Source organism: Methylobacterium sp. 142-1Y (assembly GCF_057747795.1).
Map to the genome: position 1 here is coordinate 6,372,536 of NZ_CM173224.1, position 56,806 is coordinate 6,429,341.

55 protein-coding genes and 1 tRNA gene (2 of these 56 cut by a window edge) are annotated in these 56,806 nt (G+C 63.7%); 28 read left to right on the forward strand and 28 right to left on the reverse strand.

Annotated elements, in window-relative coordinates; translation table 11 throughout:
- The 4 genes from AC3AOF_RS29180 to AC3AOF_RS29195 form a co-directional block, all read left to right on the forward strand.
- On the forward strand, positions 1–320 hold the final stretch of the coding sequence (locus AC3AOF_RS29180; protein WP_488347224.1) for a phosphoribosylanthranilate isomerase. 409 nt of this gene lie to the left of the window's left edge; the window shows 320 of its 729 coding nt (coding positions 410–729); its start codon lies off the left edge, out of view; it ends in the stop codon at positions 318–320.
- A gap of 52 nt (positions 321–372) precedes the next feature.
- Positions 373–1,593, forward strand: a complete 1,221-nt coding sequence (gene trpB / locus AC3AOF_RS29185) for a tryptophan synthase subunit beta (protein ID WP_236987568.1) — start codon at positions 373–375, stop codon at positions 1,591–1,593.
- A gap of 124 nt (positions 1,594–1,717) precedes the next feature.
- Positions 1,718–1,794, forward strand: a tRNA-Met gene (locus AC3AOF_RS29190).
- Between the two features lie 274 nt (positions 1,795–2,068).
- On the forward strand, positions 2,069–3,319 hold the full coding sequence (locus tag AC3AOF_RS29195) for a tyrosine-type recombinase/integrase (RefSeq protein WP_488347225.1): 1,251 nt from the start codon (positions 2,069–2,071) through the stop codon (positions 3,317–3,319).
- A gap of 34 nt (positions 3,320–3,353) precedes the next feature.
- Here the strand turns inward: AC3AOF_RS29195 and AC3AOF_RS29200 are convergent, their stop codons facing one another.
- Together AC3AOF_RS29200 and AC3AOF_RS29205 are read right to left on the reverse strand one after the other, a co-directional pair.
- Entirely contained in the window at positions 3,354–3,767 is a 414-nt protein-coding gene (locus tag AC3AOF_RS29200; RefSeq protein ID WP_488347226.1) for a hypothetical protein, read from the reverse strand.
- Entirely contained in the window at positions 3,767–4,900 is a 1,134-nt protein-coding gene (locus tag AC3AOF_RS29205; RefSeq protein ID WP_488347227.1) for a hypothetical protein, read from the reverse strand. The genes AC3AOF_RS29200 and AC3AOF_RS29205 overlap by 1 nt, the downstream gene beginning before the upstream one ends.
- A gap of 314 nt (positions 4,901–5,214) precedes the next feature.
- Between AC3AOF_RS29205 and AC3AOF_RS29210 the strand changes: the two genes are divergently transcribed.
- Positions 5,215–6,048, forward strand: a complete 834-nt coding sequence (locus AC3AOF_RS29210; RefSeq protein WP_488349071.1) for a DUF4238 domain-containing protein — start codon at positions 5,215–5,217, stop codon at positions 6,046–6,048.
- Positions 6,049–6,064: 16 nt separating this feature from the next.
- Here the strand turns inward: AC3AOF_RS29210 and AC3AOF_RS29215 are convergent, their stop codons facing one another.
- Entirely contained in the window at positions 6,065–6,703 is a 639-nt protein-coding gene (locus tag AC3AOF_RS29215; protein WP_488347228.1) for a tyrosine-type recombinase/integrase, read from the reverse strand.
- Positions 6,704–6,857: 154 nt separating this feature from the next.
- Between AC3AOF_RS29215 and AC3AOF_RS29220 the strand changes: the two genes are divergently transcribed.
- The 3 genes from AC3AOF_RS29220 (at position 6,858) to AC3AOF_RS29230 (ending at position 9,334) form a co-directional block, all read left to right on the forward strand.
- Complete coding sequence (locus AC3AOF_RS29220) at positions 6,858–7,208, forward strand: DUF2958 domain-containing protein (protein ID WP_488347229.1); 351 nt, start codon at positions 6,858–6,860, stop codon at positions 7,206–7,208.
- A gap of 410 nt (positions 7,209–7,618) precedes the next feature.
- Positions 7,619–8,392: a hypothetical protein gene (locus tag AC3AOF_RS29225; protein ID WP_488347230.1), complete on the forward strand. Its 774-nt coding sequence runs from the start codon at positions 7,619–7,621 to the stop codon at positions 8,390–8,392.
- Positions 8,393–8,689: 297 nt separating this feature from the next.
- Positions 8,690–9,334 carry an SOS response-associated peptidase gene (locus tag AC3AOF_RS29230; protein WP_488347231.1) on the forward strand — a complete coding sequence of 215 codons (645 nt, stop codon included), beginning with the start codon at positions 8,690–8,692 and terminating at the stop codon, positions 9,332–9,334.
- A 48-nt stretch (positions 9,335–9,382) separates the two neighbouring features.
- Here the strand turns inward: AC3AOF_RS29230 and AC3AOF_RS29235 are convergent, their stop codons facing one another.
- The 3 genes from AC3AOF_RS29235 to AC3AOF_RS29245 all read right to left on the reverse strand — a co-directional run bounded on the left by AC3AOF_RS29235 (position 9,383) and on the right by AC3AOF_RS29245 (position 10,730).
- Entirely contained in the window at positions 9,383–9,658 is a 276-nt protein-coding gene (locus AC3AOF_RS29235) for a hypothetical protein (RefSeq protein ID WP_488347232.1), read from the reverse strand.
- A gap of 158 nt (positions 9,659–9,816) precedes the next feature.
- On the reverse strand, positions 9,817–9,996 hold the full coding sequence (locus AC3AOF_RS29240; protein ID WP_488347233.1) for a hypothetical protein: 180 nt from the start codon (positions 9,994–9,996) through the stop codon (positions 9,817–9,819).
- 11 nt (positions 9,997–10,007) lie between these two features.
- Positions 10,008–10,730 carry a DMT family transporter gene (locus tag AC3AOF_RS29245; RefSeq protein ID WP_488347234.1) on the reverse strand — a complete coding sequence of 241 codons (723 nt, stop codon included), beginning with the start codon at positions 10,728–10,730 and terminating at the stop codon, positions 10,008–10,010.
- A 362-nt stretch (positions 10,731–11,092) separates the two neighbouring features.
- Between AC3AOF_RS29245 and AC3AOF_RS29250 the strand changes: the two genes are divergently transcribed.
- The gene (locus tag AC3AOF_RS29250) at positions 11,093–12,541 is read left to right on the forward strand and encodes an MFS transporter (protein WP_488347235.1); all 1,449 of its coding nucleotides are present in this window, start codon (positions 11,093–11,095) and stop codon (positions 12,539–12,541) included.
- Positions 12,542–12,674: 133 nt separating this feature from the next.
- A complete protein-coding gene (locus tag AC3AOF_RS29255) occupies positions 12,675–12,842 on the forward strand; it encodes a DUF4113 domain-containing protein (protein ID WP_488347236.1) in 168 nt (55 codons plus the stop codon).
- A gap of 54 nt (positions 12,843–12,896) precedes the next feature.
- Here the strand turns inward: AC3AOF_RS29255 and AC3AOF_RS29260 are convergent, their stop codons facing one another.
- Complete coding sequence (locus AC3AOF_RS29260) at positions 12,897–15,371, reverse strand: hypothetical protein (RefSeq protein ID WP_488347237.1); 2,475 nt, start codon at positions 15,369–15,371, stop codon at positions 12,897–12,899.
- Positions 15,372–15,557: 186 nt separating this feature from the next.
- On the opposite strand from AC3AOF_RS29260, the gene AC3AOF_RS29265 reads away from it, so the two are divergent.
- From AC3AOF_RS29265 to AC3AOF_RS29275, 3 genes are all read left to right on the forward strand, one after another.
- Positions 15,558–16,399 (forward strand): IS5 family transposase gene (locus AC3AOF_RS29265; protein ID WP_442919232.1). Its coding sequence is split into 2 segments (ribosomal slippage): positions 15,558–15,948 and positions 15,948–16,399, totalling 843 coding nucleotides; the frame shifts between segments, so codons are not numbered across the junction.
- 134 nt (positions 16,400–16,533) lie between these two features.
- A complete protein-coding gene (locus AC3AOF_RS29270; protein WP_488347238.1) occupies positions 16,534–18,069 on the forward strand; it encodes a hypothetical protein in 1,536 nt (511 codons plus the stop codon).
- Between the two features lie 32 nt (positions 18,070–18,101).
- A complete protein-coding gene (locus AC3AOF_RS29275) occupies positions 18,102–18,605 on the forward strand; it encodes a hypothetical protein (RefSeq protein ID WP_488347239.1) in 504 nt (167 codons plus the stop codon).
- Here AC3AOF_RS29275 and AC3AOF_RS29280 read toward each other — a convergent pair.
- On the reverse strand, positions 18,571–19,380 hold the full coding sequence (locus tag AC3AOF_RS29280) for an IS5 family transposase (protein ID WP_488347240.1): 810 nt from the start codon (positions 19,378–19,380) through the stop codon (positions 18,571–18,573). The genes AC3AOF_RS29275 and AC3AOF_RS29280 overlap by 35 nt on opposite strands.
- 269 nt (positions 19,381–19,649) lie before the next feature.
- Between AC3AOF_RS29280 and AC3AOF_RS29285 the strand changes: the two genes are divergently transcribed.
- Complete coding sequence (locus AC3AOF_RS29285; protein WP_488347241.1) at positions 19,650–20,039, forward strand: hypothetical protein; 390 nt, start codon at positions 19,650–19,652, stop codon at positions 20,037–20,039.
- 68 nt (positions 20,040–20,107) lie between these two features.
- Positions 20,108–21,103 (forward strand): glycosyltransferase family protein, encoded by a 996-nt coding sequence (locus tag AC3AOF_RS29290; protein WP_488347242.1) that lies wholly within the window; start codon positions 20,108–20,110, stop codon positions 21,101–21,103.
- Positions 21,104–21,661: 558 nt separating this feature from the next.
- Here the strand turns inward: AC3AOF_RS29290 and AC3AOF_RS29295 are convergent.
- Positions 21,662–22,207, reverse strand: a complete 546-nt coding sequence (locus AC3AOF_RS29295; RefSeq protein ID WP_488347243.1) for an NUMOD3 domain-containing DNA-binding protein — start codon at positions 22,205–22,207, stop codon at positions 21,662–21,664.
- Between the two features lie 656 nt (positions 22,208–22,863).
- Here AC3AOF_RS29295 and AC3AOF_RS29300 point away from each other — a divergent pair.
- Both AC3AOF_RS29300 and AC3AOF_RS29305 read left to right on the forward strand, forming a co-directional pair.
- The gene (locus AC3AOF_RS29300) at positions 22,864–23,328 is read left to right on the forward strand and encodes a DUF6641 family protein (protein ID WP_488347244.1); all 465 of its coding nucleotides are present in this window, start codon (positions 22,864–22,866) and stop codon (positions 23,326–23,328) included.
- Between the two features lie 549 nt (positions 23,329–23,877).
- Positions 23,878–24,870: a helix-turn-helix domain-containing protein gene (locus AC3AOF_RS29305; protein ID WP_488347245.1), complete on the forward strand. Its 993-nt coding sequence runs from the start codon at positions 23,878–23,880 to the stop codon at positions 24,868–24,870.
- 388 nt (positions 24,871–25,258) lie between these two features.
- Here the strand turns inward: AC3AOF_RS29305 and AC3AOF_RS29310 are convergent, their stop codons facing one another.
- Together AC3AOF_RS29310 and AC3AOF_RS29315 are read right to left on the reverse strand one after the other, a co-directional pair.
- A complete protein-coding gene (locus AC3AOF_RS29310; protein ID WP_488347246.1) occupies positions 25,259–26,713 on the reverse strand; it encodes a hypothetical protein in 1,455 nt (484 codons plus the stop codon).
- A gap of 90 nt (positions 26,714–26,803) precedes the next feature.
- Positions 26,804–27,970 (reverse strand): phospholipase D family protein, encoded by a 1,167-nt coding sequence (locus AC3AOF_RS29315; protein ID WP_488347247.1) that lies wholly within the window; start codon positions 27,968–27,970, stop codon positions 26,804–26,806.
- Between the two features lie 850 nt (positions 27,971–28,820).
- On the opposite strand from AC3AOF_RS29315, the gene AC3AOF_RS29320 reads away from it, so the two are divergent.
- Complete coding sequence (locus tag AC3AOF_RS29320; protein WP_488347248.1) at positions 28,821–30,110, forward strand: flagellin N-terminal helical domain-containing protein; 1,290 nt, start codon at positions 28,821–28,823, stop codon at positions 30,108–30,110.
- A gap of 533 nt (positions 30,111–30,643) precedes the next feature.
- Here the strand turns inward: AC3AOF_RS29320 and AC3AOF_RS29325 are convergent.
- Positions 30,644–31,948, reverse strand: a complete 1,305-nt coding sequence (locus AC3AOF_RS29325) for a PQQ-dependent sugar dehydrogenase (RefSeq protein ID WP_488347249.1) — start codon at positions 31,946–31,948, stop codon at positions 30,644–30,646.
- A gap of 620 nt (positions 31,949–32,568) precedes the next feature.
- Here AC3AOF_RS29325 and AC3AOF_RS29330 point away from each other — a divergent pair.
- The gene (locus AC3AOF_RS29330) at positions 32,569–32,859 is read left to right on the forward strand and encodes a hypothetical protein (RefSeq protein WP_488347250.1); all 291 of its coding nucleotides are present in this window, start codon (positions 32,569–32,571) and stop codon (positions 32,857–32,859) included.
- A gap of 21 nt (positions 32,860–32,880) precedes the next feature.
- Here AC3AOF_RS29330 and AC3AOF_RS29335 read toward each other — a convergent pair whose 3' ends face one another.
- From AC3AOF_RS29335 to AC3AOF_RS29365, 7 genes are all read right to left on the reverse strand, one after another.
- The gene (locus AC3AOF_RS29335) at positions 32,881–33,363 is read right to left on the reverse strand and encodes a hypothetical protein (RefSeq protein WP_488347251.1); all 483 of its coding nucleotides are present in this window, start codon (positions 33,361–33,363) and stop codon (positions 32,881–32,883) included.
- 93 nt (positions 33,364–33,456) lie between these two features.
- Complete coding sequence (locus tag AC3AOF_RS29340) at positions 33,457–34,320, reverse strand: MurR/RpiR family transcriptional regulator (protein ID WP_488347252.1); 864 nt, start codon at positions 34,318–34,320, stop codon at positions 33,457–33,459.
- A gap of 89 nt (positions 34,321–34,409) precedes the next feature.
- Positions 34,410–34,850 (reverse strand): RbsD/FucU family protein, encoded by a 441-nt coding sequence (locus AC3AOF_RS29345; RefSeq protein ID WP_488347253.1) that lies wholly within the window; start codon positions 34,848–34,850, stop codon positions 34,410–34,412.
- A gap of 34 nt (positions 34,851–34,884) precedes the next feature.
- A complete protein-coding gene (locus AC3AOF_RS29350; protein WP_488347254.1) occupies positions 34,885–35,916 on the reverse strand; it encodes an ABC transporter permease in 1,032 nt (343 codons plus the stop codon).
- Positions 35,916–36,911, reverse strand: coding sequence for an ABC transporter permease (locus AC3AOF_RS29355; RefSeq protein WP_488347255.1), 996 nt, complete (start codon positions 36,909–36,911; stop codon positions 35,916–35,918). Before AC3AOF_RS29355 ends, AC3AOF_RS29350 begins: the two co-directional genes overlap by 1 nt.
- A complete protein-coding gene (locus AC3AOF_RS29360; protein WP_488347256.1) occupies positions 36,904–38,385 on the reverse strand; it encodes a sugar ABC transporter ATP-binding protein in 1,482 nt (493 codons plus the stop codon). The genes AC3AOF_RS29355 and AC3AOF_RS29360 overlap by 8 nt, the downstream gene beginning before the upstream one ends.
- A gap of 360 nt (positions 38,386–38,745) precedes the next feature.
- Positions 38,746–39,744, reverse strand: coding sequence for a substrate-binding domain-containing protein (locus AC3AOF_RS29365; protein WP_488347257.1), 999 nt, complete (start codon positions 39,742–39,744; stop codon positions 38,746–38,748).
- Positions 39,745–39,948: 204 nt separating this feature from the next.
- Between AC3AOF_RS29365 and AC3AOF_RS29370 the strand changes: the two genes are divergently transcribed.
- The 5 genes from AC3AOF_RS29370 to AC3AOF_RS29390 are packed head-to-tail and all read left to right on the forward strand — an operon-like array spanning position 39,949 to position 45,746.
- Positions 39,949–40,968 carry a sugar phosphate isomerase/epimerase family protein gene (locus AC3AOF_RS29370; RefSeq protein ID WP_488347258.1) on the forward strand — a complete coding sequence of 340 codons (1,020 nt, stop codon included), beginning with the start codon at positions 39,949–39,951 and terminating at the stop codon, positions 40,966–40,968.
- A 49-nt stretch (positions 40,969–41,017) separates the two neighbouring features.
- Positions 41,018–42,073: a sugar ABC transporter substrate-binding protein gene (locus AC3AOF_RS29375; protein WP_488347259.1), complete on the forward strand. Its 1,056-nt coding sequence runs from the start codon at positions 41,018–41,020 to the stop codon at positions 42,071–42,073.
- Positions 42,074–42,083: 10 nt separating this feature from the next.
- Complete coding sequence (locus AC3AOF_RS29380) at positions 42,084–43,808, forward strand: sugar ABC transporter ATP-binding protein (RefSeq protein WP_488347260.1); 1,725 nt, start codon at positions 42,084–42,086, stop codon at positions 43,806–43,808.
- 43 nt (positions 43,809–43,851) lie between these two features.
- On the forward strand, positions 43,852–44,829 hold the full coding sequence (locus tag AC3AOF_RS29385) for an ABC transporter permease (RefSeq protein ID WP_488347261.1): 978 nt from the start codon (positions 43,852–43,854) through the stop codon (positions 44,827–44,829).
- Positions 44,826–45,746: a PfkB family carbohydrate kinase gene (locus tag AC3AOF_RS29390; RefSeq protein WP_488347262.1), complete on the forward strand. Its 921-nt coding sequence runs from the start codon at positions 44,826–44,828 to the stop codon at positions 45,744–45,746. The genes AC3AOF_RS29385 and AC3AOF_RS29390 overlap by 4 nt, the downstream gene beginning before the upstream one ends.
- A gap of 404 nt (positions 45,747–46,150) precedes the next feature.
- Here the strand turns inward: AC3AOF_RS29390 and AC3AOF_RS29395 are convergent, their stop codons facing one another.
- The 9 genes from AC3AOF_RS29395 to AC3AOF_RS29435 form a co-directional block, all read right to left on the reverse strand.
- Entirely contained in the window at positions 46,151–46,840 is a 690-nt protein-coding gene (locus tag AC3AOF_RS29395; RefSeq protein WP_488347263.1) for a hypothetical protein, read from the reverse strand.
- Between the two features lie 199 nt (positions 46,841–47,039).
- Complete coding sequence (locus tag AC3AOF_RS29400) at positions 47,040–47,999, reverse strand: hypothetical protein (protein ID WP_488347264.1); 960 nt, start codon at positions 47,997–47,999, stop codon at positions 47,040–47,042.
- A gap of 338 nt (positions 48,000–48,337) precedes the next feature.
- Positions 48,338–48,643 carry an AzlD family protein gene (locus tag AC3AOF_RS29405; RefSeq protein WP_236987498.1) on the reverse strand — a complete coding sequence of 102 codons (306 nt, stop codon included), beginning with the start codon at positions 48,641–48,643 and terminating at the stop codon, positions 48,338–48,340.
- Positions 48,640–49,338 carry an AzlC family ABC transporter permease gene (locus tag AC3AOF_RS29410; protein ID WP_488347265.1) on the reverse strand — a complete coding sequence of 233 codons (699 nt, stop codon included), beginning with the start codon at positions 49,336–49,338 and terminating at the stop codon, positions 48,640–48,642. The genes AC3AOF_RS29405 and AC3AOF_RS29410 overlap by 4 nt, the downstream gene beginning before the upstream one ends.
- A gap of 324 nt (positions 49,339–49,662) precedes the next feature.
- Positions 49,663–49,872: a cold-shock protein gene (locus tag AC3AOF_RS29415; RefSeq protein WP_236992615.1), complete on the reverse strand. Its 210-nt coding sequence runs from the start codon at positions 49,870–49,872 to the stop codon at positions 49,663–49,665.
- A gap of 760 nt (positions 49,873–50,632) precedes the next feature.
- Positions 50,633–51,001: an MmcQ/YjbR family DNA-binding protein gene (locus AC3AOF_RS29420; RefSeq protein ID WP_236992614.1), complete on the reverse strand. Its 369-nt coding sequence runs from the start codon at positions 50,999–51,001 to the stop codon at positions 50,633–50,635.
- A 5-nt stretch (positions 51,002–51,006) separates the two neighbouring features.
- Complete coding sequence (locus AC3AOF_RS29425) at positions 51,007–51,246, reverse strand: hypothetical protein (RefSeq protein WP_488347266.1); 240 nt, start codon at positions 51,244–51,246, stop codon at positions 51,007–51,009.
- A 267-nt stretch (positions 51,247–51,513) separates the two neighbouring features.
- Complete coding sequence (locus tag AC3AOF_RS29430; protein WP_488347267.1) at positions 51,514–51,693, reverse strand: hypothetical protein; 180 nt, start codon at positions 51,691–51,693, stop codon at positions 51,514–51,516.
- 1,130 nt (positions 51,694–52,823) lie between these two features.
- Positions 52,824–54,215 carry a cytochrome P450 gene (locus AC3AOF_RS29435; RefSeq protein WP_488347268.1) on the reverse strand — a complete coding sequence of 464 codons (1,392 nt, stop codon included), beginning with the start codon at positions 54,213–54,215 and terminating at the stop codon, positions 52,824–52,826.
- 103 nt (positions 54,216–54,318) lie between these two features.
- On the opposite strand from AC3AOF_RS29435, the gene fumC reads away from it, so the two are divergent.
- From fumC to tnpC, 4 genes are all read left to right on the forward strand, one after another.
- Positions 54,319–55,728 (forward strand): class II fumarate hydratase, encoded by a 1,410-nt coding sequence (fumC, locus tag AC3AOF_RS29440; RefSeq protein WP_488347269.1) that lies wholly within the window; start codon positions 54,319–54,321, stop codon positions 55,726–55,728.
- 183 nt (positions 55,729–55,911) lie between these two features.
- A complete protein-coding gene (locus AC3AOF_RS29445; protein WP_203155617.1) occupies positions 55,912–56,103 on the forward strand; it encodes a DUF4169 family protein in 192 nt (63 codons plus the stop codon).
- On the forward strand, positions 56,100–56,387 hold the full coding sequence (locus AC3AOF_RS29450) for a ribbon-helix-helix domain-containing protein (protein ID WP_488347270.1): 288 nt from the start codon (positions 56,100–56,102) through the stop codon (positions 56,385–56,387). The genes AC3AOF_RS29445 and AC3AOF_RS29450 overlap by 4 nt, the downstream gene beginning before the upstream one ends.
- Positions 56,388–56,767: 380 nt before the next feature.
- Positions 56,768–56,806, forward strand: the start of a protein-coding gene (tnpC, locus tag AC3AOF_RS29455; RefSeq protein WP_236993540.1) for an IS66 family transposase. It continues 1,245 nt past the right edge of the window; only the first 39 of its 1,284 coding nucleotides appear in the window; its start codon is at positions 56,768–56,770; its stop codon lies off the right edge, out of view.

Sequence of the window (56,806 nt, forward strand, 5' to 3'; positions counted from 1 at the left end):
CCGCGCCTGACGCGATCCTGCCCGGCGGCAACGGCCACGCCTTCGACTGGTCGCTGCTGGCCGGGGCCGGCCGCGACCAGCCGTTCATGCTCTCCGGCGGCCTCACCCCCGAGACCGTCGCCGGGGCTCTCGCGGTGACCGCCGCCCAGGCGGTCGACGTCTCGTCGGGTGTCGAATCGCGCCCCGGCCACAAGGATCCGGACCGCATCGCCGCCTTCGTGGCGGCAGCCAAGGCTGCCGCAGGCACCGCGAAAGCCGCCGCGCGTGCCGTCGGGGGTGCGACCGCACCGGAAATTGCCCCTGCGGCGCGAAGGGCGTAAGCCCCGCCGACACAGTTCTTTCGCGAATCCTTCCAGAGGCAGAGCTCCCGCCGTGACCGCTCCCCAGAATCCGAACTCGTTCCGCACCGGCCCCGACGAGCGCGGCCGCTTCGGCATCTTCGGCGGCCGCTTCGTGGCCGAGACCCTGATGCCGAACATCCTCGCCCTGGAGGAGGCCTATGCGGCGGCCAAGGCCGATCCGGCCTTCCAGGCCGAGATGACCTCCTACCTCACGCATTATGTCGGCCGGCCGAGCCCGCTCTACCATGCCGAGCGGCTGTCCGAGCACCTCGGCGGCGCGAAGATCTACTTCAAGCGCGAGGAGCTGAACCACACCGGCTCGCACAAGGTGAACAACGTGCTGGGCCAGATCCTGCTCGCCCGGCGCATGGGCAAGCCGCGGATCATCGCCGAGACGGGAGCGGGCCAGCACGGCGTCGCCACCGCGACGCTCTGCGCCCGGTTCGGCCTCAAATGCGTCGTCTACATGGGCGCCGTCGACGTCGAGCGGCAGAAGCCGAACGTCTTCCGGATGAAGATGCTCGGCGCCGAGGTGGTGCCGGTCGAATCCGGCACCCGCACCCTCAAGGACGCGATGAACGAGGCCCTGCGCGACTGGGTCACCAACGTCGCCGACACCTTCTACTGCATCGGCACGGTGGCGGGCCCGCATCCCTACCCGGCGATGGTGCGCGACTTCCAGTCGATCATCGGCATCGAGACCAAGGCGCAGATGCTGGAGATGGAAGGCCGCCTGCCGGACTCCCTCGTCGCCTGCATCGGCGGCGGCTCGAACGCCATGGGGCTGTTCCATCCCTTCCTCGACGACCGCGAGGTCGCGATCTACGGCGTCGAGGCGGCCGGGCACGGCGTATCGAGCGGCCTGCACGCGGCCTCCCTCACCGGCGGCAAGCCGGGGGTGCTGCACGGCAACCGCACCTACCTGCTGATGGACGGCGACGGCCAGATCGCCGACGCCCACTCGATCTCGGCGGGCCTCGACTATCCGGGCATCGGTCCCGAGCACGCCTGGCTGCACGAGATGGGCCGCGTCACCTACCTGTCGGCGACCGATACGGAGACCCTGGAGGCGTTCCGGCTCTGCTCGCTGATGGAGGGCATCATCCCGGCCCTCGAGCCCGCCCACGCGCTCGCCAAGGTCAAGGAGCTCGCCCCCAGCCTGCCGCGCGACCACCTGATGGTCGTCAACCTCTCCGGCCGCGGCGACAAGGACATCCCCCAGGTCGCCGAGATCCTGGGCGACGCCCTCTGAGCCCGGCCGCGCCGCGCCCCGAATGGCGCGGCGCAAAAAGGCCTGCGACGGTTCCTTGACAGGCCCGCCCGCCTCCCCCTATATCCGCGCCACCGCAGAGCCGGACACGCACCGGCCACCGCGCGGCGGAGTAGCTCAGTTGGTCAGAGCAGAGGAATCATAATCCTTGTGTCGGGGGTTCAAATCCCTCCTCCGCTACCAAAGTTTTTCAACCCCGCTAAGCAGTTAACGGGGTTTTTCATTGCCTTGCCCTTGCGCCAGAACGGCAATATTTCCTAGCGCAGTGCTAGCGCAGCCCAAAAAATTGCCCTGCGCCCGTAACGGTTTGCTGGGGGGTCAGAAAGCACTCTAGCGCACTCCTAGCGCAGTCATCTGCACCGCAGTAACCAGACAGGGCCGCCCCTTGAGACCCCCTGGCAACGTCCCCGACGAGCGCTTCCAGCTGTTCCAGCGCTCCGGTAGCTCCAAGTGGCAGATGCGCTTCAGCATCCGCGGGCAGGGGCAGCTCAAACGGTCTCTCGACACCGATGATCTCCGCGAGGCGCAGCGTCGGGCAGAGGCCATCTGGTACGAAGCGACGTATCGGGCGCAACAAGGGCTCACCGCTCGTGCCCACGCCTTCGAGAGCGTGGCGGAGGAGTACATCGCGCAGATCCTGCGCGAGGTGGAGCGGGGCGAACGCCGGGCCGACCAGGGCAAGAGCGAGCCTGCGGTGATCCGGCGGTACTTCGTGGGGTACTTCGGCCAGAAGCCCGTGGATGCCGTCAGTGAGGCCGACCTGGAGCGCTATGCGGAGTGGCGGCGCACCTACTGGACCGAGGGTCCTGGCAAGCTTGTCACGCACATCGAGTACGAGAGGGGAGGCCACCGCCTGCGTCGGCCCGTACGCCGCTCTGCGCCCTCTCTGAGCCGCCAGAGGGGCGAGCTGGTGGTGCTGCGGCAGCTGCTACGCTGGGCCTCGCGGCAGGGCTACCTGAAGACGCCGCCCGAGGTCACCATTAAGGCCCGGCGCACGCCAGACAACCGGCGACCCAGCTTCGAGCCGCACGAATTCGCTCGTTTGCAGGAGGTGAGCCTCAGCCGGCTGGTAGACCCCATCATGGATGGTACGGGTGCGCTCGTGGAGGCCAGCGACAAGCGTCGCTGGCGCATCAAGCGGCTGGACGACCATACGCGGCGGGATCGCACTCTGCTGCACGCCTACGTGATGATCGGTGCGTTCTCCGGGCTGCGGCCCACGGAGATGTACAATCTCACGTGGGGCGATGTGCTCGGCTACCGGGCGGGGCGGGGCAAGTCCGTGGATCAGCGCGACATCCGGTTGCAGGTGCGTGGCAAGGGCAAGAGCGGCAAGGCGATCCCGCAGAAAGCGGCGATCCCGTGGTTCGACACCCTATGGATGCTGTTCGAGCGCAGCATGGGTCGAGAACCCGTGGATGCCGATCCGGTGTTCGCGAGCGAAACGGGCAAGCGCATCACGTCGGTGGCCAATGGCTTCACCGAACTGCTGAAGGCAGCCGGATTGGAGCGAGACCACCGCGGCATCAAGCGCACGCCGTACTCGCTCCGGCACTTCTACATCAGCGAGCAGCTGGCCAACGGCTCCGAGGTACTCGACGTGGCTCGCAACTGCCGCACGTCCTTGGCAATGATCGATAAACATTACGGCCAGGTGCGGTTGGAGCGAGTAGCGGACCGTCTTAGGCCAGAGTGGAAGCGAGCATAGCGACTTACGTTTATTTTAGACAGAGAGTGTCAAACTAGTCTCGGCTCAGGGGAGGATGGAGACGACCGCGCGCGACCGCAGCCCGCTTCAGCCGTTTCGCTATGAGCTTATGGCTCTTTGGGATGTGTGGGCTGTAATCAGCCAATGCGTGTGCGGGATTGGCAGGCGTAGTTGCGTCGCCCGCGATTGGATCTTCAATACAGCTGATGCACTCGACGCCAAACTCAGCAACACTTAAGCCAAAAACAGCAGCCGAAGAAAGCCCGCTTGCCATATAGTTAGCAAACGACTGTTCGGCGGTCACAATGGCGGATCGATCGACCGACAACATGTTTGCATCACGTTCGGACGGTCTAAAGCGGTCACTCGCTGGCTCGCCATTTTCCAAAAAATTCGGATGAATTTGCCGAAACATGATCTCGGATTGATCCGAAAGCTTGTTGCTCATCAGCGCCCCGTGCGATTATGAAACTCTCTCAGAAACTCGTCATTGAGGTTTTGAAAATTCAAAGGCTCCATTTCCCCGTCGCCGTCAATTTCCACTCCATACATTTCTATAGATTGTCCCGGTCCAAACTCGATCGAATAATCCCATCCTCCGACTTCAAATTCAAATAGTATGCGGCCGTCCTGCATAGGATATATCTTATATACGGCGCTTAGATCAAATTTCTTTGATAGAAAATCTTCAGCAGCATTGGCGGCATCTGTGTCAATTACTTCCCCAGCTCCCTCGTACCAACCAGCCTTCAAACGTCGAATTTCTGTTAAACGATCCCGACATCGCAAAAGATTGGATCCAATCTGATCGTCAACCAGTCCGATTTTATATATTTCAACAACGCTTCTGAATTTATCATTATTATCAAGTTCAAATAACAGATCAAACTGAACATCTGCATTAATATTACCATCAAAATCCTCAATGACACGACTTGCTTCGAGGGAAAGATCTATTTTGCCAAATTCTCTAGTATCAATGACAATATATCCTCCAATGGCGTCATTTACGACAGCGCCCTGGAGAATGCCAGATCCCTCGATCCTAGATTGGTATGTTTCTCTGACGCGAGTAATGAGTTTCTTACGGCGAAAGTTGTCAAGATATACAACATTTCCAGAATTATCTTGCGTATTTAAAAACTCTATGCGCTCACCATCGCGCAGCCCTGAGCCAAATTTATTTAACGCTCTAATGTGCTCGGCTGAAAGCGATCTCGGGAATTCATCACGACTTGCATTATCGATCAATTTAACAATATCGTCAAATGAAGCATCGACGATATATTCGAGTTCGTCCCTAAATCCCGGAAGGGTTGCCTGGGCTGAGCTCCTGTCCCAATGCAGTACGGGGACAGCGCTACCATCCTCAAGCGCGACTAGATCCAGCGAAATACTTTTGTCAAACCCTTTTGGAACTCGTTCACGGCCAGAATTAGCTCTGCGCCATTCCTCTTTGGCGTACGCAATCAAAAGATCCTTGAAAGCGGGTAGATCTAATAAGACGTCAACTGACAAGCGCGTGCCTTCGAAGCGCGCGCCGACATACCGTAACCTAAAGGTTTTTCCAGCTTCCGACATGATCCCTACCCACAGCTCGGCTTAACGCGCATTTGCGGGTCTGACAACCTTCAGGCGATGCGGCAGATTATAGAACCTGCTGATGCTCCGTTGTCATATGTGCGCCGCAATATGCCAGTCGAGACCTAAGGTCTGAGAGTAAGGGTGGGCCAGTTATTGAAATATCAAATACAGCATGATATTGCTCTGTAGGGCTTGCCCCACAATAAATGATCTCAAAATAAAGTTGGTGGACCCTTATGCCAGTAGAAAAGGTTCAAGGCTCGGGGCGCGAGCGTCAAGCCAAGGCTAAAAGACATCATTACGTGCCTGAAATGATACTAAGGCGCTTCTCCGGTCCTGATCTTCATCTATGGTCGTTTGATAAGAGGCACTGGGATTATGGCATAGAGAGAAAGCCGATTGCGCGACTATTTAGCGAGTGGGAGCTTTATACGGTAGTGAGATCAGGCAATGTAAGAGATCGATCATCGGAAGCTCTGCTTTCGGCAATCGAGAGCAGAGCTGGCCCAGTACTAGAGCTTATCATTTCGAGCGTCAATTCGAAATTGGATATCAATTTTGCGAATTTGGATCGTCAGGCGCTGGCAGATCTTTTCATATCGCAAATGAGACGATCACCTGATCACTTTGACGCAGCTATTTCTCAGCACGGCACTAACGACGACATAAGGCGGTTTTTTGAAGAGTGGGAAGAAAGGTTTGGACCTGCCACGGACGTGGAGCGAGCTGAGTTGCAGAGTGGGCGCTTGGCGCATCGAATAAGACGTAATCTAATGGCGGAACTTGCGCCGCAGCCTTTAGCTTTGTCCTCACCGGCTGTGCTAAATCGAGGTATAACAATTGGAGTTATAAGAGATAAGAAATCTAGCTTCATTTTAGGAAGCAATCCAATTATGAGGCTTCTTGGAAGATTAACTTTTAGAGACGGATTGATAGATCCTACTGCTGAAATGTGGCTGCCGGTGTCGCCACATGTAGCTATCTGTTCATATGGCGATCGTAGGAACGATCAAGTACTCGAGGTCGGCAGCCCCGCTGTGCGTATAATAAATAGCTCAATCTCAAGAAAAAGTAAAGTTATTGCATCCGCTTCCCGAGAGCTGGTTGCCTCGTATAGTCGTCGGTACAGTCGCGTCTTAAAATAGCAAATACGAAGCGCGATTATAACAAATCGACTGCAGCACGCATCATCTCGTCATTCACGTCGATATAGCGCTGGGTAGTCGAGAGATGCCGGTGGCCCGCCAGCATCATGATGGCTTTAGGCGAGATACCCGCGTGTGCGAGGCGGGTGATGAACCACCGGCGACCGCTATGGCTGGATCCGCCATCTAAGCCCGCCTGATCGTACCACCCGCCCATTAGCTGACACAGGGTGTTCCCGTTGAACGCCGCTCGCTTCTGCGTGACGAGCACCGGCTGCTCGTGGGGAGGGGAGGAGGGCAGGGAGGATCGGTACTGCTCAATCTCGCGTCGCAGCCGGGCATTGAGGAACACCACGCGCGCGTGCCCGCCCTTCGTCACTGCCGCGCTGAGCCGCAGCTGCTCGCGTACCTTTCCCTCCCCATCGAGAAGGTCGCCCCAACGGAGGGAGGCGATCTTGCCTACCCGAAGCCCCGCAAGATAGCTCAGCATGAGGGCCATCCGGTTGCGCGGGCCGTAGCGCCCCTGGCTCACTACGGCTGTAAGGCGCTTGAACTCTGCCTCGGTGGGCACCCGCGCTTGCTTCACCGAAACCTCATACTTCAAGCTGTTTCGCTGCAAAGTATGATATTTCCAGGCGCGCATGAGGGCGAGCACATAGCTGTGCTCAACGGGATCAACAGCTTAGCCGGAAAAATCACAGAATGTTTGTTTTATGATGTTTGTGGCTAAGCCGCTGACCCGCCCTCCAAGCTCGCGCTCCCTCGCCAAAGGCTGCACGGCTTCCTCGCCCCACAAGCGAGGAGCCCCCATGCGCCTGATCGATGCCGCCACCCGCGAACAGCTGCTGGCCAATGGCCGAAATCGCGACCGTGACCATCACCCGGTGCTCAAGCTGTTCAATCCTACGGGGCCAGCCACGTGGCTGATCTGCGCGATGGAGGCCGACGGGGACACCCTCTTTGGGTTGTGCGACCTCGGCTTTGGCGAGCCCGAACTCGGCTATGTAAGCCTGGCCGAGATTGAAGAGGTAAGTGCGGGTCTCGCAATCGGCTTGGAGCGAGATACCTCGTTCCGGCCTGCTTATCCGATCTCCACCTATGCACGTGCGGCGCGCGAAGCCGGGCGGATTGTCGACGTGGATCAGCCCCGCTCAGCTTGAGCGTTGAGGTGTCGATTAACGTGGAAGGTGGCTGCCCGGTGGACTACCACCGAACCTTCGCAGTGCGCCAGGAGCCGAAATTGGATCCGTAAACGCCGGACCGCCGCTCACGACCCGTCTCGGGCGTTCGGAAGGTCCGCTTACCGGCGGTCTGATTGACCCTGAGCGGCCGGGTCTAGCCGAGGGCGGAAAGACCGCTTTGCGGCCGGCGCCGATAGAAGCGAACGCCACCGGTCCGATCAGTCCCAATTCCTAGCATGCTCGACCTGTCTGTGAAGTCCCGCCGCCTCGCTTAACCGGCAAATGACTTCCCCGACTTACGGCTTAAGAAGTACGGCATCCGTAGTTTGCTAGGGCCGCGGGAGCGCAGTATAAAATGCACGCACTTGCTGAAAGTGATGGAGAGACGCATGTCAAAGCCTGCAGTTCTCTTGTCAGGGAGCATAATGGCAGCAGCACTCGCTCTGCCTCGCGCCTCCGAAGCAAAGTGGTGCGAAGGAGATGGGATAAAATGTATCATCGAGAGTCTTTACGAAAGAAATCTTGCGCCCAAAGACGAACATTATTTTGTTGGTCGGACTATCGTGCAATATGAGTCGGCTTCTTATCTTCGCTGCGTAGCTGTTTTGCTGCCATCTAATCTCGTTATGACGAATTCAGATTGTGGACAAAAAATCCCGTATAAAGGTCTACCTCAGAAAATATATGTTCTTTTCAACCAGAAATCGCCAGTTATTGTGAGACTTGGTACAGCGCGAGAGGTAAACAGGAAACTCGGTTACGCGATATACCCGATAAGTGAAATTGAAGGGGGGGATCGGGCCAATCTAATTCCTGCGCGTCTAATTAAATATAATTTAGTTGAGGTTGGATCAATAATTGCCTATGACAATTTTGCTCAACCGAATATATGTCAATGGAATTATATGAAATCGACTGATTTTCTCCAACCGCATGTTCCTAAGGAGCCGTATCTATACAATTCGTCCTGTAAAAAGTCCGAGAAAAAAGATTTTTATCTTGGACCAACTTTGTCGATATCAAAGGATGGCCGCGGGATAATCCAGTTCAATAACACGTCTGCGATTTTCGTGGCTCCGCCGGTATATCCTTTAGAAAAAACCATCGCGGCAAGCCCAATTTTAAAAAAAATCTACCGCGAGCAGGATAAAATTGCCCAGTAGATCCTTCAGAGCAACGCGCAATGCCAGTTTCCTTGCCAGCCGCTCGACGACTCAGTGTCTCGTGAGAGGCGAAAATTTTTCGGGGCACCACCTTGGATAACCCTTGGAACTAAGCCTCCGAGTTTTTTACGAAATTGGCGCACAGCCGAACGTCGGCTTTCGGGCCTCATCCCAATGAGACGGCTCACCACCCCATGCGGTCCTTCGGTGGGCATTGTTCAAGGAGCGCCTTGATGCAAAAGCGCCGCCCTCACAGCATCCAGGACTGGCAGGGCTCGATCGGCTACGATCCCGATCATGTGCAACCTCTACAGCAGTTCCCGCTCTCAGGACGAGATCCGGCGCACCTTCGCCATTGACCGCGACGAGGCCGGCAACCTGCCATCGCTGCCCGGCATCTTTCCGGACCAGCTGGCTCCCGTGGTCCACACCGCGGACGATGAGCGGGTGCTGACGATGATGCGCTGGGGCTTCCCACCGCCCCCGAAGCTCGGCACGCAGCCGGTCACCAACGTGCGCAACGTCGCCTCGCCCTACTGGAGGCCCTGGCTCAAGCCAGCGCACCGCTGCCTCGTGCCGGCTACCTCGTTCAGCGAGTACGCGGACACCAAGCCCCGTAAAACCCCGGTGTGGTTCGCCCTTGACGAGAGCCGGCCGCTCTTCGCCTTCGCCGGGATCTGGCGCCCCTGGACCGGCGCACGTGGTCCGAAGCGCGATGAGCCCGTGCCCGAGGAGCACCGGCTGTTCTCATTCCTGACGACAGAGGCAAACGGGGTAGTCAGTCCGGTTCACCCCAAGGCGATGCCGGTCCTGCTTACGACCCCCGAGGAGTGGCGCACGTGGCTCGAAGCGCCCGTCGACGAGGCGCTTCAGCTGCAACGACCCCTGCCGGATCAAACGATGGCCGAAGTCGCTCGGGGAGAGCGGAAGGATGGAGGGTAAGGAGAGGCTTCGAGAATGCTGGCGGCGGCTACTCACCAGCCTTCTCCCTCATCTCGAGGTCGAGCCGGTGCTCCCGGCTTCCGCGGTCGTAGGTGCAGGCAAGCCACCCTGCGCGGTGGCGATCTCTACGGCTTCCTGCGCATGTGGACCCACAGGGTGCTGTTGCCGTTCGAGATAGGTTTTCGCCGCCGCCAGCCGATCAAGGGCAGCGCTCGGCTTCCGGTACTGCTCCACCATAAGATCTTCGGTCATGGCGAAGGCAAGCTCTTCCGCCAGTGCGGCTATGAGCGGAAGGGGGTCAGTGAGGGCAGGTTGCGCGATCATGATGCATCCTCGGTGCCCCATCTCAATTCTATTTAGGGCGATCTTCTCTTTCTCAAAGGGATAGATCCACACAGGCGTGCTGCACCGCCACTCATAGCGGGCGGCCGACGGCCGGCACCTGGCTGTTCATGCGTCCAGAGGCAGTTGGCTGCTCCTGCTCAGTCAAGATCGTGCAGCTTTGCAATGACTGGCTCAGATGGCACGCCACGGGCCTTCGATCTCCGCCCCAATTGCTGCTCCCGCAAGAAGATGAATAGGCCGCTGGCAACGATGATGCCAGCGCCAGCCAATGTGAGCGGGCCGATCATCTCACCGAAGAAGAGGTAGCCGAACAGCATTCCCCATAGGATCACGTGTACTGGTAGGGCACGACCGTCGTCGCAGGCGCCAGCCGGAGCGACTGGTTCACGCATAAATTGCCCAGCAGCGATCCTACGCCCAGCAGCAGCATCAGTGCGAAGTCCTTGGGTCCGGTGGAGGTCCACCCATAGGCCAGCACCAGAGCCGCCCCGAAAATCAGGGAAGACACGAGCTGACCCGTCATCAGGACGGTGCCGGGCACGGCCGCGAGCTTGCGCGTGGTGATGAGGAACAGCGCGTAGAAGAAGCTGCCGGCGAGGGCGCACACCGCTCCCACGGACAGCGAATCCGGTGACGGGTGCAGAGCGAGCGCGACCCCGCAGAAGCCCACCCCGATGGCTGCCCAGCGACGCCAGCCCACGTGTTCGCCCAGCAGCAAGGGTGAGAGGGCAGTCACATAGATCGGACCAGCCATGTAGTAGGTCACGACCTCGGCCAGGGGCAGCGTGCTAACGCCCCAGAAGAAGAGCGAGGCTTCGAGCGTCGAGAAGCCTGCTCGTACCAGCTGCAATCCTGGGCGCGGTGCATTGCGGAACCCACTGAGCCCGACCCGGTGGATGGCGGGCGCCATCACGCACAGGCCCGAGATGCTGCGGACGAGCATAAGCTGACCCACCGCGTAGGTGCCAAGCAGCCATTTGCCCATGGTGTCGTTCAGCGCGAAGAACAGCACGCCTAGCAGCATCATCACGATGCCGCCGATGGCCCCCACGGGCGCAGCGGCACGCCCCACACTCACAGCCACGGTTTCCCACCCTTCGTCTTTTTGGAGCAGCGGGGACGATCAGAGTTCAGCCACCGATCCGCCCTGGTGGTGCGACCTATCGGTCCGCATCACACCGACCCGGTTACCCCCGGGATGCATCCTGGCAGTCGGCTCGTTGCCATACCCGACCGAAGCCACCCACTCCACCGTGATGATCAGGGACGGCATCGGGGGACGATCTGGCCTTGATGTGGGTGCAACGGCGGCGAGCAGCGGTGCCATATCTCCGCCTTTCACATCCGTGTACCGCTCCCCACAACCGCCACCGCCAGCCCCGTCGCAGCTGGTCCGATCTGAGAATGGCACCGATGAATTTGCCGCTCCGGCGGGTGTTTCCGCCCATCCTGCTCCCGACATTCGTAGCCGTGGTTGACGGCACCATCATCACGGCGGCGCTGCCTGCGATGGCGAGCCAGTTCGGCGACGTGGAGCGGGTCACCTGGGTGGTCGCATCCTACTTGGTGGCCAGCACCGTGGCGGCGCCCGTCTACGGCCGGCTGGGGGATGCTCTTGGGCGGCGACGCATGCTGCTGCTGGCCCTGGCGCTGTTCGTCACGGCGTCCGTGCTGTGCGCCTTAGCCCATAGCCTCCTAACGCTGGTTGGCGCGCGCATTCTGCAGGGCTTCGGTGGCGGCGGCTTGATGGTGCTGAGCCAGGCGGTGCTGGCCGAGAACGTCGCGCGGCATCAGCTGGGCCGGGCTCAAGGGTTCATGGCCGCGGTGATCGTGGCCTCCTCGACATTCGGGCCAGTGGCAGGCGGGGCGCTGACGCAGGCGTTCGGATGGCCTTCGGTCTTCCTGGTGAACCTGCCGCTCGGCCTGCTGGCGATGGTGCTGTTGGTGCGGCTACCCGGCCGCGAGGGCAGCGGTGAGAGCGGGAAATTCGACTGGCCGAGTCTCTTCCTCTTTGCCGGATCGGTGGTGCCGCTCCTGCTGGCGCTGGAGCAACTGCAGCGTGTCGAAGCTGCGACGCTGCTCGGGATCGGGATGTCTCTGATCTGCCTCGTTCTGCTGGGGCGGCAGGAGCGGCGAGCGGCGCAACCGCTGTTCCCGTTGGACCTACTGCGCCGCCCGGCCATGTGGCGGGCGAACGCCATGGCCGCCTGCTCCGGTGCGTTGCTGGTGAGCGAAGCGACCATCTTGCCGATCCACCTGCGAGCGGTGGACGGGGCCTCGGCCGGAGAGATCGGGCTGATGATGCTGCCTCTGACTGCGACGGTTGGGGTAGGGTCGCTCATCACGGGGCGACTGGTCTCGCGTACGGGGCGTGTCGCCATCTTCCCCGCAGTGGGTCAGACCGCAGCCGCGCTGGGCTTGCTGCTCGTGGCGTTCGGGATGGGGCCGGTCGGGGCGGTGCTCGGCCCCTGGGGTCTTCCGGCGATGCTGGCGGTCGTGGCGGTGTTTCAGGGCTCGGCCATGCCGGTGGCTCAGATCACGATGCAGTCCCAGGCTCCGCCCGCCATGCTGGGGGCTGCGTCCGCGTCCGTGCAACTGTCGCGCTCGGTCGGCTCGGCCATCGGCGTCACCATCGCGATGGCCGTGCTGTTCGTCACGTTGGGCTGGAGCGCTGCGATTGCTGATGTCTTCGCCGACGCCGTTCGACACGGTCCTGCCGCTCTGGCGAGCTTGCCAGAAGCGTCGCGCGCTTCGGCGGTGACACACATTCAAGGCGGCTTCTCAGCCGCCTTCTCGACCATTGCGCTCTTCGCCATAGCCAATGCAGTGCTGGCCTGGACCCTGCCGGTGCGGCGGCTGTAGGCCCGGAAGGAGTAAGGGCCGTCGCCCTGGCGCGACGGCAGGGGAGGGTTAGTCACCACAGACATCATGCTGGTGGGCGACGCACCGTGCCCTCGATTTCGACGCGCACGACCCGAAGAAGTCCGGCGCGCTAATGGCGGCGATGGACGCCTGCAACAGCCGGTTCGGGCGCGAAGCGGTGGTGTCAGCGCGGGCGGGCTTGGTGGACAAGCGCATCTGGTCCACCAAGTTCGAGATGCGCTCACCGCGCTTCACCACGCGACTGAACGAGGTGCCAACGGCCAGTGCGACGGTGCAGTGATTGCGCCGTGCTCCGACGGAACGGGGGAGCTGCGAAGGCGCCCCCTCTGTAGCCTCAGGGCTTTGGAACAGTTTGCTCCTTGAGCTGATCCCAACAGCGATCGTAAAATTCCGTCCTATCAAACGACTTGTTCTCGGGATCCGCTGGATCCTTCATCCTCAACCCGAGATGCTTGTACATCTCTGCAATTCTCATATGCGCGGCGCGCATATTTTTGAGGCGATCCTCCTCGAAATAGCTTGGCCCATCGAGTTCGCGCAGCACGATGTTGGCACACATCATGACCGTATAGCCCAGCGACATGGCCTCCGTGGCGAGCAGTGTGTCCTCTCCATGAATATCATACGTGGGGTTGGGGAAGACTTTGCGGCGGCCCTCCTTCCGGAAATTCCGCAGCACAAAGAGGCTACCTTTTAGATCTGGATTTTTGTAGAAAATATGATTGCTGTCAAAATCACGACTAGGCTTATTCCAAAAAGCAGCTGGGTGGTGAGGGGCCTTTCCATCCCAGTAGGGAAAGAACATATCTACACCAACGTAGGCTGTGGGTTCATTTGCAGCCATCTCATCAAAAAAAGTTATCTCGGCGCTCTTATGATATTTTGTTTCGAGAATGGCGTCGTCATCCATCATGACGCCCCAATCGTACATACTGCTGTAAAACCATTCCAAGCAAGTGATACGGTTGGTGATGAGCGGTCGTCCCTCAACTTCGCGGATGGCAGCGTCACCAAATCGGGCCTTCAATTCGTCGAAGACACCAGCGCCTTGGACATTGAAGCTGTCAATGTCGTTCTGGCTCCACCCACTAAGCAAAATCGCTATGGATACGTCGGTTTTCTCCATCCACCAATTCAGCTGCTCAAGGAAATTCGCGCTCCTTAGCTGCCACTTAGCTGGATCAGGCGAGCGGTACGATATGATATAGGCACAGAACTGCGCTTCTGCTCCGACGAAATTTGGCGCACTGCCCGTAGCGGTCTTGCTCAATGGCTCGCAAGCGTGTCGGCGGAGCATGGAGGCCGACTTGACGGTAGGTACCATGTAGCGGACCCGATTATCAGGGGTGGCAAACTCAACCAGCAAAGCGGCTTGCCGGTCATCCGTGTTAACGAACTGCGCTTTCGCTCCCACATCGTGTGCCTTGAGGAGCTTGCACAGGCCTACAATTTCCAGGACTGGCAGCCGGACATCTTGATCGATGGGAACTGGCCCTACCGCATCGAACAGCCGGCACTTCATGTTGTCCGCGCGGCTATCAAAGGGCAGCACGGACGTTGCAAAATGGTGTGCATCAATATGATATTCGGTAACTAGCTTGTCTCTATCATTTTGGTATCCGTTGCTGCTTTCCAATGGTATTTTATAGGTTAACCTATCGCTTGATAGATCAAGCGCCCGGGGTATCGCGACCTTGTCGGGCATTTGATATTCGTATGAGCGGTGGTCGAGACGCCGGTCTGTCGATGGCGCGAAGATGATTTTCCGTGCACCATACGTGACCCTGCGGTTCTGCATCCGCAAATTTGATATGATTACTTCGTTACGCTCGATCTGATGTCTTATGTCGTTTCGCAGCTGACGGGATTTGAGCTTGATGCTGCGCTTTATAAGATTGTGCCAACCCAGAAAGGATTTCGCTCGCTGTGCGGTCAGTTGTAAATGTGGACCATAACTGACCGGCAAGGCCATATGTTGGAAATCTGTATCCATATCATTGAAGACTTCGGCGACAACCCGAACTCCGTTAGAGGCGGAAAATTCCACGTGATCCACGGCAATCGTGCCATTCCATCCGGACGCAATGGGAAAATTAAATGTCAGGCGGTCAGCCTCACGGAACGAGAGCGTGTACCAGCGATCTCCCAACTCCGCCCACTCAAATGGCAAAGTCACTCGTGCCGTTGTAAACGTGTAGGCCGTATCTATATTCTCCAGGCATAAGAACGTCTCGCCTCCAACAGACATGTTCCGAATGAGAATTTTCCGTTTATCGGCACCGCTGCCTCTTTTCTCTTTTCCGTCAACGAGCCGCTTGATCGTGACCCAGCCCTGAAGGATGTTAGAGATAATGGTTTGCGGCGGCAGCAAGACGGCGGCAGGCGCGTGTGTGGAGGCTGGCAGATTGGCACTGGCAGTTGGCGACGCACCCCCACTTGAGGCCGTGATATTCATTGCAGGTTGCGGCGCTGTAATGGGTACGTTACCGGAACCGAGTGCAGGCCCCTTAGTGGCGCTCCTTACGCTATCATAAACATCTGATGGGCTGCCGATGCTTTTGATCCATCCGACTAGATCGACTGGTGCTTTCCCCAGTCGATCTGCTTCAAGGAGCGTGGTGGCATACTGCGTTACAGCTGTAGCGCTTCGCGCGTTCTTGAAACACAGCTGGACGGGCGCATAAAATCGGTTGTTTAGCTTAATACTATTGCATTTGAGCCCATGACGATCGCAATAGGCTCTAATTAGATCGTCGTTATTGATCAGGGGCTGCCAGACCTCATAGATGTCATGCAGCGCCGCATACACGCGCGACCAAAACGCGTCCTCGTGCTTGCGAGCCTTGCCCGCGTGACGTTGAGCGGCGCTCAGCCGGCTATCAATATCGTCCAGCTCCTTCTTCAGGGAGGGTTGCTGGGTGTTAGAGTCTGTCCGGGAAGAATTTGTTTTTTCGGAGCGCGTTGCGGTTCGCGCCGACAGGCGTATGCTTGAGCGATGTGGACGCCTGAGAACCGCCAGCGGTACGACCGCAGCAAGCTTCGCTATCCCACTGATTTGACGGATGAGGAATGGGCGCTTGTTGCTCCCCTTCTCCCACCGGCTCGACGCGGGGGAAACAAACGAACGGTTGATCTGCGCGAGGTGGTCAACGGCTTGATGTATGTCCTTGGAACGGGGTGCCAATGGCGCGCTATCCCAAAAGATCTACCGCCTCGCTCGACGGTGCATGGCTACTTCGATTTATGGGATTACGACGGAACTCTCCTGCGCATCCATCACACCCTCTACGTTCTCTGCCGCGAACAGGCAGGACGTGAGGCCAGCCCAACGGCAGCGATCATTGACAGCCAGAGCGTCAAGAGCGCGGAAAAAGGGGGCGCACGATCGACCCGTCCGGCTATGATGCGGGCAAGAAGATCAAAGGCAAGAAGCGCCATCTCCTCGTCGATACGCAAGGTCTGCTGATGCATGCTCTGGTGCATCCGGCCGACGTGCAGGATCGTGATGGCGGCGTATGGGTCATGGCGACGCTGTTTAGTCTCTACCCGTTCCTGCTGAAGCTGTATGCAGATGGCGGCTACCAGGGGCCGGTGTTCCGGGAGGCGTTGGAACGGGTCTGCCGGTCTGTGACGGTGGAAATCGTCAAGCGGTCGGATCAGGCGGTCGGGTTCGAGGTCCTGCCCAAGCGCTGGATCGTGGAGCGGACGATTGGTTGGCTCAATCGCTGCCGGCGGCTGGCGAAGGATTGGGAGTGCCGCACCCGCAAGGCGCTGGCTTTCCTGCGCCTTGCTTCCATCCGCATCATGCTCAGAAAACTCTGCCAACAATCAGCATGATCCCGGACAGACACTTATGGCTTGCACTCATCCTGGGCCTGCAACTTTTTAGATATCTAAAATTTTTTTGGAGACCCTGGGTATCGCTGCGGCATTAGCGGCATGTTAATAGGCGAGCGCCGACACATATCTACATGTTGGATGCCCTTTTCCCTCACCAAACCAATGTGGCTCGCTACCTGCCGGCGATTAGCCACGGGTATGCCAAATCCGCGAATGATGTGACGTGGCAGGCGGAGGGCCTGCTAGGTCCAATGCTTAACTATCTGCGGTCAGGTAGTATGTTTCACTACCCAGCAACTCTCGCGAGTGCCGGGCAAGTGATGCAGGAGAGCGGCAGCCTCAGCACGGCGCGCACGAACATCACCGAGCGCGATCGCAAAACATCGTTCGTGGTCGCGGATAGTGGAGGTTTTCAGATCCAGCAGGGCACGCTGGGACCCTGGCGCTACACGCACACCGTGTTGCAATCACTCCGCTGGCAGGAGGAGCACGGCGATTTCGTGATGGCCCTCGACTTCCCGACCGGGGGGATCGCCACGGGCAAAATGGCCGCGCACATTCATCGGCTCATCCATGTGGACGGCGAAAACCTCGAGGCCATGAGCCGAGCCAACGGATTGAGCGTGGCATTCAACGGGTGCCTTCGGCAGACTTACATCAACACGGAGACCATGCTGATCCACCGGCAGCCCGAGCGAGGTTTTCTCGTGGTGCTGCAGGGCACGAGTGAGCCCGAGAGCCGCGAGTGGTATCGTGTCCACCGGCCGCTCATTGATGCCGCCGAGGGCATCGCGTTCGCTGGTACCAGCAATATCAGCTACCGACTGATGCTGCGCCGCCTCGTCGATATGCGCGACGACGGCACGCTCGCGCGCATCAAGCACATTCATGTTCTTGGAAGGGGTACGCTTGCAAGCGCATGTGTGCTGACGACGATCCAGCGATGCATTCGAGCAAGCATCAATCCAGATCTTCAAATCACTTTTGATACGGCTACGCCATTTCAAGAGGCGAACGAGCGCTACAGCCTGCTCGCCTATTATGTAGCTGATAACAAATCACTTTCGATCGAATATAATCGCCCATCCGACGCTGAACTCAGCGAGTTTCGGCATCATAGCGAGCTGACGTTCGCTATCAACGATTGGTGTCACGCCCGCGCGCAGGCTGAAGCACACAGGCTAATCAAAGACGCGCAGGGCTCATATCCCGCCATGCATGGCCGGGCTACGCCTAATGCCGGTATCAGCATCATCGGCCAGCACCTTGCGGTGAATGATATTGCGGTGGTGCGCCATGATCGCCAGGACCCAGATCCCCGCAACTTTATCGTCAAGCCAGATAGTAAGACTTCACTGCTCATGTGCGCGCACAATGTGGATGCCGCAACGCGGGCGCTTGAACAAGTGACTGCCAACTGGCTCAGCGACGATGGCGAGACACGAAATAATTTCCCCGTCGATCTCCTGGTGATCCGCAGCCTTATCGAAATAATTTTTGCACCCAACCGCGTGCTCGACCTTATAGATGAGCTGAGCGAACAACCGCCGATGGAGGTGGACTATCCAACGGCGGAGTTCCCGTCGCCGATAGCAAGTGTCTCGCCCTACAAGGCGCATGATTTCATCGAACAAAATCGACAGCGCTTGGACGCGCTCGTTTTGTAGAGCACTCAAATTGGAACGACACGGCCCCAGCGGTGCCAGATCCGCTGCGAATGCAAGCTTGCCTTAAGCCGCCCGTGATCGGTCGCAAGCCTAATAGCCGCGGAATTATCGATATGATTAGACAAAGAGAGCTTGCTGGATTTTTTCGAGGCGATTACAAGCCTCGATGGAATGATCATCTCGATCTTACGATCGCGCTCATCGTGATGTATATTGCATCCGGCGTAGCGGTAAATGCATTCGCGAAATATCTGCCTGTATACCCTTTAAAACTACCGTTCAGCGGCAATCCGCCAGTGTCGTTTCCGCTCATCCCCGGCACGCTGCTGGTGGGCCTGATATTTGTAATGCGTGACTATACGCAAAGGCTCATCGGGGATTGGGTCGCAGCATTCATGCTCATCGCCACGATCATCGTATATTTTTGCGTAGATCGAGACCTGGCCTACTATAGCGCATTGGCGTTCCTCGTGAGCGAGGGGATCGACCAGGTAGAGCGTGTTATGAACTGTTTACGATGCGTCCAAGCTTGCTGAGCATGTCGCAGACGAAGGCGATCATGTAGATGCCTGCCAACGTGGTGGCATAGCGCTCGTAGTCCTTGACCAGCCGGCGGCAGCGCGCCGCCCAGGCCAGCGAGCGCTCCACCACCCACCGGCGTGGCAGCAGCACGAAGCCGCGCTTGGCCTCGGGCGCCTTGACTACCTCCAACGCGATGCCGTTCGCGTCGGCGGCCTTCGCCGGCTTCTCGCCCGTGTAGCCTTGATCGACGAACGCCGTCTCCACGCTCCCGTCCGTCTCCGCTTGCACCGCACACGTCAGCGCCCCAACCTGGCTGCGGTCGTCCACGTTCGCCGGCGTGACGTGCAGCGCCACCACATGCCCGGGCGTGTCCACCGCCAGGTGCACCTTCGAGCCGCGCTTGCGCTTGGCCCCGTCGTAGCCCGCCCGCTCACCGCTCTCGGGCGAGGAGCGTTGGGTCCGGCTGTCCAGGATCACCGCAGACGGCTCCGGCTCGCGCCCCGCCGCTTCCCGCAACACAGCACGCAGGTCGCCCGCCACCGCGCCAAAGCAATCGGCGGAAAGCCAGCGTTGGGTCTGCTGGTAGACCGCCGCCCACGGCGGCAGGTCGTGGGGCATGAACCGCCACGGCGCACCGGTCTTCACGATGTAGCGCAGCCCGTTGAACACCTCGCGCAACTCGTGGTCGCGTTGACCCGAGTCCTCGCGCAGCAGCGCCAGATAGGGGGCAACCAGCGCCCATTCTTCATCGGACACGTCGGACGGATAGGCGGGGCGATCAGCACTCATGCCCCTCAACGCTCACGCTACGTCATAGGTTCATAACACGCTCTAGCCTTCCACGCCCTCAAAAAAGAGGATCTCAAAGATCGCATCCTGTGGTCTTCAGCCGTTGCAACGCTCTTCGACGGTGCCCTCATATTGCACGGCCTAAATGAACTTACCTGGCCCAATTATATCTCACATTACGCTGGAAAAATGCTGGCCACATTCGTGATCTGGCTGGTTCTCTGGCATCTGCACAACAAGCGTAGCTCTCTAGCCCCGGCTGAATGAACATGACCGCTGCTGCAACAATCGCATCCGCTACCCCGCTTCGAATGATCTGGGTTACGTTCCAGCGCGCCGGCTTCCATCGTTGGCCCGATGCATCTGGGGACCGCGCGTACCTTTCCGCTAACCACCGACACCTGTTCAAATTTCGCGTGTGGATACAGGTATGGCACGGTGATCGCGAGGTGGAATTCCATACATTCCTCCAATGGCTGGAGGAGTTGTATCAAGACAGCATACTCCAGTTGGATGGAAAGAGCTGCGAGATCATCAGCGACGAGCTGTACGGGAACATAGCCGCTAAATACCCCGACCGCGATGTCTGGATCGAGGTAAGCGAGGACGGAGAGTGCGGTAGTTACTCGCAGTACACGGCCAGCGAGCACCGCAAGTGACCATTTGGATTTTGCCCATTGAGGGGCATGAGCAGCGTTACACGGGGCAGTGGCTGCACCATCTCCCCATGCAGCTGGCGCAGGCAGCTGCGGTTCGCGGGGTGCCAGCCAGGGTGATACAGATCGAGGGTGAGATGCCCCCGCCGGTACCCCTGGCGGGCGCCTTCCTCGATTTCGCCGGCACCAACATCTTCAAGAGCACGCAAATCGCCGAGGTAGCTCGGCGGTTTCAGCGGAGAGAGGTGCAGCCGGGCGACACGTTCCTGATCACCGACGCATGGCATCCCGGCGTGCATCAGATCCGGTACATGAGCGCGCTGCTGCGGAAACCCGTGCGCGTTCTCGGGCTGTTCCACGCGGGTCATTATGACCCTAACGATTTCCTCGGCCGGATCGTGCCTCGTGATGCGAGATGGGCGAAGGCCATGGAGCGAGCGTTGTTCGAGGCCTACGATGTCAGCGTGTTCGCGACGCAGGCCCATGCCGAGCTGTTCCGCGCAGGGGTGAGCGTGGCGGCGGATGATCCGCGAGTGGCCGTGTGTGGGTGGCCCATGGAGTACCTGGCGGCTGAGCTACAGCCGCACCTCGAGCAGCCCAAGGAGAACATCGTGCTGTTCCCCCACCGGCTGGCACCGGAGAAGCAGCCGGACATCTTCAAGGATCTGGCGAGATCGTTCCCCGATTGGCAGTTCGTGGCGTGCCAGGAGACGGCTCTCGCCAAGCGGGATTACCACGACCTGCTCGCCCGGAGCCGGGTGGTGTTCTCGTGCAGCCTGCAGGAGACCCTGGGCATCGGCTGCTATGAGGGGGTAGTGGCGGGTGCGGTGCCGGTGGTGCCGGATCGTCTCAGCTACCGCGAGATGTACCCCGAGGAGTTCCGGTACCCCGCGGAGTGGACAGCCAGCTGGGCGGTGTACCAGCGGCACAAGCCGGCATTGGTGGCGCATCTCTCGGCCGTGCTGGATCGCGTGGTCAGCAGTGGGTACAGCCTGACAGCATGCGAGCAGCAGATTTCGCGCTTCTTCTCCGGAGCGGACCTGTACGATCGCGTGCTCGCCGCGTGAACTTGTAACGGATGCCGTCGGTCCACTCAGAAGGTTTCGCTGGTCGCATAGGGTAGCGAGCAAGCCGCGCGTGGTCGGAAGCACAAACTACAAACCATGCGACGACCCATATTGACAGCACCCGCGTATTCGGTGGAGCGTCGGACTTAGCACACAGGTTCTGCTGAATGTTTGTATTTCTTCAAGCCATGAATGGATCTGTGCAGGTACAAATTATATGATACCGCACCGACCCAATCGTGACTTCGTGCTATTTTCGTTTCCGTGAGGGCGTATCCCGATAACCGGGGTTCATCTTGAGTATGAGCTGGATCATATCGTCTTCAGTTCGCTGGCGCAGTTCGGGAGATACGCGCGCACAGGCGATCCAAAGATCAACATGTTCACCGACGTTCATACTTCTATCGCAAGGCAACGACTGAATGGGCCGTACAAGGCAGCTAATTCGTTTGCGGGGCATTCTTTCACCTCTTTTTGTTTGGTTCATATTGGATGCGTGATACTACGGCAGATTGGCCACAGTATCAATTGGCCAATCTTAAGCCGGTCATCAAAATTTCAAGCTGCGCAATCTAGCAGCCTGGCACGCTCTTCACGTTGTCTCTGTTTAGTAGCGCGAATGGCATCAATACGCTTGTTCTTATGATCGTCGCTTTGAGGAACACCTGTACGAGCGTCGCTAATCCTCTGTTTGTGTAAATCTGAAAGTGGCTTCCCTCGTTTGGCATCTCCAATTCGGCGCTTTGCTTCGTCTGTATGCTTCTCGCCGGCTTTGAGATAAAAGCGATGCCTGCTCGTATTGCGTTGAAGAATGCGCGCGATCGTGTAATTCATTTCTCTTGTTTTGCGCGCGTCCTTGCTCGTCCAACTAAGAACCCATCCTTTGTCGGGATGGCGCATTCTCTTGAACAGCTTCCCCGACTTAAGCAGGCTCGTTACCTTTTTAATCCTCGCGAAGCCCCACAGATCCACATAGTCGGAAAAACTCAGATCGAACCGCACGCCTCGGCTAGTTTGATATTTTTGCGAGCGTTCGAGTTGGGCATGTAGCCAATCTCGCGTCTCCGTCTCAACATTCAGCCAGTCTTCAATTTGTTTCTTCATGGGCATCTCCTTTTTGCTCATATCCCTTTGTACGACAGCGGGCTCGTGCCCGTCGATATTTATGCCACATAGGTAAGAACATATAATATTCATCCGACTGACAATGCATCATTGGCTAACGACATAAGAAAGAACAATCTCTCTATATAGAGAGATTACTCGTCCTTAAGACGCTATCCAACGAAGCACAATCAGGCGTTGTCCCTGACGTTCCGCGTCGTGTCTGGCTCTTCAAGCCAGCCACCCGCGGCTCCGTCGGGACGAGCTTTCCGCGCCTGCTGCTCTCGCAGCCATCTGGCGATGGCTGCTCGTGGCGCCACTTCGCTGCCGCTACGTGGAGAGCGCCACTCGCGGACTTCCAGTCTACCCATCTGGTTTTGGGTCGTAATAGCTTTGGGAGAGGGTGCCGCGGGCGAGCAGGCACCGCGGTGACACCAAAGAGCCCTAAATAGCGAAAAATTAGAGCGCAAAATCAATTACTTAAGAATTGGACCCTGACTGGACAGTTTCCTTGTGCGTTCTTGTGCATTTTGCTATCAATCACGAATGGGTCGATGTCCTAGATCATCGCGTTCTATTCTAAGGTTGAACAGTGGGGCAACGGCAGTATTGTTCTGGACATGAGAACTGGTCGTGCTCAAACGAAGGACACACACATGTCGGTACTCAAGACCCTCAAGCTCAGCGCTGCCGCCCCCGCCGTGTCGGCCAACGATCCCCTCGCGCGGGCGCGGGAGAAGCTGCTTGGACAGCTCGCCGAGCAGAAGGAGATGGTGACGGCCACCCTCGAAGGCCGGGTATTCCAGCCCCCCAAGACCCTTGGCATGCGCAAGGACGCCCAGGGTCAGCGCGTGCGTATGGAGGTCAACCGGCGTGTGCGGCGCGGCTGGTTCCAGGACGAGGCCGGTACCACGCACTTCATCCTCCGCGTGGGCGGCAAGCCCATGCCGCTGCAGCCGGGCAAGGCCGCCATCGGCATCGGCACGCTCGACAAGCTGCCAGTGATCATCGACGCCCTGATCAACGCGGTGAGGGCAGGGGAGCTGGACGCTCAGATCAAGGAAGCGGCGGTGGCGCGGGGTCTCATGATGGCGGAGCGACGCAAGAAGAAGGCGGCGTGAGGCCGCTGCGGTGACGGCGCGCGTACATGGGGGCAGCGCCGTCACCTCACATGCGGTGATCCCGGCGTGGCGCGGTGTCGTCAAAACCGCTGATCCCGCAGAAAAAACGAGCGATCCCACAAGAGCTTAGGCACGCGTTGGTTCGCCCAGCACAGCAACTGCGCGAATTCGGGTTTTGGTCGCGGGGAGCCGGCCACGTCCTTGTGTCCGATGGTATCAGCTGCAACCTGACGCAGCGCGATCTATAGCGATCCAAACGTACAGCCGGCTCAAGTACGCAGAGTATGCACTCTAGTACGCAGCATATGCAAACGCATTGTCTGCTTTCTGTTCGATAACGGGCGCAGCAACACGCTCAACGCAAACTCCACTCGTCCTCGCGATCCCGCCAAGACAGAGTGATCTTCTGAAAATGAGCCAGATCGGCCAGATTTCGGCATCCCCATGCCGAGACGCGCTCTCGCGCGTGTGCGTAAGGGCCCGGCATTCCCAGGTGCAGCTTGAGCCACCGGGCACCCGCTGCGGCCGGCTCACCGCGGCAGCTACGCCGTGATCCTCGAACATCGCTTCGAGCACATAGCCGAACCCGGTCGCCGCCGCCGGGCCTGGATCACCAGCCTCGCCCCCATCTTCGATGCCTCGGTCCCCACGGAGACCGAAGTACCGATCATCGCGTTTCAGCGCTACCAGCACCTCGGCCAGATGGTGCTCGCCGCGGATGAGGTGCCAGCCCAGTCCGTGGAGCGAAGCTCGGAGCGCATACGGGATCAGGGACTGGATCATCTGGTGCTGAGGACGACGGTCAGCGGCAGCATCCGGGTCGATGTGGGTGGCAGCCCCATCGAGGCCGCCCCCGGCGATCTCCTCGTGCTCGACCTAGCCAGGCCGATCCGCATGGAGACGGAGCAGGGCCGGGGGGCAACGCTGTTCCTGCCGCGCCGCACGCTTGGGGATCGCGCCGATGAGCTCGCCAGTATGCACGGTGGCGTTCTCGCCGGCTCCGCATACCCATTAGCCCAGCTGCTGTCGGACTTCCTACGCCACTTCAACGAATGCGCCGTGTCGGCGACACCCGGGCTCACGCACCATCTGGTGCCGGCTACGGTGGACCTGTGCCGGGCATTGGCCTGGGAGGTCAGCGGCAGCGCCACAGCAGCACCCTCCGGGGATACCCAACTGCGGTTCGCCGTGCAGCAGTTCATCGAGCAGCATCTGGCGCAGGTGGATCTACCCATGCTGAGCGCCCGGTTCGGGCTCTCACGAACGCCGCTGTACCAGCTGTTTGCCCCCGATGGCGGCGTGTACGCGTACATCCGGGATCGCCGACTGGCCGAGGCCATGCGGCGCCTACGGCACAGCGAGGGCCGGCGCCCCAAGATTGCGCGGCTCGCCCATGAGTGCGGCTTCGGCAGTGACCTCGTGTTCAGCCGGGCCTTCCGGCGCAAGTACGGGGTGAACCCCAGCGAGGTGCAGCCCGGACCCGAAATACGGGTGCCGCTCCCTACAGATGCCCCGCTGCTGGGATGGCTGCGCGAGCTTTGAGCCGCACAGCATCGCAGCGGCCTCAGGCGATCCAACGGCAGTTGGTGCGTCCTGCTGTATCGCGAATGCACCAGTGGCCCATATCGCGGGTAGCCCGCACTCGCCTCCACGACATTGCAGCACACCTCGCGAGGACCGCAGGGGGTGGGGAGCGGGGATCAGCTTGCCGCCCGCGAACGGACGTTCCGCCTTGCGCCCATCTCGGCCATCCAGCGGCTATTGCGCGAATTGCCAAAGTGCACACCCCAAGCCCCGCTTGATACTCGTAGAGGGCCGCGAAGGGGTAGGGCTGCCGGCATCGGTGCCTACTCAGCCCGTCAACGCCTCACCCTGACTACCGTTGCAGATCGGTCGGGCGCAGCTCCAATATCAGCAAGCCAGATCGTCATCAGATTTCGACGCCACGAACTTGCATCAGCAACCTTTGGAAATCGGCGTTGTCACTGTCGCCCTTCCAGAAGTTAATAAATTGGCAGACCACCTGCAGATTGCCGACCTCGTAATGCCCTGCGCTATCGATGCGATCGAGCGACGGCAGGAGATTTTTATCCGCTTCGGGTCCGTGAAACTGGAAGGAGAGGCCGGTCAGGGCGCAACGGTTGTCTTGAAGGTCGAGAAGTAAAGCAATCATCTTTTCTAACTCGGTTGGCGTCATGCGCAATTCTTTGTTTTTTACGACACGCGGCACGACCTGGCCGTTTGCGTTTTTGACGGTATTCTCGACCGAGAGGCGCATAGCAATGATGGATCTTTCGCGCCCGCCAAGGATGCGGCCCTCGTCCTTGCTACCAGTCGACTTGACGATCGCACCTTCCGTTTCAAGCTTCAGCAGCGTCGAGAAAATCCAGCAGAATGAATGCGCATCGACTAGTCGAACCTTCTTAATGCCGGTCGCCGCCTCGATCAGCGGACACAATGCGGCAAGCGTCCAGTTATAGGTCGAATAATTCGCCCAGCTGCATTGGCGCAGAGTTGACAAGTCGATGCCGAGCGCGCGGAAGGCGCGGTCGAAGCCGGTCGGCTGGATCGGCATGAACCGGTCCATATCCTTTAGGAAGTAGAGATACGCGAGGAGTGGATATTTACCGAACGTCAACTTACTCAATCGGTCGAACGTTGCGTCCTCATCATCAGTACCGAGAAAGAGATTAAACAGCAGGCCCTCAATCTCGCGACACAGCTTCGGGTTCGATCCCGCCTCCAGCAGGGCGCGGTGATCGCGGTTCGCGTGGCCGTAGCGGTTCTGCCAGAAGACGAGGTTGTTCGTCAGGTTGGCACGGGTATCCTGAATCTCGATCGCTTCGATCAGGCGGTTCAGAATCGTGCCCGAGCCGATCTCAGCTTCCGACCATGCACTGGCGCGAAGCAGACCGCGCGCGTGATCCCTTAGGCGCGGCTTATAGCTCTCCCAGACTGCGGCGAGCCCTTCGTTGAAGTTCGTGAAGGCATAGCCGGACCGTGCCATGACCAGAACTTGGAAGCGCGCGAACGCCTCTCGGAAGCCGCGCGGATCAATGGGCGCTATTGTGCCAATGATACGTGGCGCAGCTCCCGCTCCGGCATACCAGTCGAGAAATCGGTTCAGCGCGCCCGCGCTATCAACTTCCACGCGCAACGTCATCGGCGCGCGAAGCGGTTGCAGCGGCCCATTGATGTTTGAGTTGCCGTTAGACGCCGCGCCCATCAATCGGACGCCGGCCAGCTCAGGCGGCGCGGGCGGCTGAAACCAGATGCGGGTCTCGGCCGCCTCACGATGGATCGCCAAGACCTTGCCGTTGGGTGTCGCGAAGCCAACAACGTAGTCGGTCGGCGGTTTAGCTGGTTCGCCGAAACGACTGCGCAAGATCGCCTCAGCGGCGGCAATTGGGAGGGTTATTCTGCGGTCTCCGGAGCGCGGCCCTCGTCGATCCCCATGCTGCTGGCGAGTTTGGCATCACGGGACCTGCGGCCAATCGAGAAGGTCGAGATCGGATTGAGGTATGGTTCCATGCCGATCGAACGCAGCTTGCAATTGTTCGCCGAGCCATGTGGCGCCTTCGGTAGTCAACTCGACAGCTGGCTGCTGCCGAAAGGCTTGACGGGGATCAACATTACCTTCTCCCTTAGTGGCATTGCGTTTTGTCGAAGCAAATGAGTCTGAACCAAGATTGTCCATCAAATTGTTGAGTGAAACTCCGTTGGCCAAAGTGCCTGCGACAAACTTGGCGTGATGCACTCGGACATAGCGAGACCAAATTGCCTTCCATTCATGTCGCTCAATGTCTTCGGCAGTAGCATCGTCGCGGCCTGGAACATGGCGCATTCCAGTAGCCCGGCCAAAAATGCGGACGTCGTTAGGATCGTAGGTCAGGCGTCCGATAAACATTACAGCGCCGTCGCCGACCGCTCGCGGCCTTTTCGTCGCAGGATAGGCCAAAGCCCAATGACAGCCAGAACCATCGATCTCATCAAGGATTGGAAGTGACAATGCGGCTCGGTTGTGCCCCTCTCCCAAAAATTTTACGAACGAATGCTGCGCATCTGCAACGATGTTCTTTAAGAGAGGAAATGGAGAGGCAACTATGCCCGCATCAGCGCCGAAATCTTCGAGAATATTAGAAAGATTTGGACGTCCACCTGCTGCTCGATGGCGCGTTACCGTCGCATCCCACTGATCGAGCTGCCCATTCACTAGATCGGCACCACTGCGATCCCAAAGGCCATCAAAATAACGATGGCATGCCTCAATGATGTTTGTATCTTCGGATACCAGGCCGAACTCGTGGTTTTTATCTAGTGCCGCCCCAGTCAGGTTAGCCGAGGTGATGATCGTCCGTGTTGAACCGAACAAGTACATTTTAGCGTGGAGGTTCCTTACGCCACGCACGCTACCGCCCAAATTCAGCATTTTCCGCAGCGCCGCGATATCGCTGACGCCTTCCGAAAAATCAGCCAAATTGAACCGAGTGATCGCCCTAAGAGACTGCGGCTTTACCGAGAGTAGTCGCTGCAATGCTCCCGTCTTGATGAACGGGGAAATGATCCGAAACTCACTAGAGTCCGCGCGCAACCCCTCAGAGATCTCCTGGGACCACCCGCTATCCACAAGCCGCGTCGTCATCTCGAGGCCTCCAGCGCTTGGCACTCGGCCGGTGTTAGCACCTCGGCGAGAGCCGCGTACGAGCGAAGCTGCGTGTGTTCGGACATCGGTGCCGATTTAGCCTATTCAATTAATTGTCAGACCAATCGAGCGCGTCCTCGGTGAAGCTCGGCTCGAGCGATCCTGATCAACTTTCTCATTGGCACGTGCAGCAGAGGCCAGCCAGCCCAACTTGCGGAATTCAGGAACATTTGCAGGCGACCGGGCTGGGTCGACTGGAGGCCATCCGCTTTTCCGGCCATGAATCTCCGAAATAGCCGTTACGCTTACGGCCAGGGTCGGTCGTTCGGAGCCAATCACGCTGCCGGTAAGCAGACCTTCCGAAGGTCCGAGAGGGGTCGAGCCTGTGTGAAAACTCAGGCGCACCCCGAATTTGTAGAACAATCCTCTGCGCTGCTGCCATCCGAGGATCCGGGTTGGCGGCCGATTGCCGTCGGGATGCCGCTGTGGCCGCTGCCCAGAACGGACGAAGGGGAGATCCTTCTACGGCCCCTGAGTTTTCATACAGCCTCGGTCGCAACAGGGCTTTTGCCCCCCTCGATCTGACCGAGCTTGTACCTCGCAGTTCCGCCGCGACTGACCTCCGCTTGAGGCCCACGATCAGGATGGGGACCGTTGGTGGCTCACAAAGCATCAGCATACGAGGGGCAATCGCCATCATGCTGGCAAGTACGCATCGTCGGTAGATCAGTACGCCTCATCTGAACATTGGTCAGCCTGATACAAAATATTAACCGCCCAACTGAGCACGGACAGCAATAATCCCCGAAGTCTTCGCGATCCACGCGAGGCAATTCCAAGGGGTCAGCTCATGTCGTCGTCCATCACGCTCTCCGCTGCTACTCGCCAGAACCTGCTGTCCTTGCAGGACACTGCCGCACTGGCAGCCACCAATCAGGGCCGGCTCTCCACGGGCAAGAAGGTGAACTCGGCCCTCGACAACCCCGTCAACTACTTTACGGCGGTGGGCCTCAGCGATCGTGCGTCCGCGCTGTCGGATCTCCTCGATGGCGTCTCCAACGGTATCCAGACGATCCAGGCCGCCGCGAAAGGGGTTGATGCAGTCACCACCGTCGTCAAGCAGATGCAATCGGTGGTGACCCAGGCGCAGTCCAACGCCACCTCCAACCTGCCCAAGCTGCAAGGCACCCGGGCACTCGCCACGGCCGGCGAAGCCACCGCCACGGGCAAGAGCATCTACGACGTATCGATGGGCAAGACGCTCGCCGGCACGGCCGCGGCGGCCACCTCGAGCACTCCCGGCGCGGTGGGCATCAACACGAGCAACGCCAACCAGATGCAGCTCAGCGCGGGCTTCACCACCTACAAGTTCGACATCGGCGCCACCGACACGGTGAGTGACCTCGTCAGCAACATCAATAAGTCGGGCATCGCCACGGCCACGATCGACGTGCAGGGCCAGCTGCAGATCACCGGCGCCGGATCGGACACCCTCTCGGTGGGCTTGGGCAAGACCACCTCGGGAGCCTTCGCGGTGGATGCCACGGAGACCGCCAAGCTCACTGGCGGCGCAACCCCCTCGGCGGCCGGCGGCACGTCCGCTCAGCGCTCGGCCCTGGTGGGTCAGTTCAACGCGCTGCGCACGCAGCTGGATCAGGCCGCCCGGGACGCCGGCTTCAACGGCACCAACCTGCTGGCCGGTGACAGCCTGAGCATCGCGTTCAACGAGAAGACCGGCGCGGCCAAATCCAAGCTGGACATCCAGGGTACGTCGCTGTCCGCGTCCGCGCTGGGTATCGGCGAGTTCAAGGACAGCGCCACGGCTCAGCTGGGTGCTGACATCGGCATCCAGAACAACGCGGACCTCACCAAGGCCGCGGATGCGCTCAGCAACGCGCTGGCCAACCTGAAATCCATCTCCTCCACGTTCGGCTCCAACCTGTCGACGGTTCAGAACCGGCAGACCTTCACGAAGGAGATGATTAACGTGCTGACGACGGGGGCGGCCAACCTCACGAACGCCGACATGAACGAGGAAGCGGCGAACTCGCAGGCGCTGTCGACCCGGCAGTCCCTGGCGGTGTCGTCGCTGTCCCTGGCGAGCCAGGCCAGCCAGGGCATCCTTCAGCTGCTGCGCTAATCGAGGTGTGCAGCAGCAGCGAAGCCTTCCGGGGCTTCGCTGCTGCCATGAGCGATGGGCGCACCGAGGTGTCGAGGGGGTCCCCAACAAGCAGCATCCTTAGGTCTGGTTAGCCTCTATGCCCCGCGTGGGGGAGGGCTCCCAGCGCTGAAGCGCTGGGAGCGTCGTACAGCGCGTTCGAGGGGCGTCCTGCTGCTGGGCAGCTGCTGCGTTGCCCTGTCGGTCCTGGGGCATCTTGAGCCCAGCATGACAGCTTCAGCTCTATGAAGCAGCTCTGCCAGTAGATCCCCCGTAAATCCAGCCGGATATGATCCCCTCCCGGACCTTCGAACCGGTTCCATGGGGGGGCCGTGTGGTGTCGGGAGCAGCTGTTCCTGCTGTGTCAGTACAGCTGTCTCCATACGCCTCGCTTATCAGGGCAGGAAGATCCGGAGAGGCAACGTAGACGCCATTCAGGGCGTCGACGCCGCCGGCAGCTCAGCGCCAAGCGACCGGGCCAGGGTCAAGACGGCTTTGCAGCCTCGAAGCTGGGGTCAGGCTCCGGTCACACGCCAGACCACGTTGCCGACGTCGTCAGCCATCAGCAGCGACTTGTCGGGACCAAGCGCGACGCCAACCGGCCTGCCGTAAGAGACACTCTCGTCCGGCGCCAGGAAGCCGGACAGGATGTCGCGAGCCGGGCCGGAAGGACGTCCGTTCTCGAACGGCACGAAGACCAACTTGTAACCGCTCAATGTGCTGCGGTTCCAAGAGCCGTGCTGCCCGATCGCCATACCATCCGGGAAGCCGGGCAGCGTTCCTGCCGCCATCCAGCAAAGACCCAGTGATGCGGTATGGCCGCCCAGCGCATAGTCCGGTGTGATCGCGCGGGCGACGGCGGCGGCGTCCTGCGGCACGCGGTCATCGACCGTCTGCCCCCAATACGAGTACGGCCAGCCATAGAACCCGCCATCCTGCACGGACGTGAGATAATCCGGCGGTGTCTCGTCGCCCAACCCGTCGCGCTCGTTGACCACCGTCCACAACACGTTCGTGCTCGGCTCCCAGGCGAGGCCGACAGGATTGCGCAGTCCCGAGGCGAAGATACGGCTCGCGCCGCTGGCGAGGTCGAGTTCGTAGACGGCCGCGCGGCCCTCTTCGACCGCCATGCCGTCGTCGCTGATGTTGCTCAGCGAGCCGACGCCAGCATACAGCTTCGTCCCATCCGCGCTGACCAGCAGGCTGCGTGTCCAATGGCCGCCCGGCTTGAAATCGACCAGCTTGCGGCCGGGCTCAGCGATCTTGGTGGTGCCTTCGGCGTAGGGAAACACGACGATGCCGTCGGTGTTGCCGACGTAGAACTTGTCCTCGACGAGGGCCATGCCGAATGGCTGGCTGAGGCCCGTAAGGAACGGCTCGCACGTCTCCGCCACACCGTCACCATCCGTGTCGCGCAGCAGCGTGATGCGGTTTGCACTCACCCCCGCGGCGCGAGCGCGCTTCATGGTCGCGGTCATGGCGTGGTCGAACAGGTGCCGCATGACCTTGCGCGGCTCGCCCGACGATTCGGCGACCAGCACATCCCCGTTCGGGAGCACATGAAGCCAGCGTGGGTGGTCCAGCCCGGTGGCGAAGGCATTGACCTTCAGGCCGGGAGCAGCGACCGGAAGCTGCCCCGGTGACCACCCGCGTGCCGAGGGCATCTTCAGCGTCATGATCCGGCCCTGCGGCTTCGCGGTCGGAATGGTGGGCGCACTGCCCCAGGCAGGTTCGTAGCTGCCATCGCGAAATCGCCGCAGCCTGGATGCGGCTCCACCGATCAACGAAACACCGCGTGCGAGTGCGTTCGACAAACTCAAAGACCCTCTCCCAACGATTGTTGCCTGATTGGCTGGAGGCACCTGGGCTGGGTACGGCCGCCGGAACCGGTGCTAGACATGCGCCGCCGAGGAAGCGGAACTACGCCAGCAGCACGACCGCGGTTCCAGGGTCATGATCTCCATCGCCATTGCAAGGGCCTGATCGATACCGCGCATGTTCAAACCGACCGCAGGCGGACGAACGCGGCAGCGTTGACGGCGTACGCATAGCAGGCCGCGCCGTCACCCCGCGTGGGGGAGTATACCTAGCCTTGAGGTGCTAGGAGCGTCATACAGTGCGTTCGAGGGCGTCCTGCTGCTCGCATGCTTCAGCGCTGCTCCGCTGGTCCTGGGGCATCCTGAGCCTAGCACGACAGCTTCGCCCCTGTGGGGCAGCTCTGCCAGGAGGGCGCCTCGTGAGCCAGCCGGATATGACCCCAAGCGGACCCTCGAACCGCCACCATTGAACGACCGCACCGGGTCAGCAGCGTGGATTGGAAGCACGGGCAAATGACGTTCAAGGGGATCGGAAGCAACCGTTCGCACGGTCAAGCTGCTTAAGTTTCGAACTTGTGTGTCGACAACATCGGCAGCCTGCAGGCCCTGCACGACGGAATGCCTTGCGCGACGGAGTTCGCGAGCACTCGGAGAAGCTATCCACGCATGGCGGCAACTCGGCAGGCCTGTCGGCCTCGCTCCTCGGGATCCCGCACCTCGGGGCGCTCGTGAGCTGGGGCGACACCGGCGGCACGGCTTACCAGGACCGGGGTGTGGTCCAGATTTCGTTCGACGCCGGGCGGACGTGGACGAGCGCCGTGGTCTGGTCGAGCCAGATCAACGGGGCTGCCCCGATCCGCACGAACCCTGACCTCGCCGGCTTCAGGAGCGCGGTGCCCCTCTTCCTCGTCTGAGGCCGCGTTCGTGATGTCACGTCACGTTTCGAACACCCGCAGGGCTCCGGCTTTGCCCACGTACGCGGCCACCGCCCGGGTCATAACCCCGTAAAAGTCCCAGCGCGCCTCATAGTGCGTCTCCTCGACGATGAGGGCGAGGACCTCCAGGCGCTTGCCGGGGGCCCGGCGCACGAGGGCGGGCGGCTGCCCGGGCTTGAGCGTCACCCATGCGACGCCGGGCTCCCGCATGGCTGCGGCGACGAACCCCCTGGGCAGATTGCCGAAGCGGTCGCGCGGGGCCGCGGGCCCGGGCACGAGGGGCCCGAGGCGTGTCGTGCTGGCGTCCCCGGCGCGCCTGGTGCCGCCCGTGATCTCGACGTCGAGATAGGTGGCCGCTTCGTCCGTGACGAACACCAGTGCCGATGGGGCGCCCCCGTCCGAGCGGCGGGTCGCCTTGAAGACGCGCACGCTGTCCAGGGCGAAGGGCGTGGGCTCGTCGAAGACGCCCGGCATCGACTGCACGAGGGCCCGCCGACCCGCCTCGGCGGCGCCGTTGAGGACGTCGATCGTGCCGTCCGTGCGGGGTCTGAAGCGCAGATTTGCTGCTTCACCCGGTCAGGCACGGCGCTTATCGCGCACGGCCTCCTTCGTGCGGACGAGGGCCGCCTCGGCGGATTTCATGTCACGCTGCGCGACGAGGACGAAGATCGCGTCGAGGAGATTGAGTTGCGCGATGCGCGCCGCCGCGTTCTCGCCCAGCAGCGGCGAGCCGCGCGCGGTCGAGCACAGGACGACGTCCGCGGTCTCGGCCAGGGCGGAATGCGAGTAGTTGGTGATGGCGATCGTTCGAGCGCCCTGCCGCCTCGCGATCTGGAGCGCCTCGAGGGTCACCAGGGTGGCACCAGTATGCGAGAAGCCGATCGCCACGTCCCGCGTGCCGAGGAGCGAAGCCGACATCGCCATCATGTGGGCGTCGTCGTAGACCGAGGCGCGGATGCCGATGCGCAGGAACTTGTGGGCGACGTCGCGGGCGATCTGCGCCGATCCGCCGACGCCGTAGAGGTCGCGCTGGCGGGCATCCGCGATGAAATCGGCCGCGCGCTCGAAGGCCGCGACGTCGGCGATGGCGAGCGTCTCTTCGAGGGCCTGGATCGAGGCGCGAAACACCTTGCTGACGATCTCTGCGCCCGAATCGTCGGGTGAGAGCTCGTCGTTCATCTCGGCATCCGAGACGCGAACGTAGTCGGCGACGTTCTGGCGGAAATCGCGGTAGCCCGAGAAGCCGAGCTTCTTGGCGATCTTGACCACCATGGCCTCCGAGACCCCGGCGGTCTCGGCCACGTCCTTGAGGGCGGTCTCGATGCTGAAATCGCGCCGCCCGAAGACGCTGTCGACGACCTTGGCCTCCAGGGGGGTCAGGCTGGGCCGCATCATGCGGATCCGCGGTCCGACCGACTTTGGATCCATCACGTCGTTCATCGGGTCCGTCTCCTCCAGGATACGCAACACTAGTCCGTGAGGGCCTGGATCGGCCACCACCCGGCTCGACCGAGCGCCCCGCCCATCCCTTAGACCACGCCCTTGCGCAGGATGAAGCAGCCATACGGGCCGGGATCGGCGGTGCGCACCACGGCGAAGGCCTGCTTGGCGGCGGCGTAGAAGTCGAACCGCTCCAGCGCCTCGACGAGGATCGGCCGTCCCTCGGCGCGGTCGACCACCACCTGCATCCGTTCATGGGCGGGCGTCAGCCGGTCGGGATCGTCCACGACCTTCATCCGCTTCACCGGGGCCGGCACGAAGGTGTCGAGCGGCATCACCGACAGGATCGCTTCCGCGGCGCGGCCGAGGTCGCAGCCGGCCATGTCGATGACGCGGCCGTGGACCGTGTGGCGGGCGATGCTGGCGGCCGGGTGGTTCACGTCGCAGATCAGCAGGTCGTCGCCGTGCCCCATCGCCATCAGCATGCCGAGCATCTCGGCCGACAAGGCGCGGTCCAGTCCCTTCAGCATCGGTGTCCTCTCAGTATTGCCGAATCGCGCCGCGTCACGCCCGCGGCGCCGCGGGGCGAAGGACCGGCGCGCGCAAGCCCGCGAGGAGGGGGCGCAGCTGATCGCGGACCGCCGCGATCAGGCTGACCGACAGCAGGATCCCGCCCCAGACCGCCAGCGTCAGGAACTGGCTGAGGTCGAGGAGGACGCAAGCGGTCGAGATCAGCTGGAGCACGATCAGTGCCAGGACCAGGCCGCCGACCCGCCCGAACCCGCCCGTGGGGCTGATGCCGCCGAGCACGCAGGCGAGGATCGTGACGAGGAGGTAGCTCTCGCCATAGGCCGCATTGGCGGAGTTGAAGCGCGCCATCATCACGAACCCGGCCGTGGCGGCGACGAGCGAGGTGAGGACGTAGATGCGCAGCAATGCCGCCCGGGTGTCGATGCCGGAGAATCGCACCGCCTGCTGGTTCGAGCCCATCAGTGTCAGCACGATGCCGAACGGCGTGCGGGTGAGCAGGATGCCGAGGCCGAGCGCGACGATCCCGAACAGCAGGAGCGGCATCGGGATGCCGAGGACCGCGCCGCTGCCGAGGAACAGGATGGCGGGCGGGAAATCGGAGATGACGCTGCCGCGGGTGAGCCCGATCGCCAGGCCCTTGACCAGCGTCATGGTCCCGAGCGTCGCCAGGATCGGCGAGACGCGGAGATAGCCGATCAGGGTGCCGTTGAGGAGGCCGACCAGGGCCGCCGCCGAGAGCCCGGCGAGCAGCGCCCCGGCCTGATAGGCAAGAAGAAGGGCTCCGCCCGCGCCGTCGGGAGTCGCCTTCAGCACCGTGGCCGCCGCGAGCGCCGCGAAGTTCGCGGTCGCGATGATCGACAGGTCGAGGCCGCCGGAGAGGAGCGTCACCATCATGGCGAGCGACAGCAAACCGAGCTCCGGCAGCTGGGTGGCCATCGAGCGCAGGCCCGCCGGGGCGAAGAGCCGGTCGCCGACGAGCGGCGCGACGGCGAGGCACAGCACGGCGAGGAGGGCGAGGAGCCGCAGGTTGGTGCGGCCGATCGTGCGCAGGACGATGGCCGGCATCAGGCGAGCCCCGGGGAATCGTGCCAGCGGCGGCGGGCGCGGGCCGCCATGCCGGCGACGGCGGCGACGATGACGAGGCCGGTGACGAAGTCCGACCAGTAGGACGACACGCCGAGCAGCGCGAGGCCGTTCTTCAGGATGATGACGAGGGCGAGGCCGAGGATCGCGCCCAGGACCGAGCCATGGCCGCCGTCGAGGCTCGCCCCGCCGAGCACCGCAGCGGCCACGACCTCGAGCTCGCGCCCGACCAGCGCGGTGGGCGACACCGACTGGGTGTACTGCGCCTGCACCAGCGAGGCGAGGCCGGCCACGAGGCCCATATAGCCGTAGACCAGGAGGTTGAGGCGGGCGGTGCCGAAGCCGACGCGCCGGGCCGCCTCCGGGTTGCCGCCGAGCGCGAAGACCTGCCGGCCGAAACGGGTGCGGTTAAGCAGGAACCAGGCGCTCGCGAAGGCGAGCACCAGCGCCCAGATCTGCAGGCTCACCGCGTAGACGCTGCCCCCGGCGTCGGACGTGGCGAAGAGGTCGACCCCGTCCCCGAACCAGGCCGGCAGGGTGAAGATGTCCTGGCCCCGGGTCACGGTGAGCAGAAGGCCGTAGATCACGCTCTGCGTGGCGATGGTGACGATGATGCTGGCGATGCCGAGCGTGCTCACCAGGACGCCGTTAATAAGCCCGAGAGCGAGCCCGATGCCGCCCGCGATGGCGACGATCTCGCCCCAGCCCGCCCCGGTCGCATTGGCGACGGTGAGGGCCGCGTACTGCGCCACCGAGGCGACCGCCGCGAACGAGATGTCGATGCCGCCGGCGATCAGGACGACCAGCAGTCCCGAGACCAGGATGCCGTTGAACGCCGTCGCGTTCAGCATCTCGAGGATGTTCTGGACGCTGAGGAAATTCGGCCTGAGCGCGGTCAGCACGACCACCATGCCGAGGATGACGAGCCCGAGCCAGAGTTCCTGCGGTGCGCGCCCGCCGCGCGATCCGTTACGCATGAACCATCCTCCGTAAGGCGGGCTCGGCGACGTGATGCGCCATGACCTCGCCGGTCAGCCGGCCGTCCCGCATCACCAGGATGCGGTCGCAATGGTAGAGGACCTCCGGAATCTCGTCGGAGATCATGATGACGGCGAGCCCTCGCGCCGCGAGTTCCTTCACGAGCCCGTAGATGCCGTCCTTGCCGTGCAGGTCGACGCCGACGGTCGGGCTGTCGAGGATCAGGATGCGGGGCCGGGTGGCGAGCCACTTGGCGATCACCACCCGCTGCTGGTTGCCGCCCGACAGCGTCCGCACCGGATCGTCCGGGGTGCCGATCTTGATCGCGAGGTCGCGGATCCAGTCGCGTATCAGGCCGGCCTCCCGGCGCCGCCGCAGGAGCCCGAGGCGGTCCTTGAGCGCATCGAGCACCGTGACGGTGATGTTGGCGCCGATCGACTGCTCGAGCACGAGGGACAGCGACAGGCGGTCCTCCGGCACGTAGGCGATGCCGTGCGCGATGGCGTCGCGGTTCGAGCGAAACGCGACCGCCGCGCCATCGATCCGGATGGTGCCGGAATCCGGCGCGTTCATGCCGAAGAGCGAGAGCGCCAGCTCGGTCCGGCCGGAGCCGAGCAGGCCGGTGAGCCCGAGGATCTCGCCGGGATAGAGCTGGAAGCCGACATCCTGGTACTCGCCGGCCTTGCACAGGCCCTCGACGGCAAGGACCGGATTGTCGCGCACGACCGCGCGATCGCGGGTCTCGTAGGTGAAGGACTGGCCGGACATCATGACGGCGAGGCGCTGCTCGGTCATGTCCTTCGCGTCGTAGGTGCCGAGCTTCACGCCGTCGCGGATCACCGTCACCCGTTCGGCGATCTCCAGCACCTCGTCGAAGCGGTGACTGACGAACAGCACGCTGATGTCGCGCCGCTTCAGTTCGAGGGTCAGCGCCAGCAGGGCGTCGACCTCGCGGCGCGTGAGCGAGGCGGTCGGCTCGTCCATGATCACGAGCTTGGCCTCCGCGGCGATCGCCCGGCAGATCGCCACGAGCTGCCGGTTGGCGATCGACAGGTGCGATACCCGCTCGTCGAGATCGAGTGCGACGCCGATGCGCCGCATCGCCGCCTCGGCCACCGTCCGCATCGCCTTGCGGTTCACGAGACCGGTCAGGCCGCGGTGCTGCGCGATGGCGATGTTCTCGGCGACCGTGAGGTTCGGGAACAGCGACAGGTCCTGGTAGATCACCTGGACGCCCAGCGCGCTGCTCTCGACGGGCGTGAGCCGCGCGTGCTCGCGGCCCTCGACCACGATGCGGGCGCCGGGATCGGGATCCTGCACGCCCGCGATGATCTTGATCATCGTGGACTTGCCGGAGCCGTTGCCGCCGACGAGGCAGTGGATCTCGCCACGCGCGAGGTCGAAGTCGAGATCGGACAGGGCCTGGACCCCGCCGAAAAGCTTCGACACGCCCCGCATTTCCAGGAACATCATCGGTGCAGTCCGTATGTGCTGGGCTGGTCGGGAGAAACCTGTCACGAAAAAGGGCGGGATCGACTCTCCCGTCTGGGCAGGGCTATCCGGAGACAAGCGAGGCACTGGCTTCTCCTCTCCCCGCGGGCGGGGAGAGGGCCGTGCTCCCGTTCAGGGAGTACGGCGAGCCCGAAGGGCGAGGGTGAGGGGGTGTTTCAGGATGAGCCTCTTCCGGGAACACCCCCTCACCCCCGCTTCGGCTTCGCCTCCGCTTGCTGCGTCTCCTGAACGGAGACGCAGCCCTCTCCCCGCCCGCGGGGAGAGGAGATTTCCTGCGATCCGATTGTCCCAGGACAGTCCTGCCGCAATCGCGACCCCGCCTCAAAGCCCCTGTTTCACCAGGTCGCCGACCGTCGTCTTGTTGATGGTGAGGACGCGGTCGACCTGGATCACGCGCTGCGCCTCGTCGACCGTGGCGGTGCCGAGCGTCGGGATCTCCATGCCGGTCCTGATCGGCGTGCCGTCGAGCACCATGCGGGCGATGGCGACCATGCCGAACCCGGCATCCTTCGGGTTCCACAGGAAGCCCTCCCGGATCGCGCCGCTCATGAGCAGGGCCTGCGCCTGGGCGGGGATGATGGTGCCGACGACCGCGACCTTCTTCTCGAGGCGGCGCTGCTTGATCACGTTGCCGGCGCCGATCGGGCCGTTCGAGCCCATCGACAGGATGCCGCGCACGTCCGGGTAGGTCTGGAGCACCTGCTGGGTCACGCGGGTGGAATCGTCGATGAGGTCGGCGCCGGGGAAGCGGTCGGCGACCATCCGCATCTTCGGGTAATGCGCCTTCTGGTAGGCGATGGCCGCGTCGGCCCATTGGTTGTGGCCCGGGGTCGTCAGCGTGCCGACATAGACGACGTAGTCGCCCTCCTCGCCCATCTCGCGGGCGAGCGCCTTCATCTGGATCTCGCCGTAGCCCTTGGCGCTGATCAGCTCGAGATCCCAGGTCTTGCCGTCCTGGTTCTCGCCTTCCTGCGTGATGACGACGATGCCGGCATCGCGGGCGCGCTTCACGGCCTGGGCGGTCACCTTCACGTCGAGGGGCACGAGGCCGATCACGTCGACCTTCTTGGCGATCAGGTCGTCGATGAGCTTGACCTGCTGGGCCGGATCGACCTGGGCCGGGCCCACCATCGTCGTCTGGATGTTGAACTGCTTGCCGGCGGTCTCGAGCCCCTGGTTGAGGATGTTGAACCACGGCACGCCCGCCGTCTTCACCACCGTCGCCATCGTCCTCGGGGCAGCCGCGAAGACCGGGGCGGCGCGTAGCGACCCTGCGACGGCCAGGCCGCCGAGCATCTTGAGCGTGGTGCGTCGATCCATGGTGCGTTCCCCGGCCCCGTCGCGAGCGGCCGTAGCCGTCCCGCGTTATTTACTGCAACACCGGTAATCGTGAAGTGTGGGGCCTGTCAAGCGTTACCCCAACGGTACCACTGGCGTCCCACGCTGCACCGCAGCAAGTCGCATTGGGCGCGTTGGAAGGCGGGGCAGGCATTTCGTCACTTTACAAATGTATCGCGATCCGTGATGTCTTGGCGAGACACAGGAGAATTGCCGGTGACATCCGCCGCAGCGCGCTTCGCGACGCGCCTGAACTCGTTCGCCTCGCAGCCCGACGCCTTCTGGCCCAAGGGCCACGGCAAGCCGAGCCCGCTGGAGATGGCGGCCCGCGCCGCGACGGCCCGCGGCCTCACCGACGTCGACCTGAACTTCCCCGATCACCTCGGGTCCGACCCGCGGGCGACCGGCCGCGCGATCCGCGACCTCGGCTTGAGCGTGAACGGTCTCGCGATGCGGTACTACTCGAACCCCGCGTTCAAGATCGGCGCCTTCACCAACCCCGATCCGGCGGTGCGGCGCGAGGCGATCGACCTCACGAAGCGCGGCATCGATGCGGCGCGCGAGGCCGGCTGCAACCTGATGACCCTGTGGCTCGGCCAGGACGGCTTCGACTACGCCTTTCAGGCCGATTACGCGAAGCTCTGGGCCGACGAGATCGACGGCATCCGCGAGGCCGCGCTGCACGATCCCGATTGCCTGATCAGCATCGAGTACAAGCCGAACGAGCCACGCTCCTACAGCCTGTTGCCCGACTGCGCCACGACGCTGCTGGCCCTGAAGGAGATCGACCTGCCGAATCTCGGCGTCACGCTCGACTTCGCGCACGTGCTCTACGCCGACGAGCAGCCGGCCTTCGTGGCGGCCCTGATCGGCCGGCACAGCCGCATCCTCGGCCTGCACCTCAACGACGGCTACGCCAAGCGCGACGACGGGCTGATGGTGGGCGCCGTGCACCCGGTCCAGACGATCGAGCTGCTGCGGCAGGTCCGCAAGGACGGCTTTCACGGTCCGATCTACTTCGACACCTTCCCCGACCTGACCGGTCTCGACCCGGTGGCGGAGTGCGAAGCCAACATCGCCACCGTGACGGCGATGCTCGGCGTCGTCGACACGCTCGACGGCGACAACGAGCTGACAACCGCTATCGCCCGCCAGGACGCCGTCGCGAGCCAGAACCTCGTCCGCAAGGCGATGCTCGGCCGCTGAGCCGGCCGCGACCACCAAGAACACGACCAAGAACACGAGGAGGAATCCCATGAAGTCGCTGCTGCTGTCCGGGTTCATGCTGCTCGCCGCGCTCGCCCCGAGCGTCGCGCAGGACCTGAAGCCGCTGAACCCGGACACCGAGACGGACCGGATCGACTGGAGCCAGCTCGGGACCAAGTTCGGCCCGATGCCGAAACCCGCTGCCGGCACCCGCGTCGGGGCGGTGTCGAAGACCCTCACCAACGAGTACTGGCGCCTCCTCGGCGAGGGCTACCAGTCGTTCGGCAAGACGCTCGGCGTGAAGGTCGCCTACCAGGCGGCCCAGAACGAGGGCGATCAGGTCGGCCAGCTCTCGATCGCCGAGACGATGATCGCGCAGGGCGTCAAGGTGCTGCTGGTCTCGCCGCAGACCAACGCCAACCTCGAGCCGGTCCTCGGCGAGGCCAAGGCCGCCGGCATCCCGGTCGTGAACGTCAACGACGCGGTGATCCCGCAGGCCGCCCATTACGTCGGCAACGTCCAGCGCGACAACGGGGTGCGCGTCGCCCGCTGGTTCATCGCCAATCGGCCGAACGGCGGCAAGCTCGCGGTCATCGAGGGCCAGGCCGGCGTCTTTGCGGCGACCCAGCGCACCGCCGGCTTCAAGGCGACCATCGCGGCCGAGGGCGGCGCCTTCAAGGTCGTGGCCAGCGTGCCCGGCAACTGGGACCGCCAGCTCTCCTACGACGCGGCCACCACCCTCCTGCAGCAGCACCCGGACCTGGTCGGCTTCTACTGCAACAACGACACGATGGCGCTCGGCGTCGTCGAGGCGGTGAAGAGCGCGGGCCGGCTGGGCAAGGTCGCGGTGTTCGGCACCGACGGCATCACGGATGCCCACGCGTCGATCCGTGCCGGCGAGCTGACCGGTACCGTCGACAGCTTCCCGGTGCTGACCGGCGAGGTCGCCATGGAGGCCGCTCTGCGCATCCTGGCCAAGGAGCCGGTCCCGCGGGTCGTGGCCACGCCCCAGGCGCTGATCACCAAGGAGAACATCGAGCGCTACAAGGGCAAGGGCGCCGACCTGCGGGCGGCGCTCGAAGAGGACCTCCGGTCGGGCAAGTGACCGGAGCCCCGTGGGGCGCTTCGGTCGCCCCACGGCCCCCTGGGTCGCCCGGATCCCGGCCCAGCCGCTCGCGGCCGGGCGTCGCGCCACGCCGGGCGGACGCGCCCGCCCCGAACGGCTCGACGCCCGCGCCGCCTCCTCGAACCTCGCGGTCAGCCCCATGTCCTGCGCCGAGTCTTCCGCCCTCGACTCCCCCGCCTCATCTCCTGCCCCGTCGCCCGCGATCGCGTCGTCCGGCGCGCCGCCGCGACTCCACGTCCAGGGCCTGACCAAGCGCTTTCCGGGCGTGGTCGCGCTCGGCGAGATGTCGCTGCGGATCGCGCCGGGGGAGGTCCACGCGCTGCTCGGCGAGAACGGCGCCGGCAAGTCGACGCTGATGCGGATCGTGTCGGGCGTGCTTCGGCCTGACGAAGGCACCATCGCGGTGGATGGCGAGGCGCTGACCCTGCGCTCGCCGCTCGCCGCCCGCCGCTCCGGCATCGCGATGATCCACCAGGAGCTGCAGCAGGTCCCCGAGCTGACCGTGGCACAGAACATGTTCCTCGGCCGCTCGTTGCGCCGGGGCGGGCTCTTCGTCGACCGGGCCCGTCAGGAGGCGATGGCGGCCGAGGCCCTGGCGCCGCTCGACCCGTCGATCCGGCCGGACGCACCGGTCCGCACGCTCAGGGTGGCGCAGCGCCAGATCGTCGAGATCGGCCGGGCGCTCCTCGACAACGCGCGCGTCATCGCCATGGACGAACCGACCTCGAGCCTGACGCCGAGCGAGTTCGAGCGCCTGGCCGCGGTCATCGCCGGGCTCGCCGCGCGCGGCGTCTCGGTCATCTACGTCTCGCACAAGATGGACGAGGTGTTCCGCACCTGCAGCCGCGCGACCATCATGCGCGATGGGCGGTTCGTCGCCGAGGTCGACCTCGCCGGCACCACCGAGAGCGCCGTCGTCGCCCAGATGGTCGGCCGCGAGCTCGCGGTGGCGCAGCACCGCTCGTCGGTGCAGTCCGGGACCGCCCTGTCGGTGCGCGGCCTGACCGCCGGGACGCGGGTGGTCGATGCGGGCTTCGACCTGCGGCGCGGCGAGGTCCTGGGTATCGCCGGGCTGATCGGCTCCGGCCGCACCGAGCTGCTCCGCCTCATCGCCGGCGCCGATTCGCGCAGTGCCGGGACCATCACGGTCAACGGCCGGCCGCTGACGCGGACCGGTCCCCGCGCGGCGATCGCGGCCGGCATCGGGCTGGTGCCCGAGGAGCGCAAGCGCGACGGCATCGTGCCCCAGCGCTCGATGGTCGCCAACGTGGCCCTCCCGTCGATGCCCCGGTTCGCCCCCCGCGGCCTCGTGCACCGGCGCCGCCTGCGCGCCGAGGCCGCGCGCCTCCTCGCCGAGGTCGCCTTGCGGCCGATGCAGATCGACCGCCCGATCCGCCTGTTCAGCGGCGGCAACCAGCAGAAGGGCATCATCGCCCGCTGGATCGCCGCCGGTACCCAGATCCTGCTCTTCGACGAGCCGACCCGCGGCATCGACATCGGCGCCAAGGCGGAGATCTACGCGCTGATCGAGCGGCTGGCGGCCGAGGGGAAGTCGGTGATCGTCGTCTCCTCGGAACTGCCCGAGCTACTGCGCCTCTCCGACCGGGTGCTCGTCATGCGCCAGGGCCGGATCGCGGCCGAGCTTTCGCGCGGCGAATTGAGCGAGGAGGCGATCGTCGCCCACGCGGTCCCCCAATCCGCCCGCATCGCCTGATCGTCCGCCCTTCGCCCATCCCGTGCGCCTTCGAGTCCCGATCATGCTCTCCCTGACCGACAAAGCCGCTTCCGCGCCCGGCGCGACGCCGCGCCTCCACGTGCCCTTGCGCGACTTCGGCACCCTGCTCGGCCTCGTGCTCATCGTCCTGGTGTTCACGGTCGCGGCCCCGGGCTTCCTGACCGAGCGCAACCTCCTCAACATTTTGCAGCAATCGAGCATCAACGCCTGCGTGGCGCTCGGCATGACCCTGGTGATCATCTCGGGCGGCATCGACCTCTCGGTCGGCCCGGTCGCGGCGCTCTCGGCCGTGCTCTCGGCGAGCCTGATGGTCGCCGGCGTGCCGCCGATGCTCGCCATCCTGGCCGGGCTGGCGCTCGGCGCGCTGTGCGGCTTCATCAACGGCGCGCTCATCTGCTTTGGCGGCCTGCAGCCCTTCATCGTCACCCTCGGCACGCTCAGCACCTACCGGGCACTGGCGCTCATCGCCACGGACGGGAACCCGATCTTCGGCGTTCCGCCGGCGTTCCGCGCGATGGTGAACGGGTCCATCGCCGGGATCCCGATGGCGGTGATCGTGGTGCTGGTCGTGGCACTCCTTGCCGGGCTGATCCTGCGCAAGACCCCGTTCGGCGAGTACCTCCTGGCGGTCGGCGGCAACGAGGAGGCCGCCCACATCGCGGGCGTTCCGATCGCGCTCACCAAGATCGGCGCCTACATGCTGTCGGGCGTCCTCGCGGCGCTCGCCGCGACGATCCTCGTCGGCCGCCTCGGCGCGGCGGAGCCGATCCTCGGCAACCTGTGGGAGCTCGACGCCATCGCGGCGGCGGCCATCGGCGGGGCCTCGCTGATGGGCGGCAAGGGCAGCATCCTGGGCACGCTTCTTGGAGCGGTGATCCTGGGAGCCATGCGCAACGGCCTGACGCTGATGAACGTGCAGGCGTTCTACCAGCTGCTGGCCACCGGCCTCATCATCCTGCTCGCCATGCTGGTCGACCGCTTCGCCCGGGGACGCTCATGACCATGGTCGACGATACTCCGCACCATGCCGGCCCCGATCCTCGACCCGTCATCGTCGTGGTCGGAAGCCTGCACTACGACATCACCGTCGATGCGCCGGACCGCCCCCGCAAGGGCGAGACGGTGACCGGGCGGGGCTGGTCCCCGAAATTCGGGGGCAAGGGCGGCAACCAGGCCGCGGCCGCCCAGCTCCAGGGTGCGCCCACCGCCATGGTGAGCGCGGTCGGCGCCGACGATTTCGGCCGTGCGCTGCTGGCCGGGCTCGACCGCGCGGGCGTGGACCGCTCCGCCGTCGCAGTCCTGCCGGGCCGGAATTCCGGGATGAGCGTCGCGATCTTCGACGACGACGGCGATTACGGCGCCGTCATCGTGTCCGGATCGAACCTCGCGATCGAGGCGGAGCAGATCCCGGACGAGTGCCTGGGCCAAGCGCGCGTGCTGATCCTGCAGAACGAGATCCCGGAACTCATCAACGCCGCGGTGGCGCGCCGCGCCAAGCGGCTCGGCCTCACGACGATCCTCAACGCCGCGCCGGCCCGTCCCTTCACGACCGATCTCGCGGATCACATCGACATTCTGGTCGTCAACGCGATCGAAGCCGAGATGCTCGGCGGAGGACCGGTGACGTCGCTTCAGGACGCGGCATCGGCCGCCCGCACCCTCGCGGATGCTCGCAGGCTCGTCGTGGTGACGGCAGGCGGCGATGGCGTCGCGATGGCGGGCAGCGCCATCGCCCCGGTGGCGCTGCCCGGTCTCGACGTCGAGGTCGTCAGCACACACGGCGCGGGCGACATGTTCGTCGGCACCTTCGCGGCTCGTCTGGCCCACGGCGATTCCTGCGAAGACGCTCTGCACGCCGCCAACGAAGCCGCTGCGCGCCTGGTGTCCACACCGGACGAGGAGCGAATGGCGGTATGATCATGAACAGCCGGAAATGCCCCATACGTCGATCGTTTTCGAGAACAGGGCGGGAGATGGCTGCATCACGACGGATCGTCATCGCAATCAGCTGGCCTCACCATCGAAGCTTCCGGTTGATGGAAATCGCCGACAGTGTTCATGCTGACCCCAGCATTCCGCGACCGACAACGCCCTTGAAGCCCCTGAAGGCCATCTAGCACGCTCCTAGCGCAGCTGAAAAAAAGCTCTGTCCGATCAGTGGGGTAGGGGGTTTTCAGCTCAGATCATAATCCTTGTGTCGGGGGTTCAAATCCCTCCTCCGCTACCATCAGGTCCCCCCACTGCACGGACCTTGTTCGGATAAGCTTTAGGCCCGAGCAGTGCAGTCAGGCGTCCTGAGATTTCTACCTCGATGCCGCCCTTCACCTCAGGATCCCGCCAACCGTGACCGTGTCCACGAGGTCGCGGAGAGCGGACGCCAGCTCCGGATCGCCGGCCTTGGCGCAGGCGTCCGGCGCTTCGTCCAGCCGTCCCAGCGCCTCCTCGTAAGAGGCGATAGCTGCGGGATGCCGCGCCACCATCTGCGGCACGTCTGGCAGCGCTTCGAGCTCGGCCATCAGCCGCCTTTCCTCCTTCGCGAGTGCCTTGGCCCGGGCATCCAGCTTCGCTTCGTTGCCGACGCTGCGAATCAGCATGTCGGTGATCCGGTCCAGGTTGTACCCGTTGCTGTTCGGGGTCGGCGGGCTGTCGCCGAACCAGATCCTCGGGCTTGAGGACATGGAACCGCTCGAGCCGGACGGCGCCACCACTTCGTGCCGGTCAACACGACGACCATCGCGCGGGCCATCGCCGGCACCGGGGCGCAGCCGGGCGCCCCCATCCCCGCCGCTGTCGATCCGGAGCGGGCCTCCCGCTTCGATGCCCCCGCCGATCGGCCCGGATGCCCTTGAGCGCGTCGCATGAGGGTGCGGGCACGTGATGATGGCGCTCACCGAGGAACGGTGGGCGCTCCGCGAGGCGAAGCTCCAGAGATCGTCGCCTTCCTGGAGGCGCAGGCCTCCCGGTGGGACGCTGTCGGCCGAGGAGGTGCGGGCGCGGATCTCGAACGCCACAGGCGCAGAACGTGGCGCGGCTGCTCACCGCCGCGGAGGAGTGGCGCACCTGGCTTGAGGCGCTGGCGGAGGAGGCCTTGCAGCGACAGCGCCCCCTCCCGGACGAGATGATGGTTCAGGTAGCGCGGGGTTCGCGTCAGGACGGAGATTGCGGATCATGCGGTCGATCGCCGGTGGGGATGAATTCCCGCCCGGTTGCTCAGCCGGCGCGCCGGGCTTCCGCACCGAGGCCGCGCTGCGCCTTCGAGCGCAGGCGCTTGTTCTGGAAGACGAGCGTGACGGTGGCGCCGCTGCCGCGGTCCGACCAGAGATACGTCACGAAGGTGCCGAGTCCTGGAATTGTTGCCGTGGCGTCGATGGTGCCCCGGCAGCCGAGCAGGTTCTCGACCTCGGAGAGACGCATCTCGGCCTGGAGCAGCTCGAAGGCGACGAGGCTGACCGGGCACTGCGTCCGCTCGGTCGGCGGCCGGTATGCGGCGACCGGCGCCAGCGCCGGGCGGGCCGGCACACCCGGCGCCGGATCGGCGACCGGCGGCTGCGTGCGCCAAGCCTGGGCGGGCGGCGCGTCGTCCCATGCATCGGAAGAGGCCGACTGTACGGCGACCCCGTTTGGCGCTTCTGCGTGCGGGGTGTCTGCGGGTGCCGCGACAGGTCGCAGGCCTTCCGCCGGGATGCCGCTCCGCAGCGCGGGGGTGAAGGCCGGGCCCTGCCGCAGCCTGGCGGCCCCGGGCATCGTGTGACCGCGGCCGGACCCGTGCGGCGCCCGCTCCTCGCCCGCCTCGATGGGGGCGCGGGCGTGCCCGACGACGATGGCCCGGCGCAGGGCCGTGTCGAGGCCGCGTAGGTCGCGGGCGAGGCGCTCGCTCCGTCCGGTGCCGGCCGGCTCGGAGCGGATCTCGCAGGCTGCGAAGGCGGAAAGGGCGTCGCGAATCTCGTCCTCGGTCCATTGCCCGGCCGGCTTGCCGAACAGGTCGGCCTCGCCCTGCGGCACGGCGGACACCGTGGCGGCGCTGAGCCGGCCGAGCCTTTCTTCCGCAAGGGCGCGGTGCGCGCCGCAGCCGCCGGCCGCCGCGAGGGACGCGCGGAACGGGGAGGGGGCGGCCGCGAGGGAGGTGCAGCACGCGGCGACGAGCAGAACCGGTGCGAGAAGAAAGCGCATGAGGGCGGCCGCCTAGGGTTAGGTCATACTGCCTAAGCGAAAGGTTCGAAGTAAACGGACTCTTACCCTTTGGGGCCGCGCATCCGGGCTTTGGCGACCATGCCTTACCGTCTGTTGACCAAATCGCTCGGATCGGTTGCACGCGGCCTCATCCCAAATCCGATCGGTCGCTTCGGGACGGCGATTTCTGGCTCTGCTAGAGCACTTCACGATCGCGTTGCCATCGCGAAGCTCTCTAGGTCTTTGATTTTGCCGCATTTTCCGCGACGAACCGGTATTCGTTTCGTCGGAAAAACGCTCTGGAGCGCCGCGGACTTGGCAAATTTGGCCGCGTGAGGTCAGCCCGGGACGACGTGCCGAAGCAGCACGATCGTCCCGACGCCGACCGCCACAGTCCCGATAAGAGGGAACCGGGTCGCGGCGATGATGGTGATCGCGCTGGCTGCAGTCTCGCGCCAGCCCGTCGCGAGAAGTGAGGGCGCGATCACCGCAACCAGCACCGCGGGCGGGATCGCGTCGACGGCGGCCTTGGCGCGCGGACCGAGCTGCAGCCGGTCGCCGAGGGCCAATCCGCCGATGCGCGTGGCATACGTCACCACGGCCATCGCGACGATCGTCACAAGGGTCGGGAGATCGACGATCATCGGGCCTCGTCCGGGCGCCAGGCGAGCGCCGCCCCTGCGATGCCGGCAGCGGCGCCGGCCATCACGTGCCAGGGCGAGCCGACGAGCCGGTAGCACAATGCTCCGGCGACCGCTGCGGCAATGACCGGCACCGCCGTGCTGCGACCCCGCCAAAGGGCCGCGACGATGCCGATGAAGAGGGCCGTGAACGCGAAGTCGGCGCCGACGGACCGTGGGTCACCCAGCAAGGACCCCGCGGCGGCGCCCAGCGTCGAACAGGTCACCCAGTTGATCCAGAGCGTCGCCCCCATGGCACCGAAATAGGCCGGCGTCAGGGAACGGGCGGCCGCTCGCCGCTCGCCGAAAGCCCAGGTCTCGTCGACGAGCGCGTAGAACGTGAGCAGGCGCTGCCAGGGGCCGAACGCACCCGTCTTGGGCGCGAGGGATGCTCCCATCAGGATGTGGCGGAGATTGATGAGGGCGGTCGAGGCCACGAGCGTCCCAATCGCGAGAGGGTACGTCCAGAGTTCGATGATCGCGAATTGCGCCCCACCGGCACAGACCAGCGCGGACATGAGGGCGACCTCGGCGATCGAGAGGCCCTTGCTCGCGGCCAGAGCGCCGAACAGCAATCCGATCGGCACCGCAGCGATCGCAGCCGGCGCGATGTCGACGACGCCCTCCAGAGCTTCGCTCCGACTCGTCCCGGCTGACATGCCCGAAGGCCGCATAGGCGTTACCCCGTCGATGAGAGCGTCCCGCGGTATCAGCTATCGCAGCGAGTGGACAGAGTCGCGGCGAACTCCTGATTGCCATCCCGTTCGGCAAGGGAGGCCATCATCGCGCAATCTTGAGCCAGCGCTTCCAGCCTCGTAATGCCGCCTATCGACGTGTCGTGCAGCGCCCTGCTCGCGGATAAGAGATCTCGTTCTATTATTAAAAGGTGATGGGATGCCTGGCGCAGGGTGGGAGACGGTAATTGGATTATGCGTTTTTTGTGGGTGACGGCGGCTCTGATCGCCGCCGTCACGAGAAAAATCTTAATCGATCTTCAGATTTTCTGCAGATGATTTGCCGCGCCGCTGGTCGACCACCACCTCGTAAGAGATTTTCTGGCCGTCCGCGAGGTCGCGAAGGCCTGCCTTCTCCACCGCAGAGATATGGACGAACACATCCTGTCCGCCGTCGTCGGGCTGGATGAAACCGAAGCCCTTGGTTCCGTTGAACCACTTCACCGTACCGGTTGCCATAAGCGTACCTCCATGGATGGATATGCGCTTTAGCCGATCCGGTGGCTCGCCGTCTCCCGCGCAATTCGCATCCCCGGGCTCGAAGCCGAGTTTCCGCCGCCAGGCTGCAGCCTCAGGGTCTGGCAGCGCCGGCGCTTCCGCGCCCAGAATGGCGCTTCGAAGATGGTCTGCATGCACCTCGTGCGGGTAGGTGAGGGACTCCCTCTGTCCGGCGGCCGTCCAGACCGGTAGCGAGCCTTCGCGCGCGAACATCGCGACGGCTTCGATCGCCTCCCACCGATCGAGATCATCGGCGCTGTATACCGCTCGGCAGACGATACGAGTGCGAAGAAACGGATCGTCTGCGGTGGGGTCGATTTCGAGGGAGAGTAGTACACCCGATCGATCGGGCCTCAATTCGTCTGGGAGCGCCCCGATCTTACGCCAGAGGCAGTACCATTTGGCGCACGCCCGCGGGCGATCACGGTAAATACCACAGGACGCACCTGTGCTGTGCTCGCATAGGATGCCGGCCGGCTTGGCGAGAGCCTTCACCTCAAGAACCTGGCAGCATGCGGTACAAGGGCCGCAGCTACGACCCGGGACAAGTGTCTGTGACATCCGGGAGGTTTAGCCCGTGGCTGACACGCTTGTCAGGCTCAGGTGACGGATACAGGCCGCCCATGGCCCTGTACCGGAACAGGGGTCACCGGCGGCGGCGCCGATGCTCGGCGTGCAAGCCGCATTGCGCGGTGCCGTATCGGGCAGCCTCGCTCCTCCTTCACCGATCGTCGTCCGGGTCGACGGCAAGCGCGGCGAACCGCGCCACGAGGCCGGGTGGTGCAGCAGTCTTCCACGCCGCGAGGAGAGCGCCGCGCAGCACCTCCTCCTCCACTGCAGACAGATCGACGCTGGTCCAGCCGCGGGAGCCCCACGCACCAGGCACCGGCTCGAAACCAGCGGGCCGAGCCTCTGCCATTTCCGCCTGCAGCTCGGGTGTCAGCTTCACGACGACACGATCCTCATCGGTCCAGAGGGTCGCGAAGATCCGGCCGCCGACCCGGAAGTCAGGATGGCCCTGGTGCGCTCCCTCGATCGCCTCCGGCAGCATGAGGGCCAGCGCGCGAACGTCCTCCGGCAGACAGGGCACCCCCTCTACAAGCCTGACGTCGACGCCTGCCACTCGGTGTCGGGATGCTCACGCACGTCGCCGGCCTCCGTGCCGGTGTCCGACGTACTGACCCAATCGCCGGCCTCGACGACCTCGACCACCTCATCGTCCGGATATGCCGCCTCAAGGAACAATCTCGCTTCGCCCTCCGCCGCGGCGCGCACGGTCACGAGGGGACGCTGGCCGACCAGTCCGCGGACATGCGCGATGAAGAGCTTTGCCATTCCCGTCGCTCCGTTACCGATCGCCTGGCTGGACAACGCTGCTCCGGGTCGGCGGTCCCATCTCGGAGTGAGGCGGCGGCGGCCGAGAAGTCCGACATTCGCAGAACAGCGGATCATCGACGCGCCCTCATGGCGAGCCGCCAGGATCGAGGATGTCGAGTTCACCGCCGGAGTACCAAGATTGCGGCCGGGATGCAGGCCGGAACAAGTGCTGCGACATCGGCGATGTCGATGTCGCTCGACGCCCGATGGCTGAATCGGACCCCGTCACGCTTCGCGATCGTTCTGCGCCGCCTCCGGATCCTCGTCTCGGCTCACGAACTGATACACGGGGGGAAATAGCGCCTCGAGGCCACGAGTGACACCGTCGAGCACCGGGTCGTGGTCGCTGCCGAAGCTGCGGGTAGGAGCGTTGGCGTCGGTGAAGCTCGAGTTGGTGTTCGACATCGGTTCCAGCCCGCAATGAGAGCATTTTCCGACGACGTGGAGACCGGTTCGTCGTAGAAAATGCGGCAAACCAAAGACCTAGAGAGCGTCGCGATTGCAGCGCGATCGTGAAGTGCTCCAGCGGGCGTTAACTTCCCGGTATGCGAACGGTTTCATGAGGAATTGGCCGACCTCCGTCCCCCATTCCCGTCCCCTGTTCACAGCGGACCTGACGGCCATCGACCCGTCACAGGGGCGGGCTCGTTTTCGCGCCCCTCCTCGACATAGGCTCGACGGGGGTTGCGGTCATGCCTCATACGCTTACCGATTGATCGCTTCGCGATGCGGAAAGCGGCTTCGCTCAGGCGTGTGAAGCCTACGGCTTCACCGCGCGGGCTGATGATACGAAATCACGGAAGTGATCTTCCGGATTTCGTATCACTCATCCTGCCCGCTCATCCAGCCGCCGCGCCGCCCGCCTCAACCCCGGAACCGCACCCGCCCCGCGCGCCAGCACCAGGGTTGAGGTAAGGGCGAGGCAGGCCAACAGGCTCACTGCGCCACGCCGTGGAACACGATGCGGTCCAGCGCCTCCCCGAAGGTCGCGTGCTCGTGCGTCTCGGGCCGCTCGTCGGGGCGGAGACGGGGCCGGGCTGTCGCTCCACAAGCGTTACGACCTCGCCGCCGACACCGACGTGGCGGCGAACGGGCCGGTGCTCGGCCTCCTGTTCGGCAAGCTCGCGCAGGCCGGGGCCTGGGTGAAGGCGAACCCGGCCGAAGCCGCCTCACGGCTCGCCGCGCTCTAAAAGCTCGATCCCGAGATCGTCCCGGCGGCGAATGCCCATCGCAGCGACCCGGTCGAGCCCGTCACCCGGGACGGGCTCTCCGCGCGGCAGACGATCGCCGGCGCGTGCCGCGCCGAGGGGCTGCTGCCGCGCCCCGTCGACACCGCCGCCCGCGGGATTTGGGCGCCTCCGGTCCGATGACCGGCTCGGGATCTCATCTGATCGCCGATCGATTGCCCGGCCGTCGTTCGGGTTGGCCGGTGGCGTCGAAAGCATCGGCGCAGGCGACGGACCGCAGCCGGGTCCGGTGCCCTGGAGCGGAGCCGACCAGGCGCGGCAGGAGAGAGAGGCGGCTCCGGCGTCGGGTCACCCCCGTGCCGTCACCCGCATCCGCAAGCCGTCCCGCGGTCGGAGCGTCACCCGGTGCAGCGGCACCACCGGCCCGGCCTCCGGCGCCCGGTCGAGGCGCACCGCGTGGAGCAGGTGGGCGAGCACCAGGGTCGCCTCCATCACGGAAAAGCTCGCGCCAATGCAGATGCGCGGGCCGGCCCCGAAGGGCAGGTAGGCGAAGCGGTCGATTGCCGCGCGGTTCTCCGGCAGGAAGCGCTCGGGGATGAAGGCGTCGGGCTCGTCCCAGAGCCGGCGGTGGCGGTGCAGCACGTAGGGCGCGACCGTCACCAGCGAGCCGCGCGGGATCTTGATCCGGCCGATCCGGTCCTCGGCGAGGGCCTGCCGGCTCATGAACGGCACCGGCGGAAACAGGCGCATCGCCTCGTCCAGGGCCGCCCTGGTGCGGGGCAGGGTGTCCGAGCCCGGAGCCGGGTTTGCGGCGAAGGCGGCGTCGATCTCGGTCTCCACGCTCTGCCGCGCCGCGCCGTCCTGCGACAGGCAGTAGAGCGTCCAGGTCAAGGCGTTGGCGGTGGTCTCGTGGCCGGCCCCGATGAAGGTGACGATGTTGGCCCGCACCTCCAGGTCGGACAGGCCGCGGCCGGTTTCCGGGTCCTGCGCCTTCAGAAGCAGGGTCAGGAGGTCGTGCGGAGCCTCTGCCCCCGACGCGACCAGGGCCCGGCGGCGCTCGATCAGCTCGTCCACCACCTCGGCGAAGAAGCGGAGCGCCGGCCGCGCCTTGAGCCGGCCGATCCGCGGCACCCAGTCGGGCATGCCGAACACGTCGAGGGGGTCGATGGGCCCCAGCGCCTCGAAGTAGCGGGTGATGGCGCGCCCGAGCGCGTCGGGCTCGCGGGAGAGGCCGTGGGTGAAGATGGTGCGTTCCAGCACGTCGAGGGTGACGCGGGTCATCTCGAGCGCGGCATCGACGCTCTGCCCGTCCCGCTTCCTCATCCGGCGGGCGAGGCGGCTGGCGGCCTCCGCCATCGGCGCCTCGAAGCGGGCGACGTGGCGGGGCGAGAAGATGGGGGCGAGGGTACGCCGCTGGAGGCGCCACTCGTCGCCCTCGGCGGTGAGGAGGCCGTTGCCGAGGCCCGGTGCCAGCACCCGGCGCTGCAGGTCGTCCTTGCGATAATTGGCGGCGTTGTCGACCAGCACGTGGCGGATCGCGGCCGGATCGCTCACCACCGTGACCCGGCCGAGCGCGCCCTCGCCGGTGACGATCGGCTGCTCGAAATGCTCCGCGTACCAAGTGGTCAGCGGGTTGGCGCGGGCGGCACGGAGAAAAGCGAACAGCCCCATCGGCTCGGTGCGCGGGCGGGGCACGGCGGGACGGAAGGGGGCGGCCACGGCCGCCGCAGGGGAGGGCATCCGGACTCCTTGACGGTGGCGTGATTCGAGGCGTGCCGGGGCATCGCGCAATCGCCACTCTTGGCTTAAGTAGGCGCCGTTTCGCACCGCCAAAGAGGCCAAGATGTCGCCGACCGAGACAACCACCCGCACGGAATCCGATACGTTCGGGCCGATCGAAGTCCCGGCGCACCGCTACTGGGGTGCCCAGACCCAGCGCTCGATCCAGAATTTCCGCATCGGCACCGAGCGGATGCCCGCACCCCTCGTCCACGCGCTCGGCCTCGTCAAGCAGGCCGCGGCCCTGGTGAACCAGGATCTCGGCGTGCTGGAGCCGAAGCTCGCGCAGGCCATCGCGGCCTCGGCCGCCGAGGTGGTCGAGGGCCGGCACGACGACGAGTTCCCGCTGGTGGTCTGGCAGACCGGCTCGGGCACCCAGTCGAACATGAACGCCAACGAGGTCATCGGCAGCCTCGCCAACGAGCGCCTCGGCGGACAGCGCGGCGGCAAGTCGCCGGTCCACCCCAACGACCACGTCAACCGCGGCCAGTCCTCGAACGACACCTTCCCGACCGCGATGCACATCGCGGTGGCGCGCGAGATCAACGACCGGCTGATGCCGGCGCTCCAGCACCTGCACGCCGCCCTCGACGCCAAGGCCAAGGAATTCGGCGAGATCGTCAAGATCGGCCGCACCCACCTGCAGGACGCGACCCCGGTCACGCTCGGCCAGGAATTCTCCGGCTACGCCGCCCAGGTGGCGCTCGGCGGCGCCCGCGTCGGCGCCACGCTGCCCGGCGTGCTGGCGCTGGCGCAGGGCGGCACGGCGGTCGGCACCGGCCTCAACGCGCATCCCGATTTCGCCGAAAAGTTCGCCGCCAAGGTGGCGGAGCTGACCGGGCTGCCCTTCACCTCGGCCGACAACAAGTTCGAGGCGCTGGCGACCCACGACGCCCTGGTCTTCACGCAGGGCGCGCTCAACGCGCTGGCGAGCGGCCTGTTCAAGATCGCCAACGACATCCGCCTGATGGGCTCCGGCCCGCGCTCGGGTCTCGGCGAGATCTCGCTGCCCGAGAACGAGCCCGGCTCCTCGATCATGCCCGGCAAGGTCAACCCGACCCAGGCCGAGGCGCTGACGATGGTGTGTTGCCAGGTGATCGGCAACGGTACCACCGTGTCGATGGCCGGCAGCCAGGGCCACCTGGAGCTGAACGTCTACAAGCCGGTGATCGCCAACGCGGTGCTGCAATCGGTGCGGCTCTTGGCCGACGCCGCGGTGAGCTTTGCCGACAATTGCGTCGTCGGCATCAAGCCGAACCGCGACCGCATCGCCGACCTGATGAGCCGCTCGCTGATGCTCGTCACCGCGCTCGCGCCCTCGATCGGCTACGACAAGGCCGCCGAGATCGCCAAGACCGCGCACAAGAACGGCACCACGCTGAAGCAGGAGGCGCTTCGCCTCGGCTACGTCACCGAGGCGCAGTTCGACGCGGTGGTGCGGCCCGAGGACATGCTGGCGCCGAGCGCCGAATAACCGCAATCGGACGCCCGCCCCGCGCAGCTTATCGCCGCGCGGGGCGTTTCTAGAGAGCGTCGCGATGGCAGCGCCATCGCGACGCTCTCTAGGTTTTTGATTGTGCCGCATTTTCTACGACGAACCGGTCTCCACTTCGTCGGAAAATGCTCTCAGGGTGGCGGGGGCGCGGAGGATCGGGTCATGGCCGAGATCATCAACCTGAAGCAGGTCCGCAAGGCCCGCGAGCGGGCCGCCAAGGAGGCCCAGGCGGTGGAGAACCGCGTCGTCTTCGGCCGCCCGAAGGCGGCGAAGACCCGCGAGGAGGCCCGCAAGAGCCTGGAGACCGCCCGGCACGAGGGCCACCGGCTGAAGACCCCCGACGGCGAGGCATGAGCCTCGCTGGCGATCCGCCGTCGGGCGCCCTGCCCGAGGGCGGGTTGCTCAAGCGCTCCCTCGTCATCGCCGGCCACCGCACCAGCGTGTCGCTCGAGGCGGCGTTCTGGGAGGCGTTGCGCCAGCTCGCCGTGGCGCGGGGGCTTTCGGTCCAGGCGCTGGTCGGGCGGATCGATGCGGAGCGGGGCGAGCAGAATCTGTCCTCGGCGATCCGGGTGTTCGTGCTCAGAGCGGCGTGGCCCGAGCATGCGGAGGCGAACAAGAAACTTGGGATGAAAGATTAGTTTCATCGAGCGTGCACTAAATTCGACGCTCGATGACGTATGAGGTCAAGTCGGTGGATTTACTTGATGCGACAATCAAATTCACGCCGTTGAAGAAATTGTAGTTGTCGATTTATCTCTCCAATATAATGTCGCATTTTTCAGATCCTGTCGACTGGCCAACGAGTTTGTCTTTGTTGATTCTGGTAAATTTATATGAATATACATCTGGTCTGTTCGGAATATAGATATACGATGGCGTTCCTTTGAGACTTGGATCCGGCACCAGCCTAAATCCCGGTAATTACCCAGGGGGGTGCCGTGACGGGCGGCTCGGTCGCGGCTTAGGTGTCATGTCGCCCCCCCTTGCCGTCTGATGGTTTGGCTGATTCCCTGTCGGGATGAGCCGCAGCGATTTGGAGCGCCTGAGCAAGGAGGAA

Coding starts and splice junctions, on each gene's coding strand:
- AC3AOF_RS29220 (WP_488347229.1), top strand. CDS start 6,858: ATGCGCCTGATCGATGCCGCCACCCGCGAACAGCTGCTGGCCAATGGC.
- AC3AOF_RS29390 (WP_488347262.1), top strand. CDS start 44,826: ATGACCATGGTCGACGATACTCCGCACCATGCCGGCCCCGATCCTCGA.
- AC3AOF_RS29280 (WP_488347240.1), bottom strand. CDS start 19,380: ATGAGTGCTGATCGCCCCGCCTATCCGTCCGACGTGTCCGATGAAGAA.
- AC3AOF_RS29450 (WP_488347270.1), top strand. CDS start 56,100: ATGAGCCTCGCTGGCGATCCGCCGTCGGGCGCCCTGCCCGAGGGCGGG.
- AC3AOF_RS29210 (WP_488349071.1), top strand. CDS start 5,215: ATGATACTAAGGCGCTTCTCCGGTCCTGATCTTCATCTATGGTCGTTT.
- AC3AOF_RS29405 (WP_236987498.1), bottom strand. CDS start 48,643: ATGATCGTCGATCTCCCGACCCTTGTGACGATCGTCGCGATGGCCGTG.
- AC3AOF_RS29385 (WP_488347261.1), top strand. CDS start 43,852: ATGCTCTCCCTGACCGACAAAGCCGCTTCCGCGCCCGGCGCGACGCCG.
- fumC (WP_488347269.1), top strand. CDS start 54,319: ATGTCGCCGACCGAGACAACCACCCGCACGGAATCCGATACGTTCGGG.
- AC3AOF_RS29235 (WP_488347232.1), bottom strand. CDS start 9,658: ATGATCGCGCAACCTGCCCTCACTGACCCCCTTCCGCTCATAGCCGCA.
- AC3AOF_RS29425 (WP_488347266.1), bottom strand. CDS start 51,246: ATGGCAAAGCTCTTCATCGCGCATGTCCGCGGACTGGTCGGCCAGCGT.
- AC3AOF_RS29255 (WP_488347236.1), top strand. CDS start 12,675: ATGGCGGCGATGGACGCCTGCAACAGCCGGTTCGGGCGCGAAGCGGTG.
- AC3AOF_RS29315 (WP_488347247.1), bottom strand. CDS start 27,970: ATGACGACGCGGCTTGTGGATAGCGGGTGGTCCCAGGAGATCTCTGAG.
- AC3AOF_RS29365 (WP_488347257.1), bottom strand. CDS start 39,744: ATGGATCGACGCACCACGCTCAAGATGCTCGGCGGCCTGGCCGTCGCA.
- AC3AOF_RS29225 (WP_488347230.1), top strand. CDS start 7,619: ATGTCAAAGCCTGCAGTTCTCTTGTCAGGGAGCATAATGGCAGCAGCA.
- AC3AOF_RS29295 (WP_488347243.1), bottom strand. CDS start 22,207: ATGAAGAAACAAATTGAAGACTGGCTGAATGTTGAGACGGAGACGCGA.
- AC3AOF_RS29320 (WP_488347248.1), top strand. CDS start 28,821: ATGTCGTCGTCCATCACGCTCTCCGCTGCTACTCGCCAGAACCTGCTG.
- AC3AOF_RS29300 (WP_488347244.1), top strand. CDS start 22,864: ATGTCGGTACTCAAGACCCTCAAGCTCAGCGCTGCCGCCCCCGCCGTG.
- AC3AOF_RS29435 (WP_488347268.1), bottom strand. CDS start 54,215: ATGCCCTCCCCTGCGGCGGCCGTGGCCGCCCCCTTCCGTCCCGCCGTG.
- AC3AOF_RS29350 (WP_488347254.1), bottom strand. CDS start 35,916: ATGCCGGCCATCGTCCTGCGCACGATCGGCCGCACCAACCTGCGGCTC.
- AC3AOF_RS29340 (WP_488347252.1), bottom strand. CDS start 34,320: ATGAACGACGTGATGGATCCAAAGTCGGTCGGACCGCGGATCCGCATG.
- AC3AOF_RS29240 (WP_488347233.1), bottom strand. CDS start 9,996: ATGCTGTTCGGCTACCTCTTCTTCGGTGAGATGATCGGCCCGCTCACA.
- AC3AOF_RS29345 (WP_488347253.1), bottom strand. CDS start 34,850: ATGCTGAAGGGACTGGACCGCGCCTTGTCGGCCGAGATGCTCGGCATG.
- AC3AOF_RS29375 (WP_488347259.1), top strand. CDS start 41,018: ATGAAGTCGCTGCTGCTGTCCGGGTTCATGCTGCTCGCCGCGCTCGCC.
- AC3AOF_RS29250 (WP_488347235.1), top strand. CDS start 11,093: ATGAATTTGCCGCTCCGGCGGGTGTTTCCGCCCATCCTGCTCCCGACA.
- AC3AOF_RS29355 (WP_488347255.1), bottom strand. CDS start 36,911: ATGCGTAACGGATCGCGCGGCGGGCGCGCACCGCAGGAACTCTGGCTC.
- AC3AOF_RS29445 (WP_203155617.1), top strand. CDS start 55,912: ATGGCCGAGATCATCAACCTGAAGCAGGTCCGCAAGGCCCGCGAGCGG.
- AC3AOF_RS29285 (WP_488347241.1), top strand. CDS start 19,650: ATGACCGCTGCTGCAACAATCGCATCCGCTACCCCGCTTCGAATGATC.
- AC3AOF_RS29290 (WP_488347242.1), top strand. CDS start 20,108: ATGCAGCTGGCGCAGGCAGCTGCGGTTCGCGGGGTGCCAGCCAGGGTG.
- AC3AOF_RS29370 (WP_488347258.1), top strand. CDS start 39,949: ATGTCTTGGCGAGACACAGGAGAATTGCCGGTGACATCCGCCGCAGCG.
- AC3AOF_RS29360 (WP_488347256.1), bottom strand. CDS start 38,385: ATGATGTTCCTGGAAATGCGGGGCGTGTCGAAGCTTTTCGGCGGGGTC.
- AC3AOF_RS29200 (WP_488347226.1), bottom strand. CDS start 3,767: ATGAGCAACAAGCTTTCGGATCAATCCGAGATCATGTTTCGGCAAATT.
- AC3AOF_RS29430 (WP_488347267.1), bottom strand. CDS start 51,693: ATGTCGAACACCAACTCGAGCTTCACCGACGCCAACGCTCCTACCCGC.
- AC3AOF_RS29415 (WP_236992615.1), bottom strand. CDS start 49,872: ATGGCAACCGGTACGGTGAAGTGGTTCAACGGAACCAAGGGCTTCGGT.
- AC3AOF_RS29410 (WP_488347265.1), bottom strand. CDS start 49,338: ATGTCAGCCGGGACGAGTCGGAGCGAAGCTCTGGAGGGCGTCGTCGAC.
- AC3AOF_RS29270 (WP_488347238.1), top strand. CDS start 16,534: ATGTTGGATGCCCTTTTCCCTCACCAAACCAATGTGGCTCGCTACCTG.
- AC3AOF_RS29400 (WP_488347264.1), bottom strand. CDS start 47,999: ATGCGCTTTCTTCTCGCACCGGTTCTGCTCGTCGCCGCGTGCTGCACC.
- AC3AOF_RS29195 (WP_488347225.1), top strand. CDS start 2,069: ATGCGCTTCAGCATCCGCGGGCAGGGGCAGCTCAAACGGTCTCTCGAC.
- AC3AOF_RS29230 (WP_488347231.1), top strand. CDS start 8,690: ATGTGCAACCTCTACAGCAGTTCCCGCTCTCAGGACGAGATCCGGCGC.
- AC3AOF_RS29205 (WP_488347227.1), bottom strand. CDS start 4,900: ATGTCGGAAGCTGGAAAAACCTTTAGGTTACGGTATGTCGGCGCGCGC.